Below are 56,101 nucleotides of genomic sequence, written 5' to 3' on the forward strand. Positions count from 1 at the left end.
TCCATGCGGGCTGCCCCGGCCTTCCGGGAACGTCTCAGCGATTTTGAGGCCGCCAACAACGGCAGTTTCAGCAGCCCCTACGCCAGCGGTGAGTTGGGGTTGTAGGCCGGGTAAGGCGCAGCCGCCACCCGGTATAAACGCAACTCCGTGCCTGATTCCATCGCCCGGCGGCGCCGTTGCTTGCCGGGCCTACAGACAATCAGAGCCGGACGAGTAGGCCAGCCAGGATAAGCGCCGCTGTAGGATCAGAAGCGTAAAATTACGGCTCGCGACGATCGGCCAGATCCGGGAGCGGTTGCGCATCGTTATTCGTTGACATCTGCGGCGGCGGTTTGCGCTTCCACTTCAGCTCGCTCACCAGCACGCCCGCGAGGATAAAGACGCAGCCGAGGAGGGCCAGCAGCGGCAGACGCTCACCGGCCAACCGGCCAAAAATACCGGCCCACACCGGTTCGCCGGTATAGATCAGCGTGGCCCGCGTCGGCGAGACGCTGCGCTGCGCCCAGTTCATGGTCACCTGAATGATCGCGCTGAAAATGCCCAGCCCCAGCGCCACGCCGAGCAGCGCCGGCGTCAACGGCGGCACTGACTCACCGGCCGGCTTCATGGCGGCGAAAGCCACCAGCGACGCGGTCGCCAGCTGCACCACCGTCACCCGCCGAACATCCACTTTCCAGGCCCAGGCGCTGATAAGGATAATCTCCGCGGCAATCGCCAGCGCGCTCGCCAGCGTGATCATCTCCCCCACGCCAAGCGCCAGCAGATTGTTTTCCGGCCCGGCCAGCAGGATCAAACCGATAAAGGCCAGCACAATCCCCACGCAGGACATCACCCCCGGCATACGACCCAGGCACAGCCACTGCAGCAGCGGCACCAGCGGCACATACATCGCCGTGATAAAGGCAGACTTACTGCTGGAGATCGACTGCAGTCCCCAGGTCTGCAGCCCATACCCCAGCGCAATCGCCACGCCAATCGCCACCCCCGCCTTCACCTCCAGCCATGTCATACCGCGCAGGGTGCGCAGCGAGAGCAGACCCACCGCCAGCGCGGCGGTCGCGAAACGCAGGCCGACAAAAAACAGCGGCCCGCTGAGGCTGACCGCATACTGCACGGCAAGGAAGGTCCCTCCCCAGAACATGGTGATCATGATAAGGAGCGCTTCCTGGCGGCTAACGGAGAATTTTAACGAAGACATAAAACAGCCATGACGATTAACGGGCGACCAGTGTGCAATCGGCCCGGCGGGAGCGCAACCTCCGACAGCTAAAAAAACCGCCGGCTGATGCCGGCGGCGAGGGCGATGCGGTTGGGTCGGGGAGATTAACACCGCATCAAAGAGAACAGTGCGAGTCGCGCGTTAACTCTCACGACTACCGTGACTGTTTTTACCCCCTTTTTTACCAGCCTCTGAGGCGCGCTGAGGGTCATTTTTAAAATTCCCCCCGCTATGCTGGCCACCTTTACGTCCTGCTTCTGATGCTCTTTCACGGTCTTCAGCAAAGTTGCCAGAACCGCCACGATGGTTTGCCATTACTGACCTCCATTAGGTTAGACATCATAGTGCATTACGCGGGAGCGGCGACGCCGCTGTCCTGCCGCGTATCTATAAGGTTAGTGAATGACTGCCGCTGACGATGGCAAATGTCACATTCAGAAACAAAGCCTGGCGAAAAAAATCCCCTCGCGCCGCGTGATGGCGCTAACCTCCTCTGCTGACGAAGAAAAAATAGTTAGCGAAAATGTATCCTGATGCTACATCCTCGCCGCACCGGCCAGAATGGCGGAGGCATCGCTTCCCGCTTCTCCGCCGCTCAGGCCGCGCTGCGCAAGGAAAAGTAAATAATGCTTTGTCATTTTGTTATAAATCAAATAAATGCCCGTTGGATTTGCACTCTTCGGCAGAGGCTTTATCTTTAAAGGTACCAGCTATTTGGCTGGCTTATAATGCAACCGAGGAGTGATGGAAATGGCTAAAATTCTGGTGCTTTATTATTCCATGTATGGACACATTGAAACCATGGCTCACGCCGTCGCCGATGGGGCGAACCGGGTGGACGGCGTTGAGGTGGTTGTGAAGCGCGTGCCGGAAACCATGCAGGCAGAAGCGTTTGCCAAAGCAGGCGGTAAAACGCAAAACGCGCCTGTCGCTACGCCGCAGGAACTGGCTGAGTATGACGCCATCATCTTTGGTACCCCGACTCGTTTCGGCAATATGTCCGGACAAATGCGCACCTTCCTCGATCAGACCGGCGGCCTGTGGGCATCCGGCGCGCTGTATGGCAAGATCGCCAGCGTATTCAGCTCAACCGGCACCGGCGGCGGCCAGGAACAAACCATTACCTCCACCTGGACGACGCTGGCCCACCACGGCATGATCATCGTGCCGATCGGCTACGGCGCCCAGGAGCTGTTCGATATCTCCCAGGTACGCGGCGGGACGCCTTATGGCGCAACCACTATTGCCGGCGGCGACGGCTCGCGTCAGCCAAGCGAGGAAGAGTTAGCCATCGCCCGCTATCAGGGTGAACATGTCGCCAAACTGGCCGTTAAACTGCACGGCTAATCTTCCGCAGGAGGAGCACTATGCCAACTCAAGAAGCAAAAGCACATCGCGTCGGCGAATGGGCAAGTTTACGTAACACCTCGCCGGAGATCGCCGAGGCGATTTTCGAAGTCGCCCACTATGATGAAAAACTGGCGGAGCAAATCTGGGAGGAAGGCAGCGACGAAGTGCTGGCGCTGGCCTTTGCCAAAACCGATAAAGATGCGCTGTTCTGGGGTGAACAGACGATTGAGCGTAAAAACGTTTAGGACGTTTATCCCTGCCGAGTCTCACCCTAACCTGCTAAAAAACCCGGATTGCTCCGGGTTTTTTCGTTATTTCGCCGCCTCGTTGATCACCTTTTTAAAGGTCTCCAGCGGGCAGAAACCCTGGTCATCGACCGGGCAGCCGTTAAGCGCCAGCGTGACCCGCTGCGGTGGGGTCTGCAACGTCAATGGGTCGGCGTTACGCAGCTGCTCGGTGCTCTGGTAGACATACTCAATCTTCATCAGATCGCGGTTGCTGCCGCTGTCGTGCCAGCGTTGAAACAGCAGTTTGCCGCCGATAGGCGTGCGCTCATACTGGCCGGGCAGTTGATAGGGCTTAAAGTCCAGCGCCGTCAGCAGCGAGGCAATATTCGAGTCGTGTCCCACCAGCAGCGTGACTTTCGCCTTGCTGGCCCCCTCGCCCACCAGCGCGTTATCGATATAGTTGACCAGCGGCTTGGCCACGTTTTGCGCCACCGCCACCGAAGTAAACAGACTATCCTGATAGCCGTTTTTCAGCTTCGACAGCACCTGCCACTGCTTATCGCTGGCGATCTCCCCCCACGCCACCTGGTCTTTGGGGAAGCCTTCATAATATTGCAGGGTGAAGGCGTCCACCAGCGAGTTGCCCACCTTCAGCGGCCCGGACACCCCCGGCTCCTGCTGATAACCGGCGCTAAAAGCATCTTTACCCTCGCTCAGGGAACAGACCTGCTTCTCTTTGCAGGAGGGCGAGTTGCGGTAATCGATTATCGTCTCCAGCAGCTTGTAACTCTCGGTCAACTGCAACCCCTGGCGCTCTTTTTCCATCGCCTGCAGCGCTTTCTCACGAAACGCCGGGGAGTCGTCGGTGATAACCGGGTTGAAGGTCGGGTCCATGGTGCCCATCTGCGGCTGATGATGCACCGCAATGCCGCAGCCCGGGAACGCGCCGGTGATAAAGAACTGCGCGGTGGCGACGGTGCGCTGCAGGCTGTTAGCGTAGGCGTAAACGGCGTTTTCCGGCGGGCACTCGCCGCTGGTCACCAGCTTCTGCTGCGCCAGCCATTCGCGCATATAGTGGCCCATATACACCTCCAGCACGCCACCCTTGGTGGTCAGCTGGCCGCCCGGCACATCCCACTGCGGCCAGGCTTTGGCGGTGGACTGCTCCAGCACGCTACCGTTATTGGCCAGCGGCGCGCGCAGGTTGTGACGACTCATGATCAGCACCTGCTGCAGCTGATACCCCTCCGGGGCGGCCGTGTCCTGCGCCAGAGCGCCGGCGGATAACATGACCGCGCCGGCTACGGCGGCGGCGAGTAGACGTTTGTTCATCCCTTCATCCTTAGTCATTTATTATCATCGGGTTAATTGTGACGGATTTATGCCATTTTTCCTGGCATTCGCTCGCAAACTTAGACCGCCGCCGAAAATTTCCTCTGCCGACCAAATAGTTTTATAATGAAACAACTAACCCGGAGGCTTTCGTGAAACGTACCCGTCTTGAAAACAGCTGCTGTCCTGTCGCCCGCTCCCTCGACGTTATCGGTGACTGGTGGTCGCTGCTTATCGTCCGCGATGCCCTGCGCGGGGCGTGCCGTTTTAGTGAATTCCAGAAAAACCTCGGCATTGCCAAAAATATGCTCGCCGGACGCCTGAAAATGCTGGTGGATGAAGGCATCCTGCGTCTGCAGCCGGCCTCCGACGGCAGCGCCTGGCAGGAGTACGTCCTCACGGATAAGGGCCGCGCCCTGCAGACCGTGCTGGTCGCCCTTTCCCAGTGGGCGGATGACTTTCTGTTCGATCCTGACGAACCGGCAACCCGGCTCATTGACCGCCAGCAGCGCCAGCCCCTGCGTAAACTGGTCCTGCAGGCGGCGGATGGCCGTGAGCTGGCCCCGGCGGATATCACCATCGCCGTTCCGCTGAACGACTAATCGCTGCCCGCGGCAGGCAAAAATAAAAAAAGCCCGGCAAAATGGTTGCATTATTAAACCAAGTATCTCATGCTGAATTTGGTTTAATAATGCAACCTTTTAAGAGGCAATACTCATGTCCCAGTCATCGCACACTGCTTTTATCACCGGCGCTTCCTCAGGTATCGGCGCGATCTATGCCGAACGACTCGCCGCTCGCGGCTACGATCTGATCCTCGCCGCCCGCCGTGAAGATCGGCTGCAGGCGCTCGCCGGGCAGCTGCAGGCGCGCTACGCCATCCGGGCCAGCATCGTCAAGGCCGACCTGAGCGAGGAGCAAGGCATTGAAGCCGTGGAGCAGCGTCTGCAGCACGATCCCGCCATTGACCTGTTCATCAACAACGCCGGCACGGCAAAAATGGCGGGCTTTCTCGCCAGTACGCCGCGCGAGCACCAGGCGATTCATACGCTCAACACCACCGCGCTCCTGCGCCTGAGCTATGCCGCGCTGGCCGCTTTTGCTCCCCGGGGCCGCGGAACGCTGATCAATATTGCCTCTATTCTTGCGCTGCATACGCTGCCGGGCAGCGCGGTCTACAGCGCCAGCAAAGCCTGGGTGTTGAGCTTTACCCGTGGCCTGCAGGATGAGTTTGCCGACAGCGGCGTGCGTATTCAGGCGGTATTGCCGGCGGCGACCGCCACCGATCTGTGGCCGACCTCCGGCGTGGCGCTGGACGCCCTGCCCACCGGTACGGTCATGACCACCGAGGATCTGGTTGACGCCGCCCTCAGAGGACTGGAGCTGGGGGAAAAGGTCACCTTACCGCCCGTGCATGACCTGGGATTGTGGGAGGCTTTCGAGCAGACGCGACTGGCGCTGTTTACCAGCGCGCGAACCGGGCAACCGGCGCCGCGATATCGCTAACTCACTCCGGCAGTGGAACCGCCGCCAGGGTACAGATCGCCTCGTGCTCACCGCCGCGGCGATCGGTGATCACCACCTTATCGCCCGCTTTTTTACCTTCACACGGTTTCAGGACCTGCTCCACGATCCGCTCGCGGATCGCCTGACGTTCATTTTCAGCCTGACTGGCGAAGGCCGTCAGCGCCAGCGCCACGCCCAGCAGGCTGAGGGTTTTCTTATACATGTCTTGCTCTCAGATCATTCTAATTCGCGGTCAGCGTAACCCGCTGCTGGCCGCACTTCTGTAAAATCACTTAACGGAGTGTTACGCCCTTTCAGCTGAAACCCAGACTGTCACATTCCTGCGGGAAATATTTTATCACAACCCCTGCGGCGGATATTCCCGCGATGAGGCGTCATCTTTCAGACATATCCCGATGTTATCTTCAACTGAGCCCTGTATCTTTTTCCCTTTCTAAACAGAATTTTAGGTTGGTCTATGTCGGGTCTTATTCTCTTTATCGTCGCGGTGGCGCTGCTGGGCGTCGCCATCTACAGTCTGGTGTCGTACCTCAAAGAGCGGCGCGCCAGTCAGTTACCTGTCCATAAAAAGAAGAAATAATACCTTCCGTTCTCCGCCGTTTTCTGCTGATTTCTTTACCATCCTGTACTGTCCCTTACCGATGCCATAACAAAGGCAGGCCTGCGGGCCTGCCTTTGTTCGGTTTCTGCGTCAGGCTCTAGGACTCCCAGGCCTGCTCCGCCTTGGCGGCATCGAACTGCGGCGGCGGTTTACGGAAGCGACGGGTCAGATAAGCCAGATACAGCAGACCAAGCGCCGCCCACACCAGACCGAGCGTCAGGGAAGTGGCCTCGAGGTTGATCCACAGCACCCCTACCGTCAACGCCCCGACCATCGGCAGCAGCAGATAGTGCAGTCGATCCTTCCAGGTTTTGTTGTACCCTTTGCGCCGCCAGAAGTGGTTGAACACCGACAGGTTAACGAAGGTGAAGGCCACCAGCGCGCCGAAGTTAATCAACGCGGTGGCGGTCACCAGGTCGAAGAACAGCGCCGACAGCGCGACAATACCCACCATTATCACGTTCAACGCCGGGGTGCGCCATTTCGGATGCACATAGCCGAAAATGCGCTCCGGGAAGACGTTATCCCGGCCCATCACGTACAGCAGACGGGAGACGCTGGCATGGGACGCCAGGCCGGACGCCAGGGTATTAACAAAGGTGGTGCAGAGGAAAATTGACTGGAACAGCTTGCCGCCCACGTACAGCGCAATCTCCGGCAGCGCGGCGTCCGGGTCTTTAAAGCGATGAATATCCGGGAAAAACAGCTGCATAAAGAACGACGCGACGATGAAAATAATGCCGCCGTACATCGCGGTGAGAAAAATCGCCTTCGGGATCACCCGCGCGGCGTCAGGCGTCTCTTCCGACAGCGTGGTCACCGCGTCGAAGCCGAGAAACGAAAAGCAGACGATGGTCGCCCCGGTAATAATCGGGATCAGATGCGCATTCTGGCTGATAAACGGCTGCAGCGACCAGACGGTCCCTACCCCCTCGCCTTTGTGCAGCCCCTGGACCACCAGAATGACAAACACCACCATAATCGAGATCTGCACCAGCACGAACAGGGTGTTGAAGTTGGCCACCAGGTTAACGCTTTTCAGGTTCGCGGCGGTCAGAATGGCGACAAAGGTCACCACCCACACCCATGGCGGCACTTCCGGGAACAGCGCCGAGAGATAGATCTTCGCCAGCAGGACGTTGATCATCGGCAGGAACAGATAATCCAGCAGCGACGACCAGCCGACCATAAAACCGACGTGCGGACTGATGGATTTTTGCGCGTAGGTGTAGGCAGAGCCGGCTTCCGGGAACTGGCGCACCAGTTTGCCGTAGCTGATGGCGGTGAACAGCACGCCAGCCAGCGCCAGCAAATACGACGCCGGGACGTGGCCGTTACTGATGCCGGAGACAATGCCGAAGGTATCAAACACCGTCATCGGCGTCAGATAGGCGAGCCCCATCATCACCACTTGCCAGAGTTTGAGGGATTTACGCAGACGCGGTCTGCCCGCCTGAGCGGCGTTATGCGCAGGAAGATTAATTGCCATCGACCATTCCCCCCTTGCGGATAACAGTTTGCGGGCACAACGTTCGCGTGACAAACCTGCTTAGCAAGGGGGTAAGGCATAAATAAAAGGGTAAGACGGACCGGTGAGCGGTTGCTGGCTGGCATCCAATGCGGCCTGAGCGGCCTCCCTCTCCCTGCGGATATTTGAACATCTGCATCATCTCATTTCCTCGTCACACACTGTGTCGTTAACTGAAGCCCCGTTGCCGCCTGCGCTCCTTAACGCGACATCCGGGAAATGGCTGGGCTCCCAGCAAAAAGGACGACCAGGCTCCGCTCAGGCCGTATGATGCTACTCATGACTCAACTCATGCGCCCCTCGCGGGGCGACCATCAGGCGTTTTTCAACATCCACTCAATTTCAGTTTCTGTGATAAGACGCTCAAACTGCAATAATTCATCATGCTTGCAGGCATGGAAAACGTGGCAAAAACGCTCGCCGAGACGCTCACGCAGGTGATCGTTCTGCATAAACTCCCACAGCGCGTCGCTCTGACGGATCGGGAACGGCAGCCCTTCTTGTTCCAGGCCGTTACCTTCCACCTCTTCCTGCAAAGGCAGCTGAGGGTTATCCAGCCCGTGCAGGATACCGGCGAAAATCGCCGCCATCACCAGATACGGGTTGGCGTCCGCTCCCGCCACGCGATACTCCACGCGGTGGTTCTGCCGTTCGCCGCACGGGATCCGCAGCGCCACGGTACGGTTGTTATGGCCCCAGGAAGCCTGCGTCGGGACATACATCCCCGGCTGGAAGCGGCGATACGAGTTCACGTTCGGCGCCAGCAGCGCCATCGAGGCCGGCATCAGATCGATCATCCCGGCCAGCGCGCGTTTGAGCAGCGCGGAGTCTTCCCCGTCGCCGTCCACCAGCACGTTTTCCCCTTTATTGTTCAGCATGCTGATGTGGATATGCATCCCGCTGCCCGCATGCTCTTCATAAGGCTTGGCCATAAAAGTGGCGTGCATCTTATGCTTCTCCGCCATTAAACGCACGAGACGTTTTAACGCCAGCGCATCATCGCAGGCGTCCAGCACGTTATCGGTATGGTGGAGGTTGATTTCAAACTGGCCCGGAGAGGCTTCGGCCACCGCGCCGTCGGCGGGGATCAGCTGCAGTTTCGCCAGCTCGTCGATGTCGTTGAGCACGTCGGCAAAGTGGTTCAGGTTATCGACCGAGTAGACCTGGCTTTGGGTGTTGCGATCGTCGGTGCCCGGCGCGCACGGCGGCTGCAGGTAGCCTTCGGCATCGCGTTTGCGGTCCAGTAAATAGAACTCCAGCTCTACCGCTACCACGGGGAACAGCCCGCGCTGGCGCAGCTGCTGCCAGAGGCGGTTGAGTACGTTCCGCGGCTCAACGTCAAAGGGAGCGCCATCTTCATCAACCATAGTCAGCTGTACCTGGGCTATCGACTGCGGATCGGCCGCTGAAGGCGTTAAGGTACCGGGCACCGGGATGCAACTGCGATCCGGCTCGCCCATCTCCTGGCCCAGACCGGCCTCTTCCACGACGTTGCCGAGAATATCCATCGCAAACACCGAGGCCGGAAAATAACAGCCTTTCTCCAGCTTACTCAGGCCGGCAACGGGGATGCGCTTGCCGCGGAAGCAGCCGTTCAGATCAGTGAGGAGGACATCGACATATTGGGTATCAGGGTAGGTTTCGAGGTAGCGCTTCACTTCTTTCGCGAACGCGCTGACCCGTCTCTCTTCCGTTTGCTGAACAAAATTCTCAACTTCTACGATATTGGTTTCCATGATTCACCGCCGTTGGTTTGGTTTCGGTCCTGCACTCAGACCGTTAAATATAATGTCCACCCCATCGACTGTGTATGCAAATAAATTGTTTGTCAAATGTTAAATTAAGTTTGCAAAGGGCTATTTCCACTGCTAGATTGAGAAAATATTGAACGATATGGCCGTTAAACCCGCTATAGCGGTCATAATTTAGTCCACTTTGTGAGGGCGATCATGGAAAATATAATGTACAAGCCAGTTATTGGCGTCGTGATGTGTAGAAACAGGCTTAAGGGTCACCAGACCCAGACCTTGCAAGAAAAGTACCTGAATGCAATTGTTAACGCCGGCGGACTGCCGATCGCCCTGCCGCATGCGCTGGCGGAGCCGGAGCTGCTGAACGCGTTAGTCGATAAACTGGACGGGATATACCTGCCAGGCAGCCCCAGTAACGTGCAGCCGCACCTTTATGGTGAAAACGGCGATGAGCCTGACGCCGACCCCGGGCGTGATCTTCTGAGCATGGCGCTGATTAACGCCGCACTCGAAAGGCGCATCCCCATTTTCGCCATCTGTCGTGGACTGCAGGAACTGGTTGTCGCCACCGGTGGGACTCTGTATCGTCGTCTGTTCGAGCAGCCTGAGCTGCTGGAGCATCGCGAAGATCCTGAACTGCCCGTCGAGCAGCAGTATGCCCCGTCCCATCAGGTTGAGGTTCAGGAAGGAGGATTGCTGTCGCAATTGATACCGGGCTGCAACACGTTTTGGGTAAACTCGCTACACGGACAAGGGGCAAAAACCCTGAGTCCGCAGCTGCGCGTGGAGGCGCGAGCGCCGGATGGACTGGTGGAAGCGGTCAGCGTGAACGATCACCCTTTCGCGCTGGGCGTACAGTGGCATCCTGAAGGGAACAGTAGCGAATACGCCCTGTCGCGTATGTTGTTTGATGGTTTTATCACCGCCTGTCAGGGCCATCATGCTGAAAAGCGGCGGCGCTGACCACTACCGTTAAGGAAATGCAAATATGAGCGATGACGGACTGGCGCCAGGGAAACGTCTGTCAGAGATCCGCCAACAGCTGGGTCTCTCGCAGCGTCGTGCCGCCGAACTGTCTGGGTTAACACATAGTGCCATCAGCACCATAGAGCAGGACAAAGTCAGTCCCGCCATCAGTACGCTGCAAAAGCTGCTGAAAGTCTATGGGCTGTCGCTCTCGGAATTCTTTTCTGAACCCGAAAAGCCGGACGAACCCCAGGTGGTCATTAATCAGGATGACCTTATCGAAATGGGCAGTCAGGGCGTTTCCATGAAGCTGGTTCATAACGGAAATCCGAACCGTACGCTGGCGATGATTTTTGAAACTTACCAGCCTGGAACCACGACCGGGGAGAGGATTAAGCATCAGGGTGAGGAGATAGGCACCATACTGGAGGGGGAGATCGTGCTGACCATTAACGGTCAGTCGTACCACCTGGTGGCTGGACAGAGCTATGCCATTAACACCGGCATCCCGCACAGCTTCAGCAACACCTCGGCAGGCATCTGCCGCATCATCAGTGCCCACACCCCCACCACATTCTGAATAGTTAGCCTGAACGAGGTTCAGGCTTTCTTCAGACCTGCGACGGCGGAAATTTTATTTTCGTCGCAGCGAAAAACTCGCCGTCATAACGTTTGTGCCGGAAGGGAATCCTATTTCCTGCTGGCCCTGAAATAATTAACGCCGTGAATGGCGACTCGTCCCTGAATTATTCGGCATGCAGACAACCTGTCGAAATTTAGGGCAATAAAACGGTATTCAACTCCGGGGATACACGATGCCCTGCGCCTGGCGCAGCGCCCCCGTGCAGCCTGAAAACGCCGAAATGATTAATTTGCCGATAATGTTTTTAAGGAGTCATGATGAATTTTCAGCACCTGGCTTACTGGCAGGAAAAAGCGAAAAGCCTGGCCATTGAAACACGATTATTTATTAACGGCGAATATTGCGCCGCGGTCGATAATACCACCTTTGAAACCATTGACCCTGCCGCGCAGCAAACGTTAGCCCATGTCGCCCGCGGCAAAAAAGCCGACGTCGAGCTGGCGGTGAAGGCCGCGCGCCGGGTCTTTGATAACGGCGACTGGTCACAGGCCGCCCCCGCGCAGCGTAAAGCGGTTCTCACACGCTTCGCCGACCTGATGGAGGCCCACCGCGAAGAGCTGGCGCTGCTGGAAACGCTGGATACCGGCAAACCGATTCGCCACAGCCTGCGCGACGATATTCCCGGCGCCGCCCGCGCCATCCGCTGGTATGCCGAAGCGCTGGATAAAGTCTATGGCGAAGTGGCCCCCACCGGCAGCAACGAGCTGGCGATGATCGTCCGCGAACCGATTGGCGTCATCGCCGCGGTGGTGCCATGGAACTTCCCGCTGCTGCTGGCCTGCTGGAAGCTCGGTCCGGCGCTGGCGGCAGGCAACAGCGTGATCCTTAAGCCGTCGGAAAAATCGCCGCTCACCGCCCTGCGCCTCGCCGGGCTGGCGAAAGAGGCTGGCCTGCCGGACGGCGTGCTGAACGTGGTCAGCGGCTTTGGTCACGAGGCCGGACAGGCGCTCGCCCTGCATCCTGACGTGGAGGTCATTACTTTTACCGGCTCCACCCGCACCGGCAAGCAGCTGCTGAAAGACGCTGGCGACAGCAATATGAAGCGCGTGTGGCTGGAAGCGGGCGGCAAGAGCGCCAACATCGTCTTCGCCGACTGCCCGGATCTGCAAAAAGCGGTCAGCGCCACCGCCGGCGGCATCTTCTACAACCAGGGCCAGGTGTGCATCGCCGGCACCCGCCTGCTGCTGGAGGAGAGCATCGCCGACGAGTTCCTGGCGCGACTGAAAACCGAAGCGCAACACTGGCAGCCGGGCAACCCGCTCGACCCAAACACCACCATGGGCATGCTGATTGACAACACCCATGCCGACAGCGTGCACAGTTTTATTCGCGGCGGCGAAAGTAAAAGCACGCTGTTCCTCGATGGGCGGAAAAATCCATGGCCTGCCGCCGTCGGCCCGACCATTTTCATTGACGTCGACCCGGCCTCCACCCTCAGCCGGGAAGAGATCTTCGGCCCGGTGCTGGTGGTGACGCGATTCAAAAGCGAAGACGAAGCCCTGCGGCTTGCAAACGACAGCGACTACGGCCTCGGCGCCGCGGTATGGACTCGCGATCTCTCACGCGCCCACCGCATGAGCCGCCGCCTGAAGGCCGGTTCGGTCTTCGTCAACAACTATAACGATGGTGATATGACCGTCCCCTTCGGCGGTTACAAACAGAGCGGCAACGGGCGCGATAAGTCGCTGCACGCCCTGGAAAAATTCACCGAACTGAAAACCATCTGGATTGCCCTGGAGTCTTAATCATGACCGAACATACCACCAGCTATTACGCCGCCAGCGCCAACAAATATGAACCCTTTCCGACGCTGGACGAATCGATAAGCTGCGACGTCTGCGTCGTCGGCGGCGGCTACACCGGCCTCTCCTCTGCCCTGCATCTTGCCGAAATGGGCTACGACGTGGTGGTGCTGGAAGGGGCGCGCATCGGCTTCGGCGCCAGCGGCCGCAACGGCGGTCAGCTGGTTAACTCCTACAGCCGCGATATCGACGTGATTGAAAAAAACTACGGCCCGGATGCGGCGAAAATGCTCGGCAGCATGATGTTCGAAGGCGGCGATATTATCCGCGAACGCATCCAGCGCTATCAGATCCAGTGCGATTACCGACCGGGCGGCCTGTTCGTGGCGATGAACCATAAACAGCTGGAGACGCTGGAAGAACAGAAAGCCAACTGGGAGCGCTACGGCAACACGCAACTGGAGCTGCTGGACAGAGAGGCGATTCGTCGCGAAGTGGACAGCGACCGCTACGTCGGCGCCCTGCTCGACCACAGCGGCGGCCATATTCACCCGCTCAACCTCGCCATCGGCGAAGCGGACGCTATTCGCCTGAACGGCGGCCGGGTGTATGAGCAGTCGCCGGTCACCCGCATCCAGCACACCAGCCCGGCAGTGGTCAGCACCGCCCGCGGCCAGGTCACTGCCCGCTATGTGATTGTCGCCGGCAACGCTTATCTCGGTGACAAACTGGAGCCGGAGCTGGCGAAGCGCAGCATGCCGTGCGGCACCCAGGTGGTCACCACCGCGCCGCTGTCGGAGGAGGTCGCCCGCTCGCTGATCCCGAAAAACTACTGTGTGGAAGACTGTAACTACCTGCTGGACTACTACCGTCTGACCGGCGACAACCGCCTGCTGTACGGCGGCGGCGTGGTCTACGGCGCCCGCGACCCGGACGATGTGGAGCGGCTGATTATGCCAAAGCTGCTGAAAACCTTCCCACAGCTGCAGGGGGTGAAGATTGACTACCGCTGGACGGGCAACTTCCTGCTGACCTTGTCGCGGATGCCGCAGTTTGGTCGCCTGGATAGCAACATCTACTACATGCAGGGCTACAGCGGGCATGGGGTCACCTGTACCCACCTCGCCGGACGATTGATTTCGGAACTGCTGCGCGGCGACGCCGAGCGTTTCGACGCCTTTGCCAAACTGCCGCACTACCCGTTCCCGGGCGGCCGCAGCCTGCGTATCCCCTTTACCGCGATGGGCGCCGCCTACTACAGCCTGCGCGACCGCCTTGGGGTTTAATCGTCTTTGCCGACGGCCCTGGCCGTCGGCTCATGCTGCGGATAGTGTTGCTGGAAATAGTGGCGCAGAAACTCCACGGTGGTGCGAATTTTAGCCGACGTCGCCAGGCGGGAGACGTAAACCGCCCAGACGTTGGCCGGTTGCCAGTAGTCCGGCAGCACCTGCACCAGATGCCCGCTGGCGATATTCTCCCTGACGTCCCACCACGAACGGAGCGCAATCCCCTGCCCGTCCAGACACCACTGATGAACAATTTCGCCATGGTTGGACGACAGCGGCCCGGTCACTTTGATGGCGTGCTGGCCCTCTTTGCTATGCAGCTGCCAGACGCCGAACGGATGATCCCGCTCTTTAATCACCAGGCACGGCAGAGCCGCCAGATCGCTCAGCTGTTTCGGCGGCGCATGGCGGGCGAGGAACTGCGGCGACGCGCAGAGTACGCGGTGATTGCGCGCCAGCTGGCGGGCAATCAGATTCGGCGCGATATCGTCGCCGAGGCGAATATCGAGATCCACCCCTTCATTGACTAAATCCACCAGCCGGTCCTGAACATCAAAACGCAGCTCCAGCTGCGGGTACTGAAGCGCCAGCGCCGACAGCGCGGGGGCCACCACCCGGCGGCCAAAGCCGAAGCTGCTGATAATCCGCAGCGTTCCCTGCGGCACCTGACGCACGTCGGAGAGCTCGTCCATCATCTCATCGACATCCTGCAGAATGCGCTGCGCCCACTCGTAGATCCGCTCTCCCTCTTCGGTAATGGTGACCCGGCGGGTGGTCCGGTGCAGCAACATCACATTCAGGGTTTGCTCCAGCAGCGAAACCCGCTTGCTGACGAAAGCCGGCGATACGCCCAGCTCCTCAGCGGCGGCGGCAAACCCGGCCCGGCGGGCGACCAGCATAAAGACGCGTAAATCATTCAGCAGCGGCAGATTATTCATGATCTGTGTTTTATGTTTCACCAGTTAGCGTGATTAATTATGAATCAGTCAATTATAGGATAAGCAGGTGGTCAAACATCATCGCTAAAAAGTGAGAACCGGAATGAAAAAAACCTGTCGTATTGCCGCCATCCCGGGTGACGGAATTGGCAAAGAAGTCCTGCCTGAAGGGATCCGCGTACTGAAAGCCGCCGCGCAGCGGTGGGATCTGGCGCTGAGCTTCGAGCAGATGGAGTGGGCAAGCTGCGAATATTATGCTCATCACGGTAAGATGATGCCGGACGACTGGCGCGAGCAGTTACAGGGGTTCGACGCCATCTACTTTGGCGCCGTCGGCTGGCCGGATACCGTCCCGGATCATATCTCGCTGTGGGGGTCGCTGCTGAAGTTCCGCCGCGAGTTCGATCAGTACGTCAACCTGCGCCCGGTGCGCCTGTTCCCCGGCGTCCCCTGCCCGCTGGCGGGGAAAAAGGCTGGCGATATCGATTTCTACGTGGTGCGCGAGAACACCGAAGGCGAATATTCCGCTCTGGGCGGGCGCGCCAATGAAGGCACCGAGCATGAAGTGGTGATTCAGGAGTCGATCTTTACCCGCCGGGGCGTTGACCGTATCCTGCGCTACGCCTTCGAGCTGGCGCAAAGCCGCCCGCGCAAAACGCTGACCTCGGCGACGAAATCCAACGGGCTGGCCATCAGCATGCCCTACTGGGATGAGCGGGTGGAGGAGATGGCCAAAAACTATCCCGAGATCCGCTGGGACAAGCAGCATATCGATATTCTCTGCGCCCGCTTCGTGCTGCAGCCGGAGCGGTTTGACGTGGTCGTCGGCTCCAATCTGTTCGGTGATATTCTCTCCGATCTCGGCCCGGCCTGCACCGGTACCATTGGTATTGCGCCATCGGCCAATCTCAACCCGGAGCGCACCTTCCCGTCGCTGTTCGAGCCGGTCCACGGTTCAGCGCCGGATATCTACGGTAAAAATATCGCCAATCCGATCGCCACCATATGGGCCGGGGCGATGATGCTTGATTTTCTCGGGAACGGCGATGCGCGCTATCACGCCGCGCACAACGGCATCCTGGCGGCAATTGAGCAGACGATCGCCAGCGGGCCGAAGACGCCGGATATGCAGGGCAGCGCGTCAACGCAGCAGGTCAGCGACGCCGTCTGCAAAGCTATTTTGGCATAATTATCCCGGCCGCTCCCAGGTCGCGCTACGGCTGACCTGGGCTACAAAAGGCACGATAATGGAGTGAGTAGGCCGGGTTAGGCGCAGCCGCCACCCGGCGAAATAACGGTGCAACCGAAAATGTCCCTGCTCGCGGAGCGCCTGGCAGGGCTACCTCTCCAGGGCTATTTCCGGGCACATTGCGCTCCCGATTATGCCTTCTGCGTTATGTCCCTTCTGGCGCAGGGTGCGCACAGGGGTCGGACAGTCGCCACCGCTCCCTGTCCTCCCGGGCTCCGGCCAGCCACATCGCTACTGCATGGTGCCTTCGACTTATCCCGGCAGGCTTCGGGTGGGGCCGAGGCAGCATATATGGACGTCCATGCATATATGGACGTCCATGCAAAACACGGCCCTCAGCCCGCATCCATGCGGGCTGCCCCGGCCCGCCGGGAATGTCTCAGCGATGTTGAGACCGCCAACACCGGCAGTATCAGCCAGCATGGTGAATAAATTAACGGCAGGCCGCACGGACCGTAGCCCGGGTAAGGCGTAGCCGCTACCCGGGAAAACCCGCGCGCCTGGCACCCTAGCCCCCGCTCTCTTCACTAAGCAGAAAACGCTACGACTGACAAGTGGATCGCATCACAGCGGTGAACTTTATTAATTCCTGAAAGAACAGAACCTGCGCCAATTCACCTTTTATTATTTCCTTTCCGTGTTTTATTGCTTCACGAAACGGCCAATTGTTTAATTCATGTAACGAAGAAATAATCCGATTGTTAATAGCTTTTTGCTACGAACCTTGACCCTACAGCGTGATAACAACGACAGGCTAAAGCCACCTACGGGCAATCATGCCCAGGAGATCACCCATGTTGAGCAACGTAAAGAAAAAAGATGTGCCGCTGATTGCCATCAGCCTGGCGGCCATTGTTTTCATCGCCGCTGCATTAAGTCTCTTCCCCCAGCAAACCGCGCAGGCGGCTGATTCGATTTTTAACGGCGTCACCCGCCTGCTGGGTTCCACGGTACAAGTACTGGTGCTGCTGGCGCTGGGACTGGTGCTCTATCTGGCGACCAGCAAATACGGCAATATCCGTCTCGGTGAAGGCAAAGTCGAATACAGTACCCTCTCATGGCTGTTTATGTTTATCTGCGCCGGGCTCGGCTCCTCCACGCTGTATTGGGGCGTTGCCGAATGGGCTTATTACTACCAAACCCCGGGCCTGAATATTGCACCGCAATCGCCGAAAGCGCTGGAATACAGCATCCCTTACTCTTTCTTCCACTGGGGGGTAAGCGCCTGGGCAACCTATACTCTCGCCTCGCTGATCATGGCCTATCACTTCCACGTGAGGAAAAATAAAGGCCTCAGCCTCTCCGGGATCATTTCGGCGATCACCGGGGTGAATCCGCAGGGTTTCTGGGGCCGTCTGGTCGATCTGATGTTCCTGATCGCTACCGTCGGCGCGTTAACCATTTCGCTGGTGGTCACTGCCGCCACCTTCACCCGCGGCCTGTCAGCGCTGACCGGGCTGCCGGATAACTTCACCGTGCAGGCGTTTGTGATCCTGCTCTCCGGCGGTATTTTCTGCATGAGTTCGTGGATTGGCATCAACAACGGCCTGCAGCGCCTGAGCAAAATGGTCGGCTGGGGTGCGTTTCTGCTGCCGTTGGTGGTATTACTGGTTGGCCCGACCGAATTCATCACCAATAACATCATTAACGCCGTCGGCCTGACGACCCAGAACTTTCTGCAGATGAGTCTGTTTACCGATCCCCTCGGCGATGGCGCCTTTACCCGCAACTGGACCGTATTCTACTGGCTGTGGTGGATCTCCTACACCCCAGGCGTGGCGATGTTCGTCACACGTGTCTCCCGGGGGCGCAAAATCAAAGAGGTGATCTGGGGACTACTCCTCGGTAGCACCGCCGGCTGCTGGTTCTTCTTCGGCGTAATGGAAAGCTACGCCATGCATCAGTTCGTTAACGGTGTGATTAACGTACCGCAGGTGATGCAGACTCTCGGCGGCGAAACCGCCGTCCAGCAGGTCCTGATGTCGCTGCCGGCAGGTAAGCTGTTCCTCGCCGCCTATCTGTTCGTAATGATTGTTTTCCTCGCCTCGCACATGGATGCGGTGGCCTACACCATGGCGGCGACCAGTACCCGCAACCTGCGCGAAGGCGACGATCCGGATCGCGGCATGCGCCTGTTCTGGTGCGTGGTGATCACCCTCATCCCGCTATCGATTCTGTTTACCGGGGCTTCGCTTGAGACCATGAAAACCACCGTGGTGCTGACCGCCCTACCGTTCCTTGCCATTTTACTGATCAAGACCGGCGGCTTCGTACGCTGGCTAAAACAGGACTACGCCCACGTGCCTGTGCATCAGATAGAAACCCATACGCCCGAGCCGATCGTTAAAGCCGAAACGCTGCCGGTTGGCGCAGTACTCAAAGGCGACGGCCAGTCGCTGTAAAAATCGCTTACTGACAATAATCACAAGGTGACCCTACATGAGCAATTTAAGCCCTGACTTTACCCTGCCGATTAACTTTTGCGCCAATCCGCAGGACGCCTGGACCATTCCAGCCCGTTTTTATACCGACAGCCAGGCTTTTGAACACGAGAAAGAGCATATTTTCGCCAATAGCTGGATTTGCGTCGCCCACGGTAGCGAAGTGGCTAAGCCGAACGACTACATCACCCGGGAGATCATCGGCGAAAATATCGTTATCGTCCGCGGTCGCGACAACATCCTGCGCGCCTTCTATAACGTCTGCCCGCACCGCGGCCACCAGCTGCTGAGCGGTGAAGGTAAAGCCAAAAACGTGATTACCTGCCCCTATCACGCCTGGGCCTTCAAGCTTGACGGCAATCTCGCCCACGCCCGCAACTGCGAAAACGTGGCGAATTTCGATAGCGAAAAGGCCAGGCTGGTGCCGGTTCGCCTGGAAGAGTATGCCGGCTTTGTGTTCATCAATATGAACCCGGAAGCGGAGAGCGTGGAAACGCAGCTACCTGGGCTGCAGGACAAAGTTCTGGAAGCCTGCCCGGATGTGCATGATCTGAAACTGGCGGCGCGCTTTACCACCCTCACCCCGGCGAACTGGAAAAATATCGTCGATAACTATCTGGAATGTTACCACTGTGGCCCGGCGCACCCGGGCTTCTCGGACTCCGTACAGGTTGACCGTTACTGGCACACCATGCACGGCAAATGGACCCTGCAGTATGGCTTCGCCAAACCGTCCGAGCAATCGTTTAAATTCGAAGAGGGTACCGACGCCGCGTTCCATGGTTTCTGGCTGTGGCCGTGCACCATGTTCAACGTCACGCCGATCAAGGGCATGATGACCGTCATTTATGAATTCCCAGTGGATGAAGAGACCACCCTGCAGAATTACGACATCTATTTCACCAACGAAGCGCTAACCGACGACCAGAAAGCGCTGATTGAGTGGTATCGCGATGTGTTCCGCCCGGAAGATTTACGTCTGGTGGAAAGCGTGCAGAAGGGGCTGAAGTCCCGCGGCTATCGCGGCCAGGGACGCATTATGGCGGATACCAGCGGCAGCGGTATCTCCGAGCACGGGATCGCGCATTTCCACAATCTGGTGGCCCAGGTGTTCCAGCCGTAATTGTTGAAGGAGTTGACCATGTCCGTATTTCACTCAGATCTGTTTCGCCAGCAGGCGCTGATTGCCGGAAGCTGGCGCGACGCCGCCGACGGTACGACGCTTGCCGTCAGCAATCCTTCCACCGGCGCGACGCTCGGCCAGATCCCCAATATGGGTCGGGCGGAAGCGCAACAGGCCGTGGATGCCGCCGCGGCCGCCCTGCCGGCCTGGCGTACATTAACCGCTGCGCAGCGCGCCTCGCTGTTGAAAAACTGGCACCGCCTGATCCTCGAAAACAAAACCGCGCTGGGGCAGATCATGACCGCCGAGCAGGGCAAGCCGCTGGCGGAAGCAGAAGGCGAAATCGCCTATGCCGCCTCGTTTATCGAGTGGTTTGCCGAACAGGGCAAACGCACCAACGGCGAAATAATCCCCTCCCCCGGCGCGGATAAACGCCTGATGGTGATCCGCCAGGGGGTGGGCGTTTGCGCGGCGATCACCCCGTGGAATTTTCCGGCGGCGATGATCACCCGCAAGGCCGGCCCGGCGCTGGCCGCTGGCTGTACGATGGTGATTAAGCCAGCTAACGAAACGCCGTTTACCGCGCTGGCGATGGCAGAGTTGGCGATTCAGGCCGGGATCCCGCAGGGCGTTATTAACGTCGTCACCGGCCAGTCGCGCGAAATTGGCGCGGTGTTCACCGGCGATGAGCGGGTGCGTAAGCTCTCCTTTACCGGCTCGACCGAAGTTGGCCGCGTACTGATGCGCCAGTGCGCGGAATCCATTAAAAAGCTCTCTTTAGAGCTCGGCGGTAACGCGCCGTTTATCGTCTTTGACGACGCCGATATCGATAAAGCGGTCGAGGGGGCGCTGATCGCCAAGTTCCGCAATGCCGGCCAAACCTGCGTCTGCGTCAACCGCTTCTATATTCATCGCGCCGTTTACGACCGGTTCTGCGATAAGTTTGTGGCTCGCGTCGCCGCCCTGAAAGTCGGCGATGGCAGTGAGTCCGATGTACAGATTGGCCCGCTGATCAACGCTGACGCCGGGCGCAAAGTCCAGTCCCTGCTCGACGACGCCCTGACCCGCGGCGCGACGCTGTTAACCGGCGGTAAAGTGCATCCGCGGGGCGGTAATTTCTTCACCCCAACGGTGATCGGCGACGTCCAGCCGGGGTCACTGCTGCTGCAGGAAGAAATTTTCGGCCCGGTGGCGGCGCTGGTGAAATTTGACGATGAGCAGCAGGTCATCGAGCAGGCGAATGACACTATCTACGGCCTCGCCTCCTATTTCTACAGCAACGACGCCGCCCGTATCTGGCGCGTCTCCGAACAGCTGGAATACGGCATGGTCGGCATCAATACCGGGCTGATTTCCAACGAAGTCGCGCCGTTTGGCGGGGTAAAGCAGTCCGGCCTTGGCCGCGAAGGGTCGGAACACGGAATCGAAGATTACCTGGAGATGAAGTATCTCTGCCAGGGGTTATAAATATGCTCTCCCGGCGATGGCGCTGGCCACGCTGGGATCTTTTGATGGAGTTCAGCGATGTCTGATTATCAAATGTTTGAGGCGGTCGTTCGCGATGTTGAACAGAGCACCCCTCTTGTGAAGCGTTTTACGCTGGTATCGCAGACCGGCGCTCCGCTGCCGGCATTCAGCGGAGGCAGCCATATTATCGTCCAGATGCAGGATGGCGAGCAGCGCTACAGTAACGCCTATTCGCTGATGAGCTCGCCGTTGGATACCACCACCTGGCAGATTGCGGTGCGTCTTGAGTCGCCTTCCAAAGGCGGCTCGCGTTTTATGCATCAGCGGGTGCGCCCAGGCGATAACCTGACGGTGTCCACACCCAACAACCTGTTCGCCATCGAACCGCAGGCACGCAAGCATCTGCTGATCGCCGGCGGCATCGGCATCACGCCGTTTTTATCGCATATTCCTGAACTGGAACAACGGCAGGCCGACTGGCGGCTGCACTACTGTTTCCACGACGCCGACAATAATGCTTTCGTCGATGCGCTCAGCGCCGCGCCGTGGCGCGATCGGGTCAATGTTCATGTATCAGCGCTCGGCAGCCGTCTCGATCTGCCGCGCCTGTTCGCTGACCTCGAGCCCGGAACCCACGTGTATATCTGCGGCCCGGCGGCGCTTAACGAGGCAGTGAAAGCCGCCGCCGAACGCCATCAGGTGCCCGCCAGTCAACTGCACTTTGAGCAGTTTATCCTTGAGGATAAAGGCGGAGAGGCGTTTACCCTGGTGCTGGCGCGTTCCGGACGCGAATTTACCGTACCGCAGGATATGACCATTTTGCAGGTGATCGAGAATAACAAAGCAGCGAAGGTGGAATGCCTGTGCCGCGAAGGGGTGTGCGGCACCTGCGAAACGGTGATTCTGGAGGGCGAAGCCGACCATCGCGACCAGTATTACAGCGAGGAAGAGAAAGCCAGCCAGCAGAGTATGCTGATCTGCTGCTCGCGCGCCAAAGGCGGCCGGTTGGTGCTGGATTTGTAAAGCGCGCTCCGGCCAGCGGCGCGGGCCGGATAACCGATCACAACTCCAGCTCGCGGCGCAGCAGTTGCGCGATAGCCTCGCTGCTCTCTGCGGATACCAGCGCCTGGCGGAACTCGGCGTGCATAATGCGCCGCGCCAGGCGCGAGAAGATGCGCATATGCTGGTCGCCCGCCGAATGCTTGTTTAGCGTCAGCATAATCACAAACTGCGCTTCTTCATCACCCCACTTCACCGGCTGCGCCAGGCGGGCGACGCTAATGGTCGACTGCTCAATATGCTCGGATTTACTATGCGGAATGGCAAAACTGAAGCCCAGCCCGGTGGAGAACACCGCCTCGCGGGCCCAGAGATCGGCCTCCAGCTTGCGCGGATAGCGGCAGCGCCCGGCCAGCAGCAGGTTATCCGTCATCCCCTTCAGCACCTCCTCCTTGCTGCGCCAGTCACTGTTGAGGGTGATGCACTGACGGCTAATCAACGGCACATCCTGCTGGCGCATGCGGAACTGGGCCAACAGATGCTCCACTTCCAGCGAGGTACGGCACTGCATCGCCTGATTCAGCAGTTGACGGCAGGCGCGGCTGTCCAGGTGCGCCAGACGCGCTTTGGTCGCCGGGATCGTCGGCGCGCTCATGCTCAGTTCATCCAGGCCGAGGCCGACCAGCAGCGGCAGCACCGAACCTTTGGCCCCCAGCTCGCCGCACAGGCCGATCCATTTCCCCTGCCGGTGCGCCGCCTGCACGGCATAGTCCAGCGCACGCAGGAAGGCCGGGTTGAGACTGTTGTAATGGCGCGTCACTTTCGCATTATCGCGATCGACCGCCAGCAGATACTGCGTTAAGTCATTGCTGCCGATGCTAAAGAAGTCCACCTCTTCGCAGCACTGATCGATGATGAACATCACCGACGGCACCTCCAGCATGATGCCCAGCGGGATTTTTTCATCAAACGGGATCTGTTCGACGCGCAGCGACTGTTTGGCCTCCGCCAACCGCTCTTTCACCCACAGGATCTCTTCCATTGAGGAAATCATCGGGATCATGATCTTCAGCGAGCCGTGCGCCGAAGCGCGTAGAATCGCCCGCAGCTGAGTATGAAACAGCGCCTGGTACTCTTCATAGATGCGCACCGCGCGGTAGCCGAGGAAGGGGTTATTTTCCGCCGGAATGTTGAGGTAGGCCACCGGCTTATCACCGCCGATATCCATAGTCCGCACGATAATGCTGCGCCCGGCGGCAGGCTCCAGCGCCTGGCAGAAAATGTTGTAGAGTTCGTCTTCCGATGGCGCGCCGGGCCGGTCCATATAGAGCATCTCCGTGCGGAACAGGCCAACCGACTGCGCGCCGTTGTTGAAGGCCGCCACCGCCTCTACCGAATGGGCGATGTTCGCCGCGATCTCGACGCGGATACCGTCTTCCGTCTGCCCCGCCTTATCCAGCCATACCTGCTGCTGTTGCTGGATCTGCGCCTGAACCCACGACTCCTGCTGATAGTAGCGCGCCACCGCCGGACTCAGGTCGACCACCAGCAGCCCCGCGTTGCCGTCGATCTGCACCTGGGTATCCTCCCACGGCAACAGTGCGTCGAGGTCAACCCCCACCAGGGTCGGGATATTGAATGAGCGGGCGAGGATCACGGTGTGCGACGTAGTGCCGCCGCTGCGCAGCAGCAGCCCTTTGAGATGCGTTTTATCCAGTTCGAGGAACTGGCTGGGGGTGAGGTCGTCGGCAAGGCAAATGGCGGCTTCCCGCAGTTGACCCGGCGCCGGGAAACGGGCTTCGCCGTAGATATGCTGCAACAGTTGGAAGCAGACATCGCGCACATCCAGCACCCGCTCCTGCAGATAGCTGCTGCCGGAATCGCGGAACTGGGCGCAGAAGTGGTCGCTGGTGGCGACGATCGCCTGGGCGCAGCTGAGACCGGTGAGGATCCCGCCGAGCAGATGCTGGCGCAGCGAGGCATCCGTCGCCAGCGAACGGTGAGCTTCCAGTATCGCGCTGGCGGTGCCGTCATTGTCCAGCAGCCGCAGTTCGATATCTTTCACCAGCAGGCGCAGGCCGTTATCCAGTGCCGCCTGCTCCTGTTCAGGACTGCTGGCGACGGGCAGTGCGCCAAGCTCGTGCAAATCGCGGGATTTTAGATGGATGAGTCTGCCCCCCGCGCTGCCGGCGCAGACCGGACTGGCATGAAACAGCATCGGGTTCAGGCGTGAGAGTGACTCCGGCACCGGCTGGACGTCCAGCGCTTGTGCCGTAGGCAGCGGCGCGTCGCAGTGAGGAAATTCATCACGCAGAAAGGCCGTTAACGCGGCGTAAGCCTCGGCTTCATCTTCGCCGCTGATAAGCAGCTGGCAGGTGTCGCCCTTCAGGGTGTTCGTGCCGATGACCGCCAACGCGCTTTTGGCATTGCCACCGGTATCGCAGCGCAGGTTCCGCCACTCAATTGCCGATGAAAAACGGTTACACAGCGTTTCGACCAGACTGGCCGGACGCGCATGCACACCGTTGGGCAAATCACATGTAAATTCAATGACCAGAGCCATCGCCTTCCTCCTGAGTAATCCATTAATTCCCCAAAAGGTAATGAAAGATGGTCAAGTGGACTAGGTGACAAAACTGGCAATTACTGGACTATTGTACACACGATACTTTTTTATGTCCGCCATCACAATTCCACCCTTTTAGCGCTCACTCCTCCTGTCATCACTTAGATTTGAGGTGGATCGCAATTCTTTTCTAACCTTACAAATATCCAGTAAATGCACTTTTTCTCTACTGTTTTATACGGCGCCCTTTTTCTAATGTTGAGCCATCAATACTGTCACGGGCCCTACAGCGCTCAGGAGCAAGCAATGAACGAACTGGTGCAAATACTAAAAAATACTCGCCAGCATCTGATGACCGGCGTGTCACATATGATCCCCTTCGTGGTCTCCGGCGGGATCCTGCTGGCGGTGTCCGTCATGTTGTATGGCAAAGGTGCGGTTCCGGATGCCGCCACCGATCCCAACCTGAAGAAACTGTTTGATATTGGCGTCGCCGGCCTGACGCTGATGGTCCCTTTTCTCGCCGCCTACATTGGCTACTCCATCGCCGACCGCGCCGCGCTGGCCCCCTGCGCCATCGGCGCCTGGGTAGGTAACAGCTTCGGCGCCGGCTTCTTTGGCGCGCTGATCGCTGGGATGATCGGCGGTCTGGTGGTCTATTACCTGAAAAAAATACCGGTCCACAAGGTGCTGCGCTCGGTGATGCCGATATTCATTATTCCCATCATCGGCACCTTTATTACTGCCGGGATCATGATGTGGGGGCTCGGCGAACCGGTAGGCGCGCTCACGGCAAACCTGACCAACTGGCTGCAGGGCATGCGCGAAGGCAGCATCGTGGTGCTGGCCATCATTATGGGCCTGATGCTGGCGTTTGATATGGGCGGCCCGGTGAACAAAGTGGCCTACGCCTTCATGCTGATCTGCGTTTCACAGGGGGTCTACAGCGTAGTGGCTATCGCCGCCGTCGGCATCGCCGTACCGCCGCTGGGGATGGGACTGGCGACGCTGATCGGCCGCAAATATTTCACCGCCGAAGAGAGGGAAACCGGCAAAGCGGCGCTGGTGATGGGCTGCGTCGGGGTCACCGAAGGGGCGATTCCCTTTGCCGCTGCCGACCCGCTGCGCGTTATTCCGGCCAATATGATTGGCGCGGCCAGCGGCTGCGTCACCGCGGCGCTGTTGGGCGCCCAGTGTTACGCCGGCTGGGGCGGGCTCATCGTGCTGCCGGTGGTCCAGGGCAAACTCGGCTTTATCGCCGCGCTGCTGGTCGGCGCCTGCGTCAGCGCCGCCTGCGTCATTGTGCTGAAAGCGCTGGCTAAAAAGAAATCGTCTGACGCCAAAGCCGACGACGAATTAGACCTTGATTTTGAAATTAACTAACAGACTGGAAGGAACAGATTATGACCCACATTATCGCTGTCACCGCCTGCCCGTCGGGTGTGGCTCACACCTATATGGCCGCCGAATCGTTAGAAAGCGCCGCTAAGGCCAAAGGCTGGCAGGTCAAAGTTGAAACCCAGGGTTCTATCGGCATTGAAAACGAGCTGACCGCGGAAGAGATCGCCGCCGCCGATATGGTCATTCTGACCAAAGATATCGGTATCAAATTCGAAGAGCGTTTTGCCGGGAAAACTATCGTACGCGTCAATATCAGCGATGCGGTCAAACGCGCCGACGCCATCATGAACAAGATAGACAGCCACCTTTCCCAACGAGCCTGAAGCCTTAAAAGGGGCGCCCGCGCGCCCTTCGCCACAACATGGAGTTTGTCATGACGAATCGTACTCAACGCCTGAAAGCCAGCCTGTTCGCCCAACCGCGCGAAATATCTCTTGAACGCGCCCTGCTCTATACCGCCAGCCATCGGCAAACGGAGGGCGAGCCGGTGATTATTCGCCGGGCGAAGGCCACCGCCTGGATCCTCGATAAGGTAGACATTTCGATTCGTGATGATGAACTGATTGCCGGCAACCGTACCATCAAACCGCGGGCCGGCATTATGTCGCCGGAGATGGATCCCTACTGGCTGCTTAACGAGCTCGACACCTTCCCGACCCGACCGCAGGACCGCTTCGCGATAAGCGAAGAAGATAAGCGCGTCTATCGGGAAACGCTGTTCCCCTACTGGGAAAAGCGCTCAATGAAAGATTTCATCAACGGCCAGATGACCGACGAGGTCAAAGCCGCCGTCAGCACCCAAATATTCAGCGTGAACCAGACCGATAAAGGCCAGGGCCATATCATTATCGACTATCCGCACCTGTTGAATAATGGCCTGGACGCGCTGGTTGCGGAGATGCAATCACACTGCGACCGGCAGCCTGATAACCCTTTTTATCAGGCGGTATTGATCCTGCTGGAGGCCTCTCAGCGCCATATTCTGCGCTACGCCGCGCTGGCCGAGGAGATGGCTGGACACTGTCAGGATCCGCAGCGTCAGCGGGAGCTGTTAACCATCGCCGCGATTTCGCGCCACAATGCGCAGCACCGGCCAACGGACTTCCCCCAGGCCTGCCAGCTGTTCTGGTATATGAACATCATTCTGCAGTACGAATCCAATGCCAGCTCCATTTCGCTCGGCCGTTTTGACCAGTACATGCTGCCGTTTTATCAGGCGTCGCTGAATCAAGGACAGGATCCGGCGTCGCTCAAGGAGCTGCTGGAGTCGCTTTGGGTAAAATGCAACGACATCGTCCTGCTGCGCTCCTCCAGTAGCGCACGCTATTTCGCCGGTTTTCCCACCGGGTATACCGCCCTGCTCGGTGGGCTAACGGAAACCGGGCGCAGCGCGGTCAACGTGCTGTCATTTTTATGCCTCGATGCCTATCAAAACGTGCAATTGCCGCAGCCGAATCTTGGCGTGCGGGTGAACGAGCTGATTGACCGCCCGTTCCTGCGTAAAACCGCCGAAACCATCCGCCTGGGCACCGGCATTCCACAGATTTTCAACGACGAGGTGGTGGTCCCCGCCTTCCTCAATCGCGGCGTGTCGCTGGAAGACGCCCGCGACTACGCGGTGGTCGGCTGCGTCGAGTTGTCGATCCCCGGCCGCACCTACGGCCTGCATGATATCGCCATGTTCAACCTGCTGAAGGTCATGGAACTTGTCCTGCAGGAAAATGAAGGACAACCGGAGGTCAGCTGGGAAGGGCTTATCCGCCAGATGCGCGACAAAATTCGCTATTACATCAAGCTGATGGTCGAGCGCAGCAATATCTGCGATATCGGCCATCGCGACTGGGCGCCAGTGCCTCTCCTCTCCTCGTTCATTAAAGATTGCGTGCAGCACGGTAAAGACATCACCGCCGGCGGAGCGCGCTATAACTTCTCCGGCGTCCAGGGCATCGGGATCGCCAACCTGAGCGATTCGCTTTATGCCCTGAAGGGGATGGTCTTTGACCAGCAGCGCCTTAGCTTTGACCAACTGATGGCGGTACTGAAAGCCAACTTCCAGACGCCAGAGGGAGAGAAAATCCGCGCCCGGTTGATCAACCGTTTTGAAAAATACGGCAACGATATCGACGACGTCGATAATATCAGCGCCGATCTGCTGCGCTTTTACTGCAAAGAGGTGGAACAATATCTGAATCCGCGCGGCGGGCGTTTTACGCCCGGCTCCTATACCGTCTCGGCGCACGTGCCGCTGGGCTCGGTGGTGGGGGCTACCCCGGACGGGCGGCTGGCTGGCGAACAGTTAGCGGACGGCGGCCTGTCGCCAATGGTCGGCCAGGATGCCCAGGGGCCGACGGCGGTGCTGAAATCAGTCAGCAAGCTGGATAACTATCTGCTGTCGAACGGTACGCTGCTCAACGTTAAATTTACCCCGGCGACGCTGGCCGGCGACGGCGGGCTAAACAAGCTGGCAGACTTTTTACAGGCTTTCTGCAAGCTCAAGCTGCAGCATATTCAGTTTAACGTGGTCAATGCCGACACCCTGCGTGAAGCGCAGCAACGGCCGCAGGACTTTGCCGGCCTGGTGGTGCGCGTCGCGGGCTACAGCGCCTTCTTTGTTGAGCTGTCGAAGGAGATTCAGGATGACATTATCCGCCGCACCGCGCATCAGCTGTGAGGTGATGGAGACGCGCGCCGACCGGGCGCGCATTTTTAATCTGCAGCGCTACTCGCTCAACGATGGCCAGGGGATCCGCACGGTGGTATTTTTCAAAGGCTGCCCCCACACCTGCCCGTGGTGCGCCAACCCGGAGTCAATGTCACCCAGGATCCAGACCCTGCGCCGGCAGAGTAAATGCCTGGGTTGCGCCCGCTGCCAGCAGGATGTCGTCGAGTGTCCCTCCGGGGCATGGGAGCAGATCGGTCGCGACATGACGCTGGATAACCTCCTTCATGAGGTGCTGAAGGATGAAGTCTTCTTCCGCGCCTCCGGCGGCGGTGTCACCCTCTCCGGCGGTGAAGTGCTCATGCAGGCCGAATTTGCCGCCCGCTTTCTCCAGCGCCTGCGCCAGTGGGGGATCCGCACCGCCATCGAAACCGCTGGCGACGGGCCCTTCAACCGTTTTTTACCGGTGGCTGAAGCCTGCGACGAGGTGTTATTTGATTTTAAAATCATGGAACCTGAGCGGGCATTGTCGCTACTGCGAATCAATCAGCCGCGGGTACTGGATAATTTTCGCCAGCTGGCGGCTAGAGAGATCAACCTCATCCCACGCGTGCCGCTGATCCCGGGCTATACCATGAGCGTCGATAATTTTCGCCAGATTCTGAACTTTCTCGCACCTTTTAATCTTACAGAATTGCACCTGCTGCCATTTCATCAATACGGCGAGCCCAAATACCGTCTGCTGGGCAAACCCTGGGCGCTGGCCAGGGTGAAAGCGCCTGACGAAGCGGACATTCAACCTTATCGGGTAATGGCCGAAGCGGCCGGATTCCACGTCACTATCGGCGGTTAACGCCAGGAGGATGTTATGGACTTCAATATTATCGCCGTCACCGCCTGCGTCAGCGGAGTGGCGCACACCTATATGGCTGCCGAACGGCTGGAAAAGGTCGGTCATCATGAAAAATGGCATCTTAAGGTGGAAACTCAGGGCGCGCTCGGCGTTGAAAATCGCATTACCGCAGAAGATATCGCCCGCGCCGAAGTGGTGCTGCTGGTGACGGATATCGAAATTGACGACGCCCAGCGCTTTCGCGGCCTGCGGACGATTAAAACCAGCATCAAGAGCTTCCTGCTGCAGCCGCAGCAGATCGTCGAGGCCGTGAAAAGCATCATGAAAAAGCCGGTCGTCTATGTTGAACTTCCCTGACCGGCGACAGGCCTTACTCTACATCCAGCAACCACTTTTGCGCTGGCGTCAGGCGGCTGGCCGTCTCGGGCGTCAACCAGCGCCGCTGGTCCTGCTGCGGCGTATCCGCGCGATCGATGTATAACCCATGCAGCACACGTCGTCTGCTGCCCTCACGATTACGCGTGCCGCCGTGCCAGGCGTGAGCGTTGTAAATCATCACGCTCCCGGCCGGCGCAGCAAACACGATTTCATCAGGGTGGGCCTGCTCTGGGTCGGCCAGTACCTCTTCCGGGAGCTCAGGACGCAGATGGGTACCGGGGATAATCCGCGGCGCGCCGTTGGCGGCGCTCAAATCGTCTATCGCCCAGATGGTATTCACCAGGTGGACTTTGGGAAAATCCGGGCGCGGCTTTTTCCAGTCGGCGTGCAGCGGCTGGTGGCCGCCGTTATATAACGCCTCGCGCGCGTTCAGGCTGGAGACTTTAAAATCGCCGTCGAAGATATAGCGGCAGGCGGAGAGGATCAGCGGATGAGCCCAGACTTTCTCCCAGATAACCCCCTTATTCACCAGGTTGGCGATCCGCGTCGCGGTCGCTTCCTGATGATGTTCCATCGCCAGATTGTCGCCTTCGCGCTCGACCAGGGTATCAATTAGCCGTCGCATTTCGCTCAGCCACTGGGCGTCAACGACGTTATGCACAACGGTGTAGCCGAGGGTGTCGAGCTCGTGTTTCATTTGCGCGCTGAGCGCCAGGCTGGCGCCTAACGCATCGAGAAAGCTAGCTGAAGATGAGTTCATGTTGCGTTCCTTTTTAACGTTCCGATAACACAAACAAACTCTACTGGTCCATCCGCGGCATGACAGGAGGCGAACGCTACGAAAAACTGGACATACGTACGCGAGCCAACAAAGTGTGATGGGCGTCAACAATCACGTTTTCGGCGATGCCTGTGCTGTAGCTGACCGGGAATCCACCGCGCAAAATGGCTTAACAAACGCTGCCGGGGAGGAAAAAATAGATTATCATCAACAGGATAATGCGCATGCTGAGGGCAAAGAATGATTGAAGATCTGCCGGATATACTGCATCGGTTAATCGGTCAAAAAGATCGCTTACAGGTGAGATTTCCTGAGCCGGATATCTCCGTGCCTGCCCTTGCCTTCAACGTACCGTTTCCACGTCTGGAAATTGTGCTGGAGGGTCAGCTTAATGAACAGGGGCTGCCGCTAGCCGCTTCGACGTTAACCGCGCTGCAGGTACTCTACGTGCAGGCGGGAAAGTGGACGCTGCCGCAGTGGACCGGCCCGGCCACTACCCTGAGTATCCTGTTTGGCCGGCAGAAACTGGGATTCAGTATTCAACGCTGGGACGGGAAAAGCCTGCACACGGAGAAGCAAAGCGTTGCCCGCCTCGGGCCGCGCGTGGGCTCTTACCTGCTGCTGAGCCTGAATGAAGTCAGCCTGCAGCCCGATCCGCTGACCGCCCGGCTGGTGGTCGCCGCGCTACTGAGCCACTGTCGCGAACAGCTGGTTGGGCTGGAAATGCGCGTCAGTCGCAGCCGGGATCTGTTTCTTGCCGTTCAGGACTATCTCGAGGAAAATCTGAGCCTGCCGCTGACGCGGGAATCAGTGGCCAGACGTTTTCACATCACGCCCAACTATCTTTCGCATATTTTTCAGAAATCAGGCTCGGTGGGATTTAACGAATATCTGACCCGGGTGCGTCTTGAAAAGGCAAAACAGCTGCTGCGCGGCTATGACCTGAAGGTGAAAGAGATCGCCCATAACTGCGGCTTTGTCGACAGCAACTATTTTTGCCGGGTCTTCAAACGCTACACCGAGCGTTCGCCGTCAGAGTATCGGCGACACTGCCGCAGCGCACAGCAGGCCTAACCTGCCGTGTCGGAATATTACGCCCACTCCACGCGCCCGCGCCCGTTGTGCTTGGCCTTGTACAACGCCTCGTCGACTTTGCGGATAAACGTCTCCTGCGCTTCGCCCGGCCGCCAGGTTCCGACGCCAATGCTGATCGACAGCGGTGTTTGATGATTGATCAGGATGGTGCGGGCATTGTCGAGGATCGCCTGCGCCAGATCGTGCAGCTCAGGCTCCGACAGGCCATCGACGATAATGGCAAACTCTTCCCCACCGATACGCGCCGGCAGGACCTGCTCGCTGGTCAGTTTCGCCAGCTGTTTCCCCAGGGAAAATAACACTTCATCCCCCACCAGGTGGCCCCAGGTATCGTTGATTTTCTTAAAAAAATCGATATCCAGGATCATGAGCCCCAAAGCATGTCCGGACTTTTCGCGAATGGTATCGATAAAAAAGCGGCGGTTGGGCAACTGAGTGAGCTCATCTTTTAGGGATTGCGAGCGCGCGTCAACGTACAGCAGGTTGATGCGCTCAATAATTTTGTAGACGCCCACCACGGTCAGCAGCATCCCGGAGAGGCGCAGCAGATCTTCGCAGTAGTAGCCCATCCAGCGCGGCTGAACCACCATCTCATCCATCACATCGAACGTGCCGCCGGCAATCCACAGCAGCAGCCCATAGCGCACCCAGTTGACGGCAATACGGCTCATCCGCACCTTCGCTGAGCTCCACAGCATAAACACCAGAAACAGCAGCGCCAGCATATCGATATAGAGCCCGGGGTTGGCCAGGATTTCTCGCCACGTGCCGATGGGCGGCGACACCAGCGCACAGCCGACAGCGACGGCGACGATAACCAGCAGCGCAGGCAGTAGCGTACCCCGCGCCAAAGCGGACGGAATGGGGCGTTTCGCAGGAATAAGGCATTCAGGCATAGCGATGTCTCATGGTAACCACAGGGCCGATCGCGGGACAGGATAGCAGTTAAGCGCAGCGGGACGAATGAAAAAGCGACGCGCCGACAAAACGGCGGTGAGGTAGACTGACCCCGCGGAATTGTTCCAACGTACTACCACTCCATGGCGACGAGGTCAGTGGCGCGGATACTATCGGCTAAATCCATCAGCTGATTAGCTTTCCGTGCGGCGCCACCGATAACCGGCGGCGCCTGCTCAGAGATTAGCCGCTGAACACTCGCGCCTTGCCGCTGACCGTCAGTCGCACCGTCGCGCCGGGCTGCCACGCCGGCTGGCTTACGGTTCGCAGGACAATCGGCCGATCGTGCCCGGACATCGACAGCGTCAGCGTGGAGAGCTGGCCGGAGAAATCAACATCGCGGATGGTGGCGGTACTTTCCTGCGGCCCGCTCACGCTGACGCTCAGCTGTTCCGGACGCAACATCACCTTACCTTCACCAGCAGGATGCCCTGCGTCTGTCGCCAGGTCGCCCAGCGCGCAGCTGGCCCGCCCGGGGCTCAGCCGTGCGGGGAGGATCAGGGCATCGCCGAGAAACAGCGCCGTCTCTTCATCCACCGGCTGCGCGTAAACCGCCAGCGGGGTCCCCACCTGGGCGAAGCGCCCCTGGCGCATCACCGCCACCTGTGTGGCGAACGACAGCGCTTCGGTCTGGTCATGGGTCACCAGAATCGAGGCGATGCCGGTCTCCGCCAGCAGATCGGCGGTCGCTTTGCGCGTGCTGGCGCGCAGTCCGGTGTCCAGGGCAGAAAAGGGTTCATCGAGCAGCATCAGCGCCGGCTGCTGGGCCAGGGCGCGAGCCAGAGCCACACGCTGCTGCTGGCCCCCGGAGATCTCATGCGGCCAGTGGCGCGCCAGGCTGTGGTCGAGGGCGACCATCTCCATCAGCGCGCCCACCCGGCGACGTTTTTCCTCGCGGCTGGCGTCCAGTCCCCAGGCGATATTGTCCGCCACATTGAGGTGAGGAAACAGCGCCCCCTCCTGCGGAACGTAGCCGATCTGACGCTGGTGGGCAGGAACAAACACGCCCTCGGCAAACAGCGGCGCGCCGTGCATCACGATCCGCCCGCTGTCGGGCGTTTCGAAACCGGCGAGAATGCGCAGCAGCGTGGTTTTTCCCGAACCCGACGGACCCACTATAGCCGTCCGGCTACCCGGCGCCACCTGAAGATGAATATTATCGAGGACCTGCGCGTCGGCGAAGGATTTCGAAACAGAAGACAATTCCAGCATGTTACAACCCTGCCATTTTTTTCGACTGCATATAGAGAACCGCCGTCAGCGGCAGCGAAATGACGATCATCAACAGCGCGTAGGGCGCCGCCGCCACGTAGTCGATCTCGCTGGTTAACGCCCAGAATCCGGTCGACAACGTGCGGGTGCCTAACGGCGAGAGCAGCAGCGTGGCGGTCAGCTCATTGCTGACGCCGAGGAACACCAGCGCGGCGCCGGCGGCCGCCCCCGGAGCGGCAAGCCGCATGGTGATACTCCACAGGGCGCGGGCCGGGCTGCGTCCGAGACTGCGGGCGACGTTTTCCAGCTCCACCGGCGCCTGGGCGATACCGGCGCGCAGGTTAATCAGCGCCCGCGGCATAAACATCAGCAAATAGGCCAGAAACAGCGTCACTTCTGTCTGGTACACCGGACGGGCATAGTGGATGGTGACGGTGACCAGCGCCAGCGCGGTCACGATGCCGGGCAGCGAGCTGGTGATGTAATTACACCCCTCCAGCAGGCGGAACAGCGGACGCGGATAGCGCACGCCGAGCCAGGCGATGGGGATCGCGCAGACCGTCGTCAGCAGCGCCCCGCCCGCCCCCAGCAGCAGCGTTTGACGCAGGGAATGCCACAGATCGGCATGCAGCCAGTTGTCGATACCGCCCAGCCACAGCCAGCGTCCCAGGACCAGCAACGGCACCCCCATCGCCAGCAACACCAGCAACAGAAGCAGCAGCTGCGCGCCGAAAGCGGCCCCTTTACCCAGCACCAGGCGCTTCTGCTCGCGCGCCGCCCCGGCGCCGATACGCGCATAGCGCGCTTTACCGCGCGAAGCGCTCTCCAGCAGCAGGATCGCCAGACAGCACAGAGCCAGCACGCCCGCCAGCATATTGGCGGCCGGACCGCTGAAGGTCGACTGGAACTGATCGTAAATGGCGGTAGTGAAAGTATCGAAGCGGATCATCACAAACAGACCATATTCCGCCAGCAGATGCAGAGCCACCAGCAGCGCACCGCCGCAGATAGCCAGCCGCAGCTGCGGGAGGACCACCCGAAAGAACACTTTCCACGGCGGAGTGCCCAGCGATGCGGCGACATCTTCAAGCGTGGGATCGAGTCGGCGCAGCACGGCCGCCACCGGCATATAGATAAACGGATAGTAGGCCAGCACGGAAAGAAACACCCCGGCGCCCAGGCCATGCAGCGAGGGCGCAGCGCTGACCCACGCGTAGCTCTGAACAAAGGCTGGAATGGCCAGCGGGGCCACCGCCAGCGCCGACCACAGCTGCCGCCCGGCCATCGCGGTACGTTCCGTCAGCCAGGCCAGCGTCACGCCAAGCACAATGCTGATGGGGACCGCCAGCACCGTCAGCCACAGGGTATTGCTGAGCAGCTCGCCTACCCGCGGGCGAAAGACCAGCGCTTTGATTGTCGGCCAGCCGGTATCGAATCCGACCGCCACCACAAACCCTAACGGCAACAGCGCCAGCAATGAAAACAGGAGCGCTAAGGCAACCATCGGAAATGCAGGACGCCTGCGCTCGGGCAGGCGTCCTGTTTTCTTTCCGAGCGACAGACTCAGAACAGACATAGCAACATCACTTCCTCAGGATCAGAGCAGGCCAGCCTGCGTCATCAGTTCAATGACCTTTTTACTGTTCAGCGAGGAAGGTTCTACCTTCGGGGCGTCCAGATCTTTCAGCGGGGTCAGTTTCGGGTTAGAGGCCGCGTCTACCCCCACCGCATATTCGAAGGCGTTATTGGTGCGCAGCGCATCCTGTCCCTGCTTACCAGTGATCCATTTAATAAAAGCCTGCGCCTGCGCTTTATGTTTGCTGGAGGCCAGCACGCCGCCGCCGGAAATGCTGACGAAGGCCCCTGGATCCTGGTGTTTGAAGTAATACAGTTGGGTGTTTTTGCTGTTCTCGCCGGTTTTTGACTGGTCAACGAAGCGATAGTAATGGTAGATCACCCCGCCGTCGATCTGCCCGGCGTTGACCGCTTTCATCACCGTGCTGTTGCCTTTATAGGCGACAAAGTTGGTTTTCATCGCCTTCAGCCAGTCGAGGGTCGCCTGCTCGCCTTTCAGCGCCAGCATCGCGCTGACGATAGCCTGGAAATCCGCCCCCGATGGCGAAGCCGCCCAGCGGCCCTTCCACTCCGGTTTTGCCAGATCCATCAGCGAGTGCGGCAGCTGCGCCTCGCTGATTTTCGCCGGGTTATAGACGAAGACGGTGCTGCGCGCGGCGATGCCGATCCAGCGACCGTGCTGAGGGCGGTACTGCGCCGGAACCTGCTGCAGGGTCGCCGCATCCAGCGGGGCGAAAAGTTTGGCATTATCAACCAGCACCATCGACGGCGAGTTCTCGGTCAGAAACACATCGGCTGGCGACGCGGCGCCTTCCTGAACCAGCTGATTACCCAGCTCGCTGTCATCACCATTGCGCAGCGTGACTTTAATACCGGTCTCTTTCGTAAATCCATCCACCCACGACTTCACCAGATTTTCGTGTTGGGCGTTGTAGACCACAATCCCGTCCTGACCGTCAGCCGCCATCCCTTGCGGCGCCAGAAACAGAGAAGCGGCAACCAGCGCTGCCGTGCGGAGGGGCGATAAGCGAGATTTCATGAACGCATCCTTAATGAAATAGGGCAATTAATGGTAAATAGCCTGAGCGGAGAGGATTAAATCACAGCAAAAAAAGAATGATAATGAAAACAATTATCATAAACTTAAAAAAGCAAAAAATAGCGCCGGTCTGTTATTAGGGATTAGAAAATGCTTAAAACCATCCGTTCCCGAAATTTAGATTAAGAAAACATTAAGCTGCGATTATTTTATTGCCTTCGTGACAGAGCAGCCGCCTCTGCACGTTATCTGCGGTCTTTGCCGGCGGGTATTGTGATACTGATCATGTTTTTAATATGCGCCGTCATCGCGAAAGATATCCCCCTTCTACGATCATTAAAAAGCCTTTACCGTCAGAGGGATGGTTAACTTTATGCACACTCACCCTGGCACGCACGATAAATGAAAGAGATAAAGCGGCGAAACGCATGGATTGCCTTTTCCCTGGCGCTGGTGGTATTTCTGGCTGGCGTGTTCGTCATTAACTGGCAACTGTGGCATTCCGACCAGGCCGCCCATGTCGCCGCCGCCCGCCAGGCGGCGACGAAAATCGCCGTTATTCTGGATGAGGCCCGCACAGCAACGGTGACGGCGATGAACGTTAGCCGCAGCGGGTGCTCGGAACAGGGTCAGTTTCAGCTCGGAACGGAGGCCGCCCTGCAGCCGCATCTGCGCACCATTATGCTGATAAAAGAGGGCCAGGTGTGGTGCTCGTCCCTGCCCGGCAACCGGGTCCTGACGCTCAGCCCTGTGTCTTTATCTGACGAACCTCTGATGCTGCTCCCGGCCAGAATGATGGTCAATAAGCGTCCGGTGCTGATCTATCAGACGCACTCAGCGCAGATCCGGGTGATTGTCACTATCAGCGACGTCCATCTGCGCGATGCGCTATATAGCGATTCGGATAGCAATGGGCTGGCCCTATGGGTTCAGGATCAAATGATTACCAGGCATGGCGATGTCCAGCCACAGGCTGCTGATCCAAGCCGGAGCGTTTTTACCTCGCCGGCCTATCCGTTTCGCATTGCCTATCCCGAGTCATCTTTTTTAAGCCCCGGCCGCCTGGTGAATAATGGCGCCGGTTTGCTGATTTTTATTTTCTCTGTTTCGCTGCTGTTTTATTTTCTGATGCGTAAATTTCTCAATGTTTACACCTCTGAAGAAGAAAAGTTGCGCTACGCCATCGCCCAGGGCTATATCGTTCCCTACTACCAGCCTTTGGTGAACGGGAAAACCGGTGAGATATACGGTGTGGAAATACTGGCTCGCTGGCAAAACACCACCACACCCTCGCGTTCACCTGCTGAATTTATACCGCTGGCCGAGCGTACCGGCCTAATTATTCCGCTGACCCGCAGCCTGATGGCGCAGGTAACCGCCCAGATGAGACCGCTCTTTAATAAACTACCGGATGGGTTTCATATTGGCCTCAACATCAGCGCGTCGCATATTAACTCGCCGACGTTTATCGATGATTGTCTGCACTTTCAGCGCGGCTTTGAGGGTAAAGCGGTAAAGCTGATGCTGGAGATCACCGAGCAGGAACCGCTGTTACTCAATGGGGCGGTGGTCGACAAGCTCAACAGGTTACACAACTGCGGGTTTTCCATCGCGCTGGACGACTTTGGTACTGGCTATTCCGGGCTTTCCTATCTGCACGAGCTGGTGTTTGATTACATTAAAATCGATCAGAGCTTTGTCGGTCGCGTGACCGGAGAGACGCCGTCAAGCAAGCTGCTGGACTGCGTGATAGAGATGGCCCGAACGCTTTCACTGCGCATCATTGCCGAGGGCGTTGAAACCCAGGCCCAGCTGGATTACCTCAATCGCCAGAATATTCCTCTGCTGCAGGGCTACTTCTTCTGGAAGCCGATGCCCTACGTCGCGCTGGTGATGCTCCTGCTGAGTAAACCGAAGGCTCGGATTATCGAAGAATAAGCGGGCGGTCAGTAACCCGGCGGCAATCCTGCCCTGCACAAACCTCATCCCTGAGCAAACAGGTTCAGCGCCTCCTGACGGTTCTCTTTAATAGAAAAGATACGATCCATACGGGTAAGCTTGAACAGGTTCTGGATCGTCCCGTTGAGCGAACACAGCACCAGCTCTCCCTGCCCACTGACGCTCTTGAGTATGGATACCAGGGCGCCCAGGCAACTGCTGTCGATAAACTCGACATGGCTCAGATCCAGCAGTACGTTTTTCGTCTCCCCGTCGATGGCCTCGAGAACCTGCTGCTTAAACGCCGAGACAACGGAAGCATCCAGTCGACGCACCAGGGGCACGATAATTTTGACGCCCTGCTCAGTATGTAATTCAACGTTCATCTTTATCCTCAATGTTGGCTGACACCTGTCAACGCGACTCAGTTCTGTTCGGCGTGTGCTTTTTTAGCGGGTGATGCCCCAGATATCCCTGGCGTAGCCGCGGATAGTTCTGTCGCTGGAAAACTCCCCCATCCGGCAAATGTTGAGCAAGGCCCGGCGGTGCCAGCGATCCGGTTGTTCAAAATCAGCCATCGCCTGCTGTTGCACCTGACAATAACTGTCGAAATCCAGCAGATGGCAGTAATGATCGGCCCCCGTCAGCATCTGATGCAGCGGCGCAAACCGTTCGCGATCGGCGGTAAACTGCCCGGACACCAGGCTATCGACCACTCGCGCGATAGCCGGATTCTGATGATAGAACGCATGGTGACGCCCGAGGCGTCGGCTCTCTTCAATCTCTTCCGCCACCGCGCCAAACAGATAAAAATTATCGATCCCCACTGCCTCGCGGATTTCGATATTCGCCCCATCATAGGTGCCGATAGTTAACGCGCCGTTCATGGCAAACTTCATATTGCTGGTGCCGGACGCCTCGGTCCCGGCGGTGGAAATTTGCTCAGAGAGATCCGTGGCGGGAATAATTTTTTCCGCCAGCGAGACTTTATAATCTTCGAGGAAAACCACTTTAAGCTGCCCGGCGACCTGCGGGTCACTGTTAATTTTTCGGGCAACGGTATTAATCAACTGAATAATCAGCTTCGCCATCCGGTAGCCCGGCGCCGCTTTACCCGCAAACAAATGGACCTTAGGCGCAATCGTTCTCCCTGCCTCTTTGATATCCAGGTACAGCGCGATCACGTGAAGAATATTGAGTAACTGTCGTTTGTATTCGTGAATACGTTTGACCTGACAGTCAAACATGGCCAGCGGATCCAGCGGGATGCCGTAGCGTTGCGCCACCAGCTGGCTGAGCGCGGTTTTGTTAGCAAATTTTATGGCCCGGATATTGTCAATAACGGCCGGATCGTCCACCAGGTTTTCCAGACGGGAGAGCTGGGGTAAATCGGTTGGCCACCCCTCCCCCAATTGTTGTTGCAAAAACTCTGCCAGCCCAGGGTTAGCCTGCTGCACCCAACGACGCGGTGTGACGCCGTTGGTCTGATTAATGAATTTCTCCGGGGTGATAAAATAGAAATCAGGCACCAGCTGTTTTTTGACCAATTCTGAGTGCAGCCACGCCACCCCATTCACGCGATGGCTACCGACAATGGCCAGATTAGCCATGCGGATTTGCTTATCATGATGTTCGTCAATTAAAGACAGCGAAGATAACAGATGATTTTTATCCGGCCAGCGCCGGGCCACCGCTTCGAGAAAACGGTGGTTAATCTCAAATATAATCTGCAAATGACGCGGCAGAAGTTTCTCAAACAACGACACAGGCCAGGTCTCCAGCGCTTCCGGCATCAGCGTATGATTGGTGTAGGCGCAGGTATTTTGCGTTATCTCCCACGCCTGCTCCCAGGGTAGTCGGTATTCGTCCACGAGGATCCGCATCAGCTCCACCACCGCCAATGCCGGATGGGTGTCATTAAGCTGAATAGCCACATGCTGCGCCAGCAAAGTAATGTCGTCATTAACCTCAGCGTAGTCACGAAATATATCCCGCAGCGTACAGGCCACCAGAAAATATTCTTGGGTCAGCCGCAGCTCTTTTCCGGTCAGCACCTCATCGGAAGGATAGAGTATTTTTGAAATATTCTCCGAGGCGATTTTTTCACTCACCGCCTTGATATAATCGCCGCGATTAAAAATATGGATATTAAAGGAGTCAGAGGCTACCGCGCTGTAGAGACGCAGCTTGTTGGTGGTCGTATCCCGGTAGCCGGAAACAAAATAGTCATGGGGAATACCAACGATAGTTTTCCAGCCGAGCCACATCGGGTTGTAATTACCATCTATATCTTCGCTGTGCTCGATATACCCCCCCAGCGGGATCAGAATGTGCTGGGCGTGATGCTCCACCAGCCATGGGGAATGCATGGAGTGCCAGTCATCAGGATGTTCGATCTGCTGATCGTTTTGAAAGGACTGGCGAAAAAGGCCATATTCGTATTTGATGCCATGCCCGGACGCTGCAATGTCAAGGGTGGCCATCGAGTCGATAAAGCAAGCGGCTAAGCGCCCTAACCCGCCGTTACCCAGCGCGGCGTCAGGCTCCTCGTCAAGGAGTCGTTCAAGATCAAACCCCAGGTCATTGACCACCTGGCGCATCTCCGACAGTAAATTCATATTCACCAGGTTATTACGCAGCGACTGGCCGAGTAAAAACTCCATCGACAGGTAGTAAACTCGCTTTTTTCGCGCTTCGCGCTGCCGCGCCTGGCTCGACAGAAAATGGTCCTGCTGAAAATGACGAATGGCCAGCGCCACCGCGTTAAAAATATCGCCTTGCGTGGCTTTATTTAAGCTGACACACAGCGTGTATTTTAATTGCTCTTCAACCAACGCCCGTAATTCTTTGATATCTTGCGGATTAATGACAGGCATGCTGACCTCACTGGTCTCTTTTCTGCGTTAAACCGTGGCAGGTAAATCATCATTTTTCCAAGTATAGACGAAGTTTTTTTGCGGAAAGTTTTTATTCCTGAGCATCAATTCGCTTATATCGTGCTTCGGAACAATTAACATTCCTCCTTTTAAACGGATTGGTGGTTTCATTTTCGCCAGCTGATAACGCTGCGGCGCTGACAGAGTCAACGAGATTTCGCATGGCGGGCTTGCGAGGTCGGGAGGTCAGGATGAAGCGCGGTTGGGATGGTCAAAGGGAAAAGCAAGAAGGGGTTACCTTTCGGTAACCCCTTCTTTTATATGGCGGAAGCGCAGAGATTCGAACTCTGGAACCCTTTCGGGTCGCCGGTTTTCAAGACCGGTGCCTTCAACCGCTCGGCCACACTTCCGGTGTGAGGCGCACTATAAACACCTCGGCGGATGCTGTAAAGCACCATTTTGTTCAACTGCCTTAAAAACAAACAAATCTGTGTTATTCGTCTGAATTTCAGGCAGTTCGCACAGAAAATCAGCGCCCATCGCCGCTCGCGGACGGCAGTTTCTTTATGTACATATCTTTGGTGTAGTAGTACCCCAGCTTGTCCGGCGTGAAGCCGCCCACCCAGGGCTTCACTAAATGGGTACGCACATAGTGATAGACCGGAATGGCGGGAACATCCTGCGCCAGCAGATCTTCCGCCTGCTGATAGTATTTGCCGCGGGTCGCCACGTCGGTGGCTTTCGCCGCGTTGTGCAGCGCCTCATCGTAAGACGGGTTGCTGTACTGACTGGTGTTCTCGCTATCCCCGGTGCGGAAGGTATTGAGGAAGGAGGCGGCATCGTCGTAGTCGGCAATCCACGCGTAGCGGACGGCGTCAAAATTATGCGTATGCATCGTATCCAGCATCGTCTTCCACTCCTGGTTCTGCAGCTTCACCTCGACGCCGAGGTTTTTCTTCCACATAGAGCTGGCGGCGATGGCGATGCGCTGATGTGACTCGTAGGTGTTATATAGCAGGGTAAAGACCAAGGGGTGCCGCTCATCGTACCCCGCCTGCGCCAGCAGTTTTTTCGCCTCGGCAATCCGCTTCTCGCGCGGCCAGCTGGCATAGTCCGGGTTGTGTAGCGTCACGCCGCCAATATCCGGCTGACTGATCACCCAGGCCGGGCGCTGGCCCTGGCCGAGTACTTTTCCGGCAATGATATCTTTATCAAGCGCCATATTCAGCGCCCGACGCACGCGCGCGTCGTTAAACGGCGGCCGGGTGGTATTGAACTCGTAGTAATAGGTCGCCAGCTGTGGCGAAACGTCCAGCTGGTCGCCCATGGTTTTCTGCAACTGCGCAAACTGATTGATCGGTACCGTGTAAACAATATCGATCTCCCCCGCTTTGTAGCGATTAACATCGGCGGCCTCGGAAGAGACTGGCAGGTAAGTGACTTTATTGATAACCGTGTGCGCATTGTCCCAGTACTTCACATTACGTTCAGCCACCAGCCGTTCATTCACCACCCATTGGGTCAGCTTATAGGGCCCGCTGGTGACGATATGCTCTGGCCGGGTCCATTTATCGGCAAAACGCTCCACCAGCACTTTGTCGATCGGCACCAGCGCGGGGTGCGCCAGCATCGCCAGGAAGGCAGCATTCGGCTGAGTCAGGGTAACCTGCAGCGTGGTGTCGTTTAGGGCTTTCACCCCCAGCGTCTCGGGGCCCTTTTGCCCCAGGGCAATCTCTCGGGCGTTGGTGATATGCATATTGCCGGGGTAGCTTGCATAGGGGGAGGCGGTGGCTGGCGAAACCAGCCGTTGCCAGCTCCAAACGATATCCTGCGCTGTGATGGCCGTGCCGTCGGACCAGGTCAGGCCGGGACGTAAATGGAAGGTCCACAGCTGGTTGTCCTTGTTTTCCCAGCGTTCCGCCAGCCGGGGCTCGACCGCCCCCGCAGGTGATACGCTGACCAGACCTTCGAAGAGATCGCTAATAATATTATTTTCAACGTCGCTCTCGACTTTGTGCGGATCGAGCGAGGCTGGTTCACTGCCGTTATTTCTGACCAGCTCCTGCTTTTCCGCCAGCTGGGTGCCCGGCGGCACCTGCGCCGCCTGCGCCCCGCCGATCATTGCTATCATACTGACTGCCAGCAGCGTTCGCGTGATGTGATTGTTTTGATGTAATGTCATTTCCCTTTGCCTTTAACGTACGGAGTTATTCCCCCTTCCACACTTAGTCGCAGAATTTCAATAAAGCAATATTTTTCAGTAACCTATAAGATTTCGATCGGCTCACCGAAGCGAAACGCGAAAACATATCGCTTTTTCCAATCCATGCAGAATTTTATGCTAGTCAAAAGCGGCAAAAGCTAAGTAAAGATGGGTAAAAGCATTAGGGCTTCACGCTTGTTTTTCTTATTCTTTATACCTAATTACATCTGTCATAAGAGAGTGACTCATGGATCGCATAATTACATCATCGCGTGACCGTTCCTCGCTGCTCAGCACGCACAAGGTTCTGCGTAACACCTACTTCCTGCTCAGCCTGACGCTGGCGTTTTCCGCCATCACCGCTACCGCCAGCACGGTGCTGATGCTTCCTTCCCCGGGGCTGATTTTGACCCTCGTGGGGATGTACGGTCTGATGTTCCTGACCTATAAAACGGCGAATAAGCCCACCGGGATTATTTCCGCCTTCGCCTTCACCGGGTTCCTCGGCTATATCCTTGGACCGATGCTGAACGCGTACCTTTCTGCCGGCATGGGCGATTTGATCGGCCTGGCGCTGGGCGGTACGGCGCTGGTCTTCTTCTGCTGCTCGGCCTACGTGCTGACCACGCGCAAAGATATGTCTTTCCTCGGCGGGATGCTGATGGCCGGCGTGGTCGTGGTGCTGATTGGTATGGTCGCTAACCTGTTCCTGCAGCTGCCGGCGCTGCACCTGGCGATTAGCGCGGTGTTCATCCTGATCTCTTCGGGCGCCATCCTGTTCGAGACCAGCAACATCATCCGCGGTGGTGAAACCAACTACATTCGCGCCACGGTCAGCCTGTATGTCTCGCTGTACAACATCTTTGTCAGCCTGCTGAGCATCCTGGGCTTCGCCAGCCGGGACTAACCGTTCCCCTGCTAACAAAGGCCTCGCTTATGCGGGGCCTTTTTTTTTGCTACACTGCGGCCAGTTTCAGGCGGTATGTGAAAAATTATGTTTATTTTTGAAGGCAACGAAATTGAGACGGATAGCGAAGGCTATCTGAAAGATACCACCCAGTGGAGCGAGGCGATGGCCGACGTCATCGCCGCGCAGGAAGGGATAACGCTCACCGTTGAGCACTGGGAAGTGGTGCGCTTTGTGCGCGAGTTTTACCTTGAATTCAACACCTCACCAGCGATCCGCATGCTGGTAAAGGCGATGGCCAACAAGTTTGGCGAAGAGAAAGGCAACAGCCGCTATCTCTATCGCCTGTTTCCGAAAGGCCCCGCCAAACAAGCGACCAAAATCGCCGGTCTGCCGAAGCCGGTGAAGTGCATCTAATAGAGGATCGCGAACTTGTCCCAGCTGCGGGTGGGTTGATGGGGTTCAGTCAACACTCGGTCAACCCGCGCGCTGCGCGGCCCACCGGCTTTCAGCCAGGCGATGAGTTTCTCCACCTGCTCCGCCTCGCCGCAGGCAAGCACTTCCACGCCGCCGTCGTCCAGATTACGGGCATAGCCGGTCAATCCCAGCTGCAGCGCTTCCCGCTGTGTCGAATAGCGAAACCCTACGCCCTGAACCGAACCGTAAACCCATGCCATCGTGCAGATACTGGCCATCATCGTCTCCTTTTCGCTCACCCTTTACGCTGAGGATAGCAAATTCATTCAGCGTACGTGCTTTGGCAGTAAACCATAGTGCTGACGGAAGCGCGCGGTAAAGCGCGATCCCGACTGATATCCGCTGTTCTGCGCAATTTCCCCGATGGGCCGCGAAGTGGTCTGCAGCTGCCCCAGGGCATGGGCCATCCGCACCTCCTCGACAATCTGGCGAAAACTCTGCGATTCCTGCTGCAGCCGACGGCGCAGCGTGGACTCGCCGAGAAAGAGCATTTTCGCCACCCGCGACACGCTCCACGCTTGCGCTGGCGACAGCATGACCAGTTGTCGAACCTGCGCCGACAGATCCTGCTGCCGCTCGACGAGCAGCGGGCCGGCATAACCCGCCTCGTGCAAGGCCAGCAGCAGGCCCATGGTCTGATGCTGCTGCAGAGAGGGGGACAAGCCTTCCCGCACCGCCTGCAGAACGCTTTGCCACATAAACGCCAGCTCAGTCGTCACCGGGGCGCAGAGCGAGGTCAGACGCCCGGGCGGTGGTTCACTGACATAGCGGGTCTTGAACGCCGTCAACAGCTCGGGCGTCAGCGACAACAGATCGGAGCAAAAGAGGCCATTCTCCGGCTGGTTAATCACCTCCAGCTCAACGTCAGCCGGCAAAACAATCAGCTGTTGCGGGGTCGCCAGCACCCGGCTCTCCCCTTGCACAATCACCTTGCTGCCGCGCTTTACCCGACAGAGCGCCGGGGCGAACAGACGCACCCGATGCAGCCTGCATAGCCGTCGGGTGGTGATCTCCGCGGCGGTCAGGGCGTTATGCTGAAAATGAATACTCTCCATCCGACCACCCTTTTATTTTAGCGCCCGGCCGTCGCCGTCAACTGGGCGCTGGCGAGAGCATGGCTGTGTAACAGATACCCGACCAGCGCCCCGCTGGCATCGGCATTCACCGGCAGCGTGGGGATATCCAGCGCCCACACCGTAAAACGGTAGCGATGCGGTTTATCTCCCGCCGGCGGGCAGGCGCCGCCGAAGCCGGCATAGCCAAAATCGTTGCGGCCCTGTACCGCTCCGCCCGGCAGTGTAGCGCTGTTTTTATCTCCCGCGCCAGCGGGCAGAGAAGAGACGCTGCTGGCAATATTGACTAACGTCCAGTGCCACCAGCCGCTGCCGGTAGGCGCATCAGGATCCCGGACGGTGACCGCGAAGCTGCGCGTGCCTGCCGGGGCGTTTTTCCATGTCAGCTGTGGAGAGACATTGCCTCCTGTGCAGCCGAAACCGGTAAACCAGTGCTTCTGGGCCAGCGGCTGCCCGTCACGCATATCATTGCTGCTCACGCTAAACGGCGCGGCCATCGCGCCACTGCTCACTGCCGCAACCATCGCCACAACTATCCGCATACCTGTTTTCATCGTCTTCTCCTCCTGGGGGTGAGAAGACAGAGTATGAAACGCCGCGCAAAGTGAATGTGCTGAAGCGCCTGCATTTTGTGCCGAAACGCTCAACCGCGCCTGGCGGGGGAAAGATGCTTGTATGCGCCAGGTGTGCTAATCTACGCGCCATTTTTCGGTGCCGACATTCCCGTTGCTTAAAGGTAGCTCCATGACAGATTCCCTATTCCCCCGCTTAGTGTTAGCCAAAGGACGCGAGAAATCCCTGCTGCGTCGCCATCCGTGGATTTTCTCCGGCGGCGTCGCCCGCATGGAAGGTAAAGCCCGCAGCGGTGAAACCATCGATATCGTCGACCATCAGGGAAAATGGCTGGCCCGCGGCGCTTACTCGCCGTCGTCGCAGATCCGCGCCCGCGTGTGGACCTTCGATCGCAACGAAGCCATTGATAACGCCTTCTTTGAACGCCGCCTGCAGCAGGCGCAAACCTGGCGTGCCTGGCTGGCCGAGCGCGATGGCCTCGACAGCTACCGTCTGATCGCCGGCGAGTCCGATGGGCTGCCGGGCGTGACAATCGACCGCTTTGGCAACTTTTTCGTGCTGCAGCTCCTCAGCGCAGGCGCCGAATACCAGCGCGCCGCCATCATCAGCGCCCTGCAGAGCCTGTTCCCTGACTGCGCCATTTACGATCGCAGCGATGTCGCGGTGCGTAAAAAAGAGGGGCTGGAGCTGGCCCAGGGGCCGGTAGTGGGCGAACTGCCGCCAGCGCTGCTGCCGATCGCTGAGCATGGCATGAAGCTGTTGGTCGATATCCAGGGCGGGCACAAAACCGGCTATTACCTCGACCAGCGCGACAGTCGCCTGGCGACCCGTCGCTACGTGGCGGACAAACGGGTGCTGAACTGCTTCTCTTATACCGGCGGCTTTGCGGTGTCGGCGCTGATGGGCGGCTGCCGCCAGGTCACCAGCGTGGATACCTCGCAGGAAGCGCTCGACGTTGCGCGCCAGAACGTGGAGCTCAACGGACTGGATCTGTCCAAAGCGGAGTTTGTGCGCGACGACGTGTTCAAACTGCTGCGTAAATACCGCGATCAAGGGGAGAAATTCGACGTCATCGTGATGGATCCGCCGAAATTCGTAGAAAATAAAAGCCAGTTGATGGGCGCCTGCCGTGGCTATAAAGACATCAATATGCTGGCGATCCAGCTGCTGAACCCCGGCGGCGTGCTGCTGACCTTCTCCTGCTCCGGCCTGATGACCACCGATTTATTTCAGAAAATCATCGCGGATTCCGCAATTGATGCCGGACGTGATGTACAATTTATAGAACAGTTCCGTCAGGCTGCCGACCATCCGGTGATCGCAACCTATCCGGAAGGGCTGTATCTGAAGGGGTTTGCCTGTCGCGTCATGTAACTTGAAAAACGAAACATGAGCCTCATATAGGGAGTATTCATGTTTCCCAGGAGGTGCCTATGATAGCCAGCAAATTCGGTATCGGCCAACAGGTCCGCCATACGCTCTTGGGCTACCTGGGCGTCATCGTCGATGTCGATCCCGAGTACTCGCTCGCGGAACCGGAAGAGGATGAAATTGCCGCCAATGACGAACTGCGCGCGGCCCCCTGGTACCATGTAGTGATGGAAGATGATGATGGCCAACCCATCCACACCTATCTGGCAGAAGCGCAGCTGAGCAGCGAACCCCGCGACGAACATCCGGAGCAGCCGTCCCTCGACGAGCTGGCCAAAACAATTCGTCAGCAGTTGCAGGCGCCGCGCCTTCGCAATTAAACAAAACCCCGCCTGGCGGGGTTTTGTTTATTATTTTGCTAATCCCAGTCGCGGTAGCTCAATGGCCGGACAACGATCCATCACCACGTTTAACCCGGCTTCTCGGGCCAGCACCGCGGCCTGTTCATTGATCACCCCCAGCTGCAGCCACAGCGTTTTCGCGCCGATAGCAATCGCCTCCTGCGCCACGCCCCATGCCGCTTCTGAATTACGGAAGACATCAACCATGTCGACCTTTTCCGGAACATCGGCAAGCGTTCCATAGCCCTGCTGCCCCAACAGCGTCTTGCCTGCCACCTTCGGCGAAACCGGGATAACGTGATACCCCTGATCCAGCAGATACTTCATGACCCGGTAGCTAGGACGGTCAGGTTTGTCGCTGGCGCCGACCAGCGCAATCGTCCGTGTCGAGGTCAGGATTTCGGCAATATCGTTCTCTTTCATGGTTTCCTCCTGCTATTTCACCTAAGTGTATGCTAATCCGCAGCAGGGGGCCATCCAGGCTAACCCGCAGATTCAGCAAAATTTTCATCCCTGATGCTTGCAGCGACAGCCACATTCAGTAATCTGTCAGCAGGTCAAAATGCGGAATGAAAATATGGAACTGACAACACGTACCCTGCCTGCGCAAAAACATATCGCGCTGGTGGCTCACGATCACTGTAAAGATATGCTGATGAAATGGGTTGCTCGCCATCAGGCCCTGCTGGCGCAACATGTTTTGTACGCCACCGGCACTACCGGCAACCTGGTCTCCCGGGCTACCGGGCTGGAGGTCAATGCCATGCTGAGCGGTCCGATGGGCGGCGACCAGCAGGTGGGTGCCCTCATTTCAGAAGGGAAAATCGACGTGCTGATCTTCTTCTGGGATCCGCTGAACGCCGTTCCCCACGACCCGGATGTCAAAGCCTTGCTGCGTCTGGCCACGGTCTGGAACATTCCGGTCGCCACTAACGTCTCCACCGCTGACTTTATTATCCAGTCGCCGCACTTCGCTCAACCGCTCGATATTCTGATCCCGGATTATCCGCGATATCTTGCCGAGCGCCTGAAATAATCGAACCGCGATCACGGCTTTCTGGCCACAGGCACATCCAGCGCCTGCAGGATCTCGACAAACGGCGACGGTTGCGCCTTGTTAAATAACAGCCACACCCGGTGACGGGCACGGGTTATGGCCACGTACAGCAGTCGACGTTCCTCCGCATCCGGAAAATCTTCCGGTTGCGGCAGGAGCGCCTCCTCTATGATCGACTCGCGCGCTGGAGCCGGAAACGCATCCACTCCCTCCTGCAGTCCCAGCACAATGACATAGTCGGCCTGTTGACCTTTGCTGGCGTGAATAGTCATAAAATCAAGCTGGAGGTGCGGCCAGCGCGTCGCCGCTTTATCAAGCGCCTCGGGCTTCAGATGATGGTAGCGGGCAAGCAGAAGGATCCGCTGCTCGGGCTTAACGTAACCGCTCAATTTATCCAGAAGATCGTCCAGCTTATCGTCGGCTAACAAAGTGACGGCCTTTTTATCTCCCGCGGTCAGGCTGTTCAGCGGTTTGCTTAACTGATGCGGATTCTGCTGGATAAAACCATTGGCTATTTCGCCGATACGCCCGTTAAAGCGATAGGTGGTATCCAGCGCACAGCAGTCCCCTTCGCCAAAGTAGTGGTTGAACGCGGTGGTCAGGGAGAGCTGCGCCCCGCTGAACCGGAAAATCGCCTGCCAGTCATCGCCAACGGCAAAGAGCGTGGTTTGGCTATTTTGCCGGCGTAACGCGGCCAGCAGCGAGGCTCGCTGCGGCGAAATATCCTGAAATTCATCCACCAGAATGTGTTTCCACGGGCTAACGAAGCGGCCTTTATCGAGAATATTGACCGCCTGATGGATCAGACCGGAAAAATCGACTGCATTCTCCGCCTTCAGCGCCGCCTTCCACTCTTTCAGCAGGGGCGACATCAGCTTCACCCGTTTACTGAACAGATCGCGTACCGCATCCGGCGCGCCGGCGATCATCTCTGCCTGGGAGCCGCCGTGCATGCGCATCAGGCTGACCCAGCGGTCAAGCCGGCTGGCCATCCGCCGCTGCACCTTTTTATCCTGCCAGAAGTCCCCCTCCGGCAGTTGCCAGCCCATCTCCTCTTCCAGCCACAGGCGCCAGCCTTTCGCCTGCGCTTTTTTCTCCTGGCACTGCTTTTGCCAGCTTTTCAGCAGCAATGCGTGGCGGGCCGCAGTATCGCTTTCCAGCTTACTGATGGTGGGCACTTTTTTGCTGCCCTGCTGGATAATATGCAGCGCCAGCGAGTGGAAGGTGCGGGCGGTAATATCGTCTGATGCCAGACGCTCGCGGATCCGCTCATCCATCTCCTGCGCCGCCTGGCGGCCAAATGCCAGCAGCAGAATTTGCTCTGCCGCCGCTTCTCCCCGCGCCAGCAGCCAGCCCGCTCGAGCCACCAGCACCGAGGTTTTACCACTGCCCGCTCCCGCCAGCACCAGCAGGGAGTGCTCGCCGTTCACCACCGCTCGCGCCTGCGACGGATTGAGCGGGGAGGATTCCACTCCGTTAAAAAAGCCGCGATACTGTTCCAGCATCGCCTCGGTAAAGGCCTGGTTATGGGCCTGACGCGCCGCTTCAATATCCCCTAGCCAGCGCTGACATTCCCGCCACAGCTCCCGGCAGTTATCAAAGGCGTCAAGCCGGCTGGTGGGCATCGGCAACCCGGTTAACGCATGGCGAATATGATCCTGAACATCCGCCACCTGCTGACGCGTCAGCCACTTACCTTCTGCCCGGGTGCGTTCGATGGCTGTCAGCTGCTGCTTCAGCACCCCGGCGGCGATATCGCTCATTTCCGTGCTCCACTGCTGCCAGAGCGTGTGTAAATGGTGATAAAAGCGCTGCGTTTCGCTCCATTCGGTACCGTGCAAACGCACGACTTTATCGTCCGGCAGCACAAACTCCAGTTCGCCCCAGACCAGACCGCGCTTACAATGCACTGACAATAACTGATTGAAAGGGATAAGATACTCATGACGATCGCCGGAAACCTTTACCCCGGCATTCAGTAACTGCACCCTGTCATAAGGATGCTGAGCCATGCGTTTGCCCAATGTTGTCGCTTTAAGTTCCATATAATGTCGATTTTCAATCAGGGTGGATTGTTTTTCAGTTTAACCGCCCCGGACCAGGTGCTCCAGCGCAAAAAAACGTTACAATTGTCAGGTCTTATTATCTACAGGGCAAAACCGAGGCTTTATGCGTACCATTCTGAATATTTTGAACTTTATCCTTGGCGGTTTCGCCACCACTTTAGGCTGGCTGCTCGCCACTCTGGTCAGCATTTTGCTGGTCGTCACGCTGCCGCTGACTCGTTCCTGCTGGGAAATCACTCGCCTTTCGTTATTTCCCTATGGTAACGAGGCGATTCATGTTGATGAGCTCGAGCCAGGTCGCCAAAACAGCCTGCTGAACGCCGGCGGCACCATCCTGAATATTCTGTGGTTCATTTTTTTCGGCTGGTGGTTGTGCCTGATGCACATTTTCAGCGGCATCGCCCAATGCCTGACTATCATTGGCATCCCGGTGGGGATCGCTAATTTTAAAATCGCCGCCATCGCCCTCTGGCCGGTGGGTCGCCGGGTCGTCTCTGTGGAAACCGCGCGCGCCGCGCGCGAAGCCAATGCGCGTCGTCGCTTTCAGTAACCGAACGGAACACGGACATGATTAGCCCCCTGCTACGCCGCTACACCTGGAACAGCGCCTGGCTTTATAACGTACGCATTTTTATTGCGCTCTGCGGCACGACGTTGTTTCCCTGGTGGATCGGCGAAGTCAAACTGACCATCCCCCTCACCCTCGGCGTCGTGGCCGCGGCGCTGACCGACCTTGATGACCGTCTGGCGGGCCGTCTGCGCAACCTCGCCATTACTCTGGTTTGCTTTTTTATCGCCTCCGCCTCCGTGGAGCTGCTGTTTCCGTGGCCGCCGCTGTTTGCCCTTGGTCTGACCGTGTCTACCATCGGCTTTATTTTGCTTGGCGGCCTCGGACAGCGCTATGCGACCATTGCCTTCGGCGCCCTGCTTATCGCCATCTACACCATGCTCGGCGTCACGCTGTACGATCACTGGTATCTGCAGCCGTTGTTCCTGCTGGCGGGAGCCGTGTGGTACAACCTGCTGACGTTGTCCGGCCATCTGATTTTTCCAATTCGTCCACTGCAGGACAACCTGGCGCGTAGCTATGAGCAACTGGCCCGCTATCTGGAGCTCAAATCCCGGCTGTTTGATCCAGACCTTGAGGATGAGAGCCAGGCGCCGCTGTACGATCTGGCCCTCGCCAACGGCCAACTGGTGGCGACCCTTAACCAAACCAAGGTCTCACTGTTGACCCGACTACGAGGCGACCGGGGACAGCGTGGTACTCGTCGTACGCTGCAGTATTACTTTGTGGCCCAGGATATTCATGAACGCGCCAGCTCATCGCATATTCAGTACCAGACCCTGCGCGACCAGTTCCGCTACAGCGATGTGATGTTCCGTTTCCAGCGCATGCTTTCGATGCAGGCGCAGGCCTGCCAGAAACTCTCGCGGGCGATTCTGCTGCGCGAACCCTATCAGCATGATGCCCATTTCGAACGGGCGTTTATGCATCTTGATGCGGCACTTGAACGCGTACGCGCCAGCGGCGCATCCGATGAGCAGCTCAACGCCCTTGGCTATTTACTCAATAACCTGCGCGCCATTGATGCTCAGCTGGCCACGATTGAATCGGTGCAAACCACCGCGCCCGCCGGGAGTAATACAGAGACGCTGCTGGCCGACGACAGGCTCGGCGGACTGAACGATATCTGGCTGCGCCTGCAGCGCAATATGTCGCCAGAGTCAGCCCTCTTTCGCCACGCGGTGCGTATGTCGCTGGTGCTCTGCGCCGGCTATGCCTTCATCCAGTTTACCGGTCTTCAGCACGGCTACTGGATCCTGCTGACCAGTTTGTTCGTTTGTCAGCCGAACTATAACGCCACCCGCCATCGTCTGGCGTTGCGGATCATCGGCACGCTGGTCGGGGTGGCGATCGGCCTGCCGGTCCTCCTGCTGGTACCGTCGGTTGAAGGGCAGCTGCTGCTGATCGTCCTCACCGGCGTGCTGTTCTTCGCCTTTCGTAACGTGCAGTACGCCCATGCCACCATGTTTATCACGCTGCTGGTGCTGCTGTGCTTTAACCTGCTTGGCGAAGGTTTTGAAGTCGCGCTGCCGCGCATCATTGATACGCTGATCGGCTGCGCCATCGCCTGGGCGGCGGTCAGCTTCATCTGGCCGGACTGGAAATTCCGCAACCTGCCGCGGGCGCTGGACCGGGCGCTAAACGCGAACTGCCGTTATCTGGATGCCATCCTGGAGCAGTACCACCAGGGCCGCGACAACCGGCTGGCCTACCGTGTCGCACGCCGTGACGCCTACAACCGCGACGCTGAACTGGCTTCCGTCGTCTCGAACTTGTCGACGGAACCACGGGCGGATGCCGCCCAGCGCGAGACCGCCTTTCGCCTGCTGTGTCTCAATCATACCTTCACCAGCTACATTTCCGCTCTCGGCGCGCATCGGGAAAAACTGTCCACGCCGGACATCCTCGCCCTGCTCGATGATGCGGTCTGCTATGTCGATGATGCCCTGCATCATACCCCAGCGGATGAACAGCGAGTGCAGAAGGCGTTGACCAGCCTGCAAAGCCGGATCCACCATCTGGAGCCTCGCGCGGACAGTAAAGAGCCCCTGGTGCTACAGCAGATTGGCCTGCTGCTGGCGCTGTTGCCTGAAATCTGCCGCCTGCAGCAGCGGGTACACGCTCAAACGGAATAACCGTTGTCCATTAGCGCGCAGACGCCCATTCCAGAAGCTCCTGACGCCGTGGCGTCGGGAGCGCGGCGGCATGAACGCCAACGATAGCCCCCTCCAGCGCCAGCAAGACGTTGTGCGATAGGGAAGCATTGTTCTCGCGCAGCTTTAGCCAGGCCTGGCGGGCGCCCACCTCCCGTAGTGCTAACACGTCTGGTATGCCCGAGTGAATCAGCTGCAATTCCATATGAAAACTGATATTGGGTAAATCCTTCAGGCGTCCCGACGACCGGCGGCGATATTTTTCACGCTGGGCGCTCTGCCACGACATCAGTGACAAGCGGAAAAGCTGTTTCTCATCGCGCCACAAGGCATCGTCGATTTGATAATACTTTAGCGGCACGATGCGCCCGTGTCGGCGCAGCATCAATAAAGGATTATGGTGTTCTACCCGATAGGCAGCGCTCTGCTCGCAGGCCTTTAGATAAATATTCCCCTCTGCCACCATCGCAAACACGGTATCTTCGATAGCCAGGCTGTAGCCGCCAAACAGGGGGCGAGAGTGAAGTTGACCCAGCGGAGAGACGCAGGCCTGAAATTGCGGGAGCCGCGGACATACGAGTTTTCTCATGATCATTCCTTTGTGAATCATGTAATTAAACTTAAGTTGTTAACGGATCCGCTAAGGGAAAACATAAGGGACTTCCCTGACAGCAGCAAGATGATTTTTGCCTGCTTTTCCACCAGAATGCGGTTTTGCGAGACGCTTTCAGAAAATTGCAGCTGTTGCTGCAACTGGCAGACAGGAGAAAAAGGATTAGCCGGTGTTAAGGATGGTGTTGCGAGTAGCCGCAAACCTGTACCGTCAGGATGGCTGAAAGCGATTAAATTTCCACCAGCAAAATGACAAATTGCGGTTGATCTTTTCCCCTGGTGGATATACTGTATATGCATACAGTAACTACAGGCGGGATAGACTATGTTTACTTCAGCTCATGCAAACCGTTCAGCACAGGCCTCTGCTCCGGCAGCCCACTACGCTCATCGTTCTGGCGAACAGGCCGCCAATGGGCTGATCAGTGAAATTGTCTATCGTGAAGATCAACCCATGATGACACAGTTGTTGTTGCTACCTTTATTACAGCAGTTGGGTCAACAGTCTCGCTGGCAGCTGTGGCTTACGCCGCAGCAAAAGCTTAGCCGCGAGTGGGTTCAGTCCGCCGGTCTGCCGCTGTCTAAGGTCATGCAAATTAGCCAGCTCTCCCCCAGTCACACTTTAGACTCGATGATCCGCGCCCTGCGTACCGGTAACTATAGTGTGGTTATCTGCTGGCTGGCGGAGGAGTTAACCGCTGACGAACATGAGCGTCTGGTGCATGCAGCCCAGGAAGGCTGCGCGATGGGATTCATCATGCGCCCGGTCCGAAATCAGGGCACGCTCGGCAGACAACTCAGCGGGCTAAAAATTCACTCAAATTTGTATCATTGAGTGAAATTAGGATTATTCCTGGAATTTTTTTTACCGGTAGTAATGGCACAGCGTTTTTTAAGGTCTTTTTCGCGGAATGCCTGCCA

The 56,101-nt window shown here is 58.0% G+C and carries 52 protein-coding genes, 1 tRNA gene and 2 pseudogenes; 31 read left to right on the forward strand and 24 right to left on the reverse strand.

From position 1 onward, the window contains the following. Positions 1-259: 259 nt before the first annotated feature. On the reverse strand, positions 260-1,198 hold the full coding sequence (locus ABLV54_RS05290; RefSeq protein ID WP_050532881.1) for a DMT family transporter: 939 nt from the start codon (positions 1,196-1,198) through the stop codon (positions 260-262). Positions 1,199-1,360: 162 nt separating this feature from the next. Beyond that, positions 1,361-1,534, reverse strand: a complete 174-nt coding sequence (locus ABLV54_RS05295; protein ID WP_002898708.1) for a general stress protein — start codon at positions 1,532-1,534, stop codon at positions 1,361-1,363. A gap of 87 nt (positions 1,535-1,621) precedes the next feature. On the opposite strand from ABLV54_RS05295, the gene ABLV54_RS05300 reads away from it, so the two are divergent. The 3 genes from ABLV54_RS05300 to ABLV54_RS05310 all read left to right on the forward strand — a co-directional run bounded on the left by ABLV54_RS05300 (position 1,622) and on the right by ABLV54_RS05310 (position 2,814). After that, entirely contained in the window at positions 1,622-1,753 is a 132-nt protein-coding gene (locus ABLV54_RS05300; RefSeq protein ID WP_032428724.1) for a hypothetical protein, read from the forward strand. 216 nt (positions 1,754-1,969) lie between these two features. Then, positions 1,970-2,566 (forward strand): NAD(P)H:quinone oxidoreductase, encoded by a 597-nt coding sequence (wrbA, locus tag ABLV54_RS05305; RefSeq protein ID WP_002898704.1) that lies wholly within the window; start codon positions 1,970-1,972, stop codon positions 2,564-2,566. Positions 2,567-2,586: 20 nt separating this feature from the next. Continuing rightward, entirely contained in the window at positions 2,587-2,814 is a 228-nt protein-coding gene (locus ABLV54_RS05310) for a YccJ family protein (protein WP_008805934.1), read from the forward strand. A 66-nt stretch (positions 2,815-2,880) separates the two neighbouring features. Here the strand turns inward: ABLV54_RS05310 and agp are convergent, their stop codons facing one another. Further along, positions 2,881-4,128, reverse strand: coding sequence for a bifunctional glucose-1-phosphatase/inositol phosphatase (gene agp / locus ABLV54_RS05315; RefSeq protein WP_050532883.1), 1,248 nt, complete (start codon positions 4,126-4,128; stop codon positions 2,881-2,883). Positions 4,129-4,280: 152 nt separating this feature from the next. On the opposite strand from agp, the gene ABLV54_RS05320 reads away from it, so the two are divergent. Beyond that, positions 4,281-4,730, forward strand: a complete 450-nt coding sequence (locus ABLV54_RS05320; RefSeq protein WP_050532884.1) for a helix-turn-helix domain-containing protein — start codon at positions 4,281-4,283, stop codon at positions 4,728-4,730. A gap of 115 nt (positions 4,731-4,845) precedes the next feature. Next, entirely contained in the window at positions 4,846-5,634 is a 789-nt protein-coding gene (locus ABLV54_RS05325; protein WP_050532885.1) for an SDR family oxidoreductase, read from the forward strand. Position 5,635: 1 nt separating this feature from the next. Here ABLV54_RS05325 and ABLV54_RS05330 read toward each other — a convergent pair whose 3' ends face one another. Then, on the reverse strand, positions 5,636-5,857 hold the full coding sequence (locus tag ABLV54_RS05330) for a hypothetical protein (protein WP_023289090.1): 222 nt from the start codon (positions 5,855-5,857) through the stop codon (positions 5,636-5,638). A 255-nt stretch (positions 5,858-6,112) separates the two neighbouring features. Here ABLV54_RS05330 and ABLV54_RS05335 point away from each other — a divergent pair, with 255 nt between their 5' ends. Beyond that, entirely contained in the window at positions 6,113-6,235 is a 123-nt protein-coding gene (locus tag ABLV54_RS05335; RefSeq protein ID WP_002898600.1) for a small membrane protein, read from the forward strand. 118 nt (positions 6,236-6,353) lie between these two features. Here the strand turns inward: ABLV54_RS05335 and ABLV54_RS05340 are convergent, their stop codons facing one another. Further along, positions 6,354-7,745 carry an APC family permease gene (locus ABLV54_RS05340; protein ID WP_023289089.1) on the reverse strand — a complete coding sequence of 464 codons (1,392 nt, stop codon included), beginning with the start codon at positions 7,743-7,745 and terminating at the stop codon, positions 6,354-6,356. A 353-nt stretch (positions 7,746-8,098) separates the two neighbouring features. Then, positions 8,099-9,520, reverse strand: a complete 1,422-nt coding sequence (locus tag ABLV54_RS05345; RefSeq protein ID WP_002898595.1) for a glutamine synthetase family protein — start codon at positions 9,518-9,520, stop codon at positions 8,099-8,101. 225 nt (positions 9,521-9,745) lie between these two features. Here ABLV54_RS05345 and puuD point away from each other — a divergent pair, with 225 nt between their 5' ends. The 4 genes from puuD to ABLV54_RS05365 all read left to right on the forward strand — a co-directional run bounded on the left by puuD (position 9,746) and on the right by ABLV54_RS05365 (position 14,172). Beyond that, a complete protein-coding gene (gene puuD / locus ABLV54_RS05350; protein WP_072096456.1) occupies positions 9,746-10,498 on the forward strand; it encodes a gamma-glutamyl-gamma-aminobutyrate hydrolase in 753 nt (250 codons plus the stop codon). A gap of 25 nt (positions 10,499-10,523) precedes the next feature. Next, on the forward strand, positions 10,524-11,081 hold the full coding sequence (gene puuR, locus ABLV54_RS05355; RefSeq protein WP_002898590.1) for an HTH-type transcriptional regulator PuuR: 558 nt from the start codon (positions 10,524-10,526) through the stop codon (positions 11,079-11,081). Between the two features lie 320 nt (positions 11,082-11,401). Continuing rightward, complete coding sequence (gene puuC / locus ABLV54_RS05360; RefSeq protein WP_032455303.1) at positions 11,402-12,889, forward strand: aldehyde dehydrogenase PuuC; 1,488 nt, start codon at positions 11,402-11,404, stop codon at positions 12,887-12,889. Positions 12,890-12,891: 2 nt separating this feature from the next. Next, positions 12,892-14,172: an FAD-binding oxidoreductase gene (locus ABLV54_RS05365; protein ID WP_023289085.1), complete on the forward strand. Its 1,281-nt coding sequence runs from the start codon at positions 12,892-12,894 to the stop codon at positions 14,170-14,172. Here ABLV54_RS05365 and ABLV54_RS05370 read toward each other — a convergent pair. Further along, complete coding sequence (locus ABLV54_RS05370; protein WP_072096457.1) at positions 14,169-15,131, reverse strand: LysR substrate-binding domain-containing protein; 963 nt, start codon at positions 15,129-15,131, stop codon at positions 14,169-14,171. The genes ABLV54_RS05365 and ABLV54_RS05370 overlap by 4 nt on opposite strands. An 82-nt stretch (positions 15,132-15,213) precedes the next feature. On the opposite strand from ABLV54_RS05370, the gene ABLV54_RS05375 reads away from it, so the two are divergent. The 5 genes from ABLV54_RS05375 to ABLV54_RS05395 all read left to right on the forward strand — a co-directional run bounded on the left by ABLV54_RS05375 (position 15,214) and on the right by ABLV54_RS05395 (position 22,413). Then, positions 15,214-16,299, forward strand: coding sequence for a tartrate dehydrogenase (locus ABLV54_RS05375; RefSeq protein WP_048334639.1), 1,086 nt, complete (start codon positions 15,214-15,216; stop codon positions 16,297-16,299). Positions 16,300-17,153: 854 nt separating this feature from the next. Next, on the forward strand, positions 17,154-18,761 hold the full coding sequence (locus ABLV54_RS05380) for a BCCT family transporter (RefSeq protein ID WP_050532888.1): 1,608 nt from the start codon (positions 17,154-17,156) through the stop codon (positions 18,759-18,761). A 37-nt stretch (positions 18,762-18,798) separates the two neighbouring features. Beyond that, a complete protein-coding gene (gene yeaW, locus ABLV54_RS05385) occupies positions 18,799-19,923 on the forward strand; it encodes a carnitine monooxygenase, oxygenase subunit YeaW (protein WP_050532889.1) in 1,125 nt (374 codons plus the stop codon). An 18-nt stretch (positions 19,924-19,941) separates the two neighbouring features. Beyond that, on the forward strand, positions 19,942-21,390 hold the full coding sequence (locus ABLV54_RS05390) for an NAD-dependent succinate-semialdehyde dehydrogenase (RefSeq protein ID WP_050532890.1): 1,449 nt from the start codon (positions 19,942-19,944) through the stop codon (positions 21,388-21,390). A gap of 57 nt (positions 21,391-21,447) precedes the next feature. Next, positions 21,448-22,413, forward strand: a complete 966-nt coding sequence (locus ABLV54_RS05395) for a PDR/VanB family oxidoreductase (protein ID WP_348813755.1) — start codon at positions 21,448-21,450, stop codon at positions 22,411-22,413. 37 nt (positions 22,414-22,450) lie between these two features. Here the strand turns inward: ABLV54_RS05395 and ptsP are convergent, their stop codons facing one another. Then, on the reverse strand, positions 22,451-24,952 hold the full coding sequence (gene ptsP, locus ABLV54_RS05400; RefSeq protein WP_050532892.1) for a phosphoenolpyruvate--protein phosphotransferase: 2,502 nt from the start codon (positions 24,950-24,952) through the stop codon (positions 22,451-22,453). A 309-nt stretch (positions 24,953-25,261) separates the two neighbouring features. Here ptsP and ABLV54_RS05405 point away from each other — a divergent pair, with 309 nt between their 5' ends. The 5 genes from ABLV54_RS05405 to ABLV54_RS05425 are packed head-to-tail and all read left to right on the forward strand — an operon-like array spanning position 25,262 to position 30,225. After that, complete coding sequence (locus ABLV54_RS05405) at positions 25,262-26,338, forward strand: PTS fructose transporter subunit EIIC (protein WP_023289077.1); 1,077 nt, start codon at positions 25,262-25,264, stop codon at positions 26,336-26,338. A gap of 20 nt (positions 26,339-26,358) precedes the next feature. Then, positions 26,359-26,679 carry a PTS fructose-like transporter subunit IIB gene (locus ABLV54_RS05410; protein ID WP_023289076.1) on the forward strand — a complete coding sequence of 107 codons (321 nt, stop codon included), beginning with the start codon at positions 26,359-26,361 and terminating at the stop codon, positions 26,677-26,679. Between the two features lie 50 nt (positions 26,680-26,729). Beyond that, positions 26,730-29,027 carry a formate C-acetyltransferase gene (locus tag ABLV54_RS05415; RefSeq protein ID WP_050532893.1) on the forward strand — a complete coding sequence of 766 codons (2,298 nt, stop codon included), beginning with the start codon at positions 26,730-26,732 and terminating at the stop codon, positions 29,025-29,027. Continuing rightward, positions 28,993-29,868: a [formate-C-acetyltransferase]-activating enzyme gene (locus tag ABLV54_RS05420; protein WP_048297195.1), complete on the forward strand. Its 876-nt coding sequence runs from the start codon at positions 28,993-28,995 to the stop codon at positions 29,866-29,868. The genes ABLV54_RS05415 and ABLV54_RS05420 overlap by 35 nt, the downstream gene beginning before the upstream one ends. 15 nt (positions 29,869-29,883) lie before the next feature. Next, positions 29,884-30,225 (forward strand): PTS fructose-like transporter subunit IIB, encoded by a 342-nt coding sequence (locus tag ABLV54_RS05425; protein WP_023289073.1) that lies wholly within the window; start codon positions 29,884-29,886, stop codon positions 30,223-30,225. 13 nt (positions 30,226-30,238) lie between these two features. Here ABLV54_RS05425 and ABLV54_RS05430 read toward each other — a convergent pair whose 3' ends face one another. Further along, positions 30,239-31,006: a phytanoyl-CoA dioxygenase family protein gene (locus ABLV54_RS05430; protein WP_049014883.1), complete on the reverse strand. Its 768-nt coding sequence runs from the start codon at positions 31,004-31,006 to the stop codon at positions 30,239-30,241. Positions 31,007-31,267: 261 nt separating this feature from the next. Here ABLV54_RS05430 and ABLV54_RS05435 point away from each other — a divergent pair, with 261 nt between their 5' ends. Then, positions 31,268-32,101: an AraC family transcriptional regulator gene (locus ABLV54_RS05435; RefSeq protein ID WP_023289071.1), complete on the forward strand. Its 834-nt coding sequence runs from the start codon at positions 31,268-31,270 to the stop codon at positions 32,099-32,101. 17 nt (positions 32,102-32,118) lie between these two features. On the opposite strand, the gene ABLV54_RS05440 is transcribed toward ABLV54_RS05435, so the two are convergent. The 4 genes from ABLV54_RS05440 to ABLV54_RS05455 form a co-directional block, all read right to left on the reverse strand. Next, positions 32,119-33,018 carry a GGDEF domain-containing protein gene (locus tag ABLV54_RS05440; RefSeq protein WP_050532894.1) on the reverse strand — a complete coding sequence of 300 codons (900 nt, stop codon included), beginning with the start codon at positions 33,016-33,018 and terminating at the stop codon, positions 32,119-32,121. 244 nt (positions 33,019-33,262) lie between these two features. Beyond that, positions 33,263-34,291, reverse strand: coding sequence for an ABC transporter ATP-binding protein (locus ABLV54_RS05445; RefSeq protein WP_050532895.1), 1,029 nt, complete (start codon positions 34,289-34,291; stop codon positions 33,263-33,265). 1 nt (position 34,292) lies between these two features. Next, positions 34,293-35,867: an iron ABC transporter permease gene (locus tag ABLV54_RS05450; RefSeq protein ID WP_050532896.1), complete on the reverse strand. Its 1,575-nt coding sequence runs from the start codon at positions 35,865-35,867 to the stop codon at positions 34,293-34,295. A gap of 21 nt (positions 35,868-35,888) precedes the next feature. Next, positions 35,889-36,905, reverse strand: a complete 1,017-nt coding sequence (locus tag ABLV54_RS05455) for an iron ABC transporter substrate-binding protein (protein ID WP_032455292.1) — start codon at positions 36,903-36,905, stop codon at positions 35,889-35,891. A gap of 402 nt (positions 36,906-37,307) precedes the next feature. On the opposite strand from ABLV54_RS05455, the pseudogene ABLV54_RS05460 reads away from it, so the two are divergent. Next, positions 37,308-37,922 (forward strand): annotated as a pseudogene (locus tag ABLV54_RS05460) (CSS-motif domain-containing protein); the annotation flags it as partial. A gap of 159 nt (positions 37,923-38,081) precedes the next feature. Next, positions 38,082-38,843, forward strand: a pseudogene (locus ABLV54_RS05465) (EAL domain-containing protein); the annotation flags it as partial. Positions 38,844-38,887: 44 nt separating this feature from the next. Here the strand turns inward: ABLV54_RS05465 and ABLV54_RS05470 are convergent. The 4 genes from ABLV54_RS05470 to ABLV54_RS05485 form a co-directional block, all read right to left on the reverse strand. Further along, entirely contained in the window at positions 38,888-39,229 is a 342-nt protein-coding gene (locus tag ABLV54_RS05470; RefSeq protein ID WP_023289065.1) for an STAS domain-containing protein, read from the reverse strand. A 63-nt stretch (positions 39,230-39,292) separates the two neighbouring features. Then, complete coding sequence (locus tag ABLV54_RS05475; protein ID WP_101881089.1) at positions 39,293-41,719, reverse strand: glycogen/starch/alpha-glucan phosphorylase; 2,427 nt, start codon at positions 41,717-41,719, stop codon at positions 39,293-39,295. Between the two features lie 322 nt (positions 41,720-42,041). Continuing rightward, a tRNA-Ser gene (locus ABLV54_RS05480) sits at positions 42,042-42,129 on the reverse strand. Between the two features lie 119 nt (positions 42,130-42,248). Beyond that, positions 42,249-43,901: an ABC transporter substrate-binding protein gene (locus ABLV54_RS05485; RefSeq protein ID WP_050532899.1), complete on the reverse strand. Its 1,653-nt coding sequence runs from the start codon at positions 43,899-43,901 to the stop codon at positions 42,249-42,251. Positions 43,902-44,169: 268 nt separating this feature from the next. Between ABLV54_RS05485 and yccA the strand changes: the two genes are divergently transcribed. Together yccA and tusE are read left to right on the forward strand one after the other, a co-directional pair. Further along, complete coding sequence (gene yccA, locus ABLV54_RS05490) at positions 44,170-44,829, forward strand: FtsH protease modulator YccA (protein WP_002898458.1); 660 nt, start codon at positions 44,170-44,172, stop codon at positions 44,827-44,829. Between the two features lie 87 nt (positions 44,830-44,916). Then, positions 44,917-45,246, forward strand: coding sequence for a sulfurtransferase TusE (gene tusE / locus ABLV54_RS05495; RefSeq protein WP_050532900.1), 330 nt, complete (start codon positions 44,917-44,919; stop codon positions 45,244-45,246). Here tusE and yccX read toward each other — a convergent pair. Genes yccX through ABLV54_RS05510 form a run of 3 tightly spaced genes read right to left on the reverse strand, consistent with a single transcriptional unit; the run spans position 45,243 to position 46,933 of the window. Further along, complete coding sequence (gene yccX, locus ABLV54_RS05500) at positions 45,243-45,524, reverse strand: acylphosphatase (RefSeq protein WP_004201446.1); 282 nt, start codon at positions 45,522-45,524, stop codon at positions 45,243-45,245. The two genes, tusE and yccX, sit on opposite strands and share 4 nt — an antisense overlap. A gap of 48 nt (positions 45,525-45,572) precedes the next feature. Next, on the reverse strand, positions 45,573-46,361 hold the full coding sequence (locus ABLV54_RS05505; RefSeq protein WP_023289061.1) for an AraC family transcriptional regulator: 789 nt from the start codon (positions 46,359-46,361) through the stop codon (positions 45,573-45,575). A gap of 17 nt (positions 46,362-46,378) precedes the next feature. After that, positions 46,379-46,933, reverse strand: coding sequence for a YbhB/YbcL family Raf kinase inhibitor-like protein (locus tag ABLV54_RS05510; RefSeq protein ID WP_023289060.1), 555 nt, complete (start codon positions 46,931-46,933; stop codon positions 46,379-46,381). Between the two features lie 190 nt (positions 46,934-47,123). Between ABLV54_RS05510 and rlmI the strand changes: the two genes are divergently transcribed. Both rlmI and hspQ read left to right on the forward strand, forming a co-directional pair. Further along, complete coding sequence (rlmI, locus tag ABLV54_RS05515; RefSeq protein ID WP_023289059.1) at positions 47,124-48,326, forward strand: 23S rRNA (cytosine(1962)-C(5))-methyltransferase RlmI; 1,203 nt, start codon at positions 47,124-47,126, stop codon at positions 48,324-48,326. Positions 48,327-48,385: 59 nt separating this feature from the next. Beyond that, positions 48,386-48,703, forward strand: a complete 318-nt coding sequence (gene hspQ / locus ABLV54_RS05520) for a heat shock protein HspQ (protein ID WP_023289058.1) — start codon at positions 48,386-48,388, stop codon at positions 48,701-48,703. A 30-nt stretch (positions 48,704-48,733) separates the two neighbouring features. Here the strand turns inward: hspQ and ABLV54_RS05525 are convergent, their stop codons facing one another. After that, positions 48,734-49,147: a CoA-binding protein gene (locus ABLV54_RS05525; protein ID WP_023289057.1), complete on the reverse strand. Its 414-nt coding sequence runs from the start codon at positions 49,145-49,147 to the stop codon at positions 48,734-48,736. Between the two features lie 154 nt (positions 49,148-49,301). Here ABLV54_RS05525 and mgsA point away from each other — a divergent pair, with 154 nt between their 5' ends. Next, complete coding sequence (gene mgsA, locus ABLV54_RS05530; RefSeq protein ID WP_004201439.1) at positions 49,302-49,760, forward strand: methylglyoxal synthase; 459 nt, start codon at positions 49,302-49,304, stop codon at positions 49,758-49,760. An 11-nt stretch (positions 49,761-49,771) separates the two neighbouring features. On the opposite strand, the gene helD is transcribed toward mgsA, so the two are convergent. Next, positions 49,772-51,826 (reverse strand): DNA helicase IV, encoded by a 2,055-nt coding sequence (gene helD, locus ABLV54_RS05535; RefSeq protein ID WP_050532902.1) that lies wholly within the window; start codon positions 51,824-51,826, stop codon positions 49,772-49,774. Positions 51,827-51,950: 124 nt separating this feature from the next. On the opposite strand from helD, the gene ABLV54_RS05540 reads away from it, so the two are divergent. Together ABLV54_RS05540 and yccS are read left to right on the forward strand one after the other, a co-directional pair. Continuing rightward, complete coding sequence (locus ABLV54_RS05540; protein ID WP_050532903.1) at positions 51,951-52,397, forward strand: YccF domain-containing protein; 447 nt, start codon at positions 51,951-51,953, stop codon at positions 52,395-52,397. Positions 52,398-52,414: 17 nt separating this feature from the next. Continuing rightward, complete coding sequence (gene yccS / locus ABLV54_RS05545; protein WP_023289054.1) at positions 52,415-54,550, forward strand: YccS family putative transporter; 2,136 nt, start codon at positions 52,415-52,417, stop codon at positions 54,548-54,550. A gap of 10 nt (positions 54,551-54,560) precedes the next feature. Here the strand turns inward: yccS and ABLV54_RS05550 are convergent, their stop codons facing one another. Together ABLV54_RS05550 and ABLV54_RS05555 are read right to left on the reverse strand one after the other, a co-directional pair. Continuing rightward, on the reverse strand, positions 54,561-55,157 hold the full coding sequence (locus ABLV54_RS05550) for a TfoX/Sxy family DNA transformation protein (RefSeq protein WP_023289053.1): 597 nt from the start codon (positions 55,155-55,157) through the stop codon (positions 54,561-54,563). 17 nt (positions 55,158-55,174) lie between these two features. Next, entirely contained in the window at positions 55,175-55,480 is a 306-nt protein-coding gene (locus ABLV54_RS05555) for a hypothetical protein (protein WP_156835198.1), read from the reverse strand. A 25-nt stretch (positions 55,481-55,505) separates the two neighbouring features. Here ABLV54_RS05555 and sulA point away from each other — a divergent pair, with 25 nt between their 5' ends. Next, positions 55,506-56,015, forward strand: coding sequence for an SOS-induced cell division inhibitor SulA (gene sulA, locus ABLV54_RS05560; protein WP_023289052.1), 510 nt, complete (start codon positions 55,506-55,508; stop codon positions 56,013-56,015). The last annotated feature ends 86 nt before the right edge of the window (positions 56,016-56,101 follow it).

The organism is Klebsiella sp. JB_Kp042, assembly GCF_040065275.1.
GTDB lineage: Bacteria > Pseudomonadota > Gammaproteobacteria > Enterobacterales > Enterobacteriaceae > Klebsiella > Klebsiella quasipneumoniae.

What these genes read in the sequence shown, in the direction of transcription:
- ABLV54_RS05380 (WP_050532888.1), top strand. Translation starts at nt 17,154, where the DNA reads ATGTTGAGCAACGTAAAGAAAAAAGATGTGCCGCTGATTGCCATCAGC.
- ABLV54_RS05405 (WP_023289077.1), top strand. Translation starts at nt 25,262, where the DNA reads ATGAACGAACTGGTGCAAATACTAAAAAATACTCGCCAGCATCTGATG.
- ABLV54_RS05435 (WP_023289071.1), top strand. Translation starts at nt 31,268, where the DNA reads ATGATTGAAGATCTGCCGGATATACTGCATCGGTTAATCGGTCAAAAA.
- tusE (WP_050532900.1), top strand. Translation starts at nt 44,917, where the DNA reads ATGTTTATTTTTGAAGGCAACGAAATTGAGACGGATAGCGAAGGCTAT.
- yccX (WP_004201446.1), bottom strand. Translation starts at nt 45,524, where the DNA reads ATGGCCAGTATCTGCACGATGGCATGGGTTTACGGTTCGGTTCAGGGC.
- rlmI (WP_023289059.1), top strand. Translation starts at nt 47,124, where the DNA reads ATGACAGATTCCCTATTCCCCCGCTTAGTGTTAGCCAAAGGACGCGAG.
- ABLV54_RS05295 (WP_002898708.1), bottom strand. Translation starts at nt 1,534, where the DNA reads ATGGCAAACCATCGTGGCGGTTCTGGCAACTTTGCTGAAGACCGTGAA.
- yccA (WP_002898458.1), top strand. Translation starts at nt 44,170, where the DNA reads ATGGATCGCATAATTACATCATCGCGTGACCGTTCCTCGCTGCTCAGC.
- ABLV54_RS05470 (WP_023289065.1), bottom strand. Translation starts at nt 39,229, where the DNA reads ATGAACGTTGAATTACATACTGAGCAGGGCGTCAAAATTATCGTGCCC.
- ABLV54_RS05345 (WP_002898595.1), bottom strand. Translation starts at nt 9,520, where the DNA reads ATGGAAACCAATATCGTAGAAGTTGAGAATTTTGTTCAGCAAACGGAA.
- ABLV54_RS05310 (WP_008805934.1), top strand. Translation starts at nt 2,587, where the DNA reads ATGCCAACTCAAGAAGCAAAAGCACATCGCGTCGGCGAATGGGCAAGT.
- ptsP (WP_050532892.1), bottom strand. Translation starts at nt 24,952, where the DNA reads ATGGCTCTGGTCATTGAATTTACATGTGATTTGCCCAACGGTGTGCAT.
- ABLV54_RS05410 (WP_023289076.1), top strand. Translation starts at nt 26,359, where the DNA reads ATGACCCACATTATCGCTGTCACCGCCTGCCCGTCGGGTGTGGCTCAC.
- ABLV54_RS05540 (WP_050532903.1), top strand. Translation starts at nt 51,951, where the DNA reads ATGCGTACCATTCTGAATATTTTGAACTTTATCCTTGGCGGTTTCGCC.
- ABLV54_RS05440 (WP_050532894.1), bottom strand. Translation starts at nt 33,018, where the DNA reads ATGCCTGAATGCCTTATTCCTGCGAAACGCCCCATTCCGTCCGCTTTG.
- sulA (WP_023289052.1), top strand. Translation starts at nt 55,506, where the DNA reads ATGTTTACTTCAGCTCATGCAAACCGTTCAGCACAGGCCTCTGCTCCG.
- yccS (WP_023289054.1), top strand. Translation starts at nt 52,415, where the DNA reads ATGATTAGCCCCCTGCTACGCCGCTACACCTGGAACAGCGCCTGGCTT.
- helD (WP_050532902.1), bottom strand. Translation starts at nt 51,826, where the DNA reads ATGGAACTTAAAGCGACAACATTGGGCAAACGCATGGCTCAGCATCCT.
- ABLV54_RS05555 (WP_156835198.1), bottom strand. Translation starts at nt 55,480, where the DNA reads ATGCATATACAGTATATCCACCAGGGGAAAAGATCAACCGCAATTTGT.
- ABLV54_RS05425 (WP_023289073.1), top strand. Translation starts at nt 29,884, where the DNA reads ATGGACTTCAATATTATCGCCGTCACCGCCTGCGTCAGCGGAGTGGCG.
- ABLV54_RS05330 (WP_023289090.1), bottom strand. Translation starts at nt 5,857, where the DNA reads ATGTATAAGAAAACCCTCAGCCTGCTGGGCGTGGCGCTGGCGCTGACG.
- puuR (WP_002898590.1), top strand. Translation starts at nt 10,524, where the DNA reads ATGAGCGATGACGGACTGGCGCCAGGGAAACGTCTGTCAGAGATCCGC.
- ABLV54_RS05365 (WP_023289085.1), top strand. Translation starts at nt 12,892, where the DNA reads ATGACCGAACATACCACCAGCTATTACGCCGCCAGCGCCAACAAATAT.
- ABLV54_RS05420 (WP_048297195.1), top strand. Translation starts at nt 28,993, where the DNA reads ATGACATTATCCGCCGCACCGCGCATCAGCTGTGAGGTGATGGAGACG.
- ABLV54_RS05505 (WP_023289061.1), bottom strand. Translation starts at nt 46,361, where the DNA reads ATGGAGAGTATTCATTTTCAGCATAACGCCCTGACCGCCGCGGAGATC.
- mgsA (WP_004201439.1), top strand. Translation starts at nt 49,302, where the DNA reads ATGGAACTGACAACACGTACCCTGCCTGCGCAAAAACATATCGCGCTG.
- ABLV54_RS05485 (WP_050532899.1), bottom strand. Translation starts at nt 43,901, where the DNA reads ATGACATTACATCAAAACAATCACATCACGCGAACGCTGCTGGCAGTC.
- ABLV54_RS05455 (WP_032455292.1), bottom strand. Translation starts at nt 36,905, where the DNA reads ATGAAATCTCGCTTATCGCCCCTCCGCACGGCAGCGCTGGTTGCCGCT.
- ABLV54_RS05430 (WP_049014883.1), bottom strand. Translation starts at nt 31,006, where the DNA reads ATGAACTCATCTTCAGCTAGCTTTCTCGATGCGTTAGGCGCCAGCCTG.
- agp (WP_050532883.1), bottom strand. Translation starts at nt 4,128, where the DNA reads ATGAACAAACGTCTACTCGCCGCCGCCGTAGCCGGCGCGGTCATGTTA.
- ABLV54_RS05335 (WP_002898600.1), top strand. Translation starts at nt 6,113, where the DNA reads ATGTCGGGTCTTATTCTCTTTATCGTCGCGGTGGCGCTGCTGGGCGTC.
- puuC (WP_032455303.1), top strand. Translation starts at nt 11,402, where the DNA reads ATGAATTTTCAGCACCTGGCTTACTGGCAGGAAAAAGCGAAAAGCCTG.
- ABLV54_RS05510 (WP_023289060.1), bottom strand. Translation starts at nt 46,933, where the DNA reads ATGAAAACAGGTATGCGGATAGTTGTGGCGATGGTTGCGGCAGTGAGC.
- ABLV54_RS05340 (WP_023289089.1), bottom strand. Translation starts at nt 7,745, where the DNA reads ATGGCAATTAATCTTCCTGCGCATAACGCCGCTCAGGCGGGCAGACCG.
- ABLV54_RS05390 (WP_050532890.1), top strand. Translation starts at nt 19,942, where the DNA reads ATGTCCGTATTTCACTCAGATCTGTTTCGCCAGCAGGCGCTGATTGCC.
- ABLV54_RS05450 (WP_050532896.1), bottom strand. Translation starts at nt 35,867, where the DNA reads ATGTCTGTTCTGAGTCTGTCGCTCGGAAAGAAAACAGGACGCCTGCCC.
- wrbA (WP_002898704.1), top strand. Translation starts at nt 1,970, where the DNA reads ATGGCTAAAATTCTGGTGCTTTATTATTCCATGTATGGACACATTGAA.
- ABLV54_RS05415 (WP_050532893.1), top strand. Translation starts at nt 26,730, where the DNA reads ATGACGAATCGTACTCAACGCCTGAAAGCCAGCCTGTTCGCCCAACCG.
- ABLV54_RS05445 (WP_050532895.1), bottom strand. Translation starts at nt 34,291, where the DNA reads ATGCTGGAATTGTCTTCTGTTTCGAAATCCTTCGCCGACGCGCAGGTC.
- ABLV54_RS05290 (WP_050532881.1), bottom strand. Translation starts at nt 1,198, where the DNA reads ATGTCTTCGTTAAAATTCTCCGTTAGCCGCCAGGAAGCGCTCCTTATC.
- ABLV54_RS05475 (WP_101881089.1), bottom strand. Translation starts at nt 41,719, where the DNA reads ATGCCTGTCATTAATCCGCAAGATATCAAAGAATTACGGGCGTTGGTT.
- hspQ (WP_023289058.1), top strand. Translation starts at nt 48,386, where the DNA reads ATGATAGCCAGCAAATTCGGTATCGGCCAACAGGTCCGCCATACGCTC.
- ABLV54_RS05300 (WP_032428724.1), top strand. Translation starts at nt 1,622, where the DNA reads ATGACTGCCGCTGACGATGGCAAATGTCACATTCAGAAACAAAGCCTG.
- ABLV54_RS05525 (WP_023289057.1), bottom strand. Translation starts at nt 49,147, where the DNA reads ATGAAAGAGAACGATATTGCCGAAATCCTGACCTCGACACGGACGATT.
- puuD (WP_072096456.1), top strand. Translation starts at nt 9,746, where the DNA reads ATGTACAAGCCAGTTATTGGCGTCGTGATGTGTAGAAACAGGCTTAAG.
- ABLV54_RS05395 (WP_348813755.1), top strand. Translation starts at nt 21,448, where the DNA reads ATGTCTGATTATCAAATGTTTGAGGCGGTCGTTCGCGATGTTGAACAG.
- ABLV54_RS05375 (WP_048334639.1), top strand. Translation starts at nt 15,214, where the DNA reads ATGAAAAAAACCTGTCGTATTGCCGCCATCCCGGGTGACGGAATTGGC.
- yeaW (WP_050532889.1), top strand. Translation starts at nt 18,799, where the DNA reads ATGAGCAATTTAAGCCCTGACTTTACCCTGCCGATTAACTTTTGCGCC.
- ABLV54_RS05325 (WP_050532885.1), top strand. Translation starts at nt 4,846, where the DNA reads ATGTCCCAGTCATCGCACACTGCTTTTATCACCGGCGCTTCCTCAGGT.
- ABLV54_RS05550 (WP_023289053.1), bottom strand. Translation starts at nt 55,157, where the DNA reads ATGAGAAAACTCGTATGTCCGCGGCTCCCGCAATTTCAGGCCTGCGTC.